This is a genomic window from Streptomyces sp. A1277 (assembly GCF_004795015.1).
In the GTDB taxonomy this organism is placed as follows: domain Bacteria; phylum Actinomycetota; class Actinomycetes; order Streptomycetales; family Streptomycetaceae; genus Streptomyces.
Map to the genome: position 1 here is coordinate 1 of NZ_SSBI01000005.1, position 57671 is coordinate 57671.

Sequence of the window (57671 nt, forward strand, 5' to 3'; positions counted from 1 at the left end):
CGCCGGGTGTCAGACCCGTTCCAGCCGCCAGAGCTGCGGCTGCTGGCCGTTGCAGGTCCACTGCTGAACATGGGCGCCCGCCGTACGGGAGCCCTGGGAGACGTCCAGCCACTGCCCGGAGGACTTCACCACCAGGCGGTAGTAACCTCGCCCCGCGTTCTCCAGCCGCCAGTCCTGGGCCGGCTGGGCGTTGCAGTACCACTGCCGTACGTTCGCGCCGGGGGTGGCGGAGCCGTTCTCCACGTCCAGGTGTTGTGTTCCAGCCGGATGGCCCGGGGGTAGAGGCCGGTCCCACTGCCGAGGGGGGTGCCGTTGGCCGCGAGGAGGGCGGCGGACGTGGCGGGGGACGCGGACGACGCGGGTGCGGCCGAGGCCGGCGCGAACGACAGGCCCGGTGTCGCGGCCAGGACCGGAGCGACGGCACGCACCGCCCAGCGGGCGAGGCGGCCGGTCGTCGTGGGGGAGGGGCGGGGCACGGAGGCGTGGGGGCGGCCGGGCGGAGCTGCTGACGGCGAAACCCGTAGAGCCGGGTGTACATCGATGTAGACAAGTGTGCAGAGTTCCGCTGTTCCGCGTTCTGCGGCACTCGGAGGTGTCTGCCGCCCTGCGCGGGTCCGGTGTCCCGCGCTCCGGTCGGGACGCAGTCAGCGTCATCTCGAAGAAGTACCGGGACGCCTGTAGAGGTGGGAGCCGCATTCCACCGGGCGTCCGCCGTCGCCGAGGACCGTGCGTTCCATGGTGAGCAGCCGCGCGGCTCCGTCAGCAGGCGGACTCCGCCGCCGTGGCCCTGCGCGGGGTGGCAGGGGGAGCCGAGGCCGAGTGAGGGATCAAATGAAGGGATGGTTAGCATATGAGCACCCTCTAGCTCGAAAGATAAACCTGTGACTGTCAATGACGACGCGTTCACCAACTGGAAGAACCGCGAGGAAATCGCGGAGTCGATGATTCCGATCATCGGGAAGCTGCACCGCGAGCGGGACGTCACCGTCCTCCTGCACAGCCGCTCGCTGGTGAACAAGTCGGTGGTGAGCATCCTCAAGACCCACCGTTTCGCCCGGCAGATCGACGGTGCGGAGCTCTCGGTCACCGAGACCCTGCCCTTCCTCCAGGCCCTGACCACACTGGACCTCGGCCCCTCCCAGATCGACATCGGCATGCTCGCCGCGACGTACAAGGCCGACGACCGCGGCCTGAGCCCGGCGGAGTTCACCGCCGAGGCCGTCGCGGGCGCCACGGGAGCCGACAAGATCGAGCGCCGCGAACCGCGCGACGTCGTCCTCTACGGCTTCGGCCGCATCGGCCGCCTCCTCGCCCGGCTGCTCATCGAGAAGGCCGGCTCCGGCAACGGCCTGAGGCTGCGCGCCATCGTCGTCCGCAAGGGTGCGGGCCAGGACATCGTCAAGCGCGCCTCGCTGCTGCGCCGCGACTCCATCCACGGCCAGTTCCAGGGCACGATCACCGTGGACGAGGCCAACAACCAGATCATCGCCAACGGCAACGAGATCCAGGTCATCTACTCCGACGACCCGACGTCGGTGGACTACACGGCCTACCGGGTCAACGACGCCATCCTCATCGACAACACCGGCAAGTGGCGCGACCGCGAAGGGCTTTCGAAGCACCTGCGGCCGGGCATCGCCAAGGTCGTCCTGACCGCGCCGGGCAAGGGCGACGTCCTCAACGTCGTCCACGGCGTCAACCACGACATGATCAAGCCGGACGAGCAGATCATCTCCTGCGCCTCCTGCACGACCAACGCGATCGTGCCGCCGCTGAAGGCGATGGCGGACGAGTACGGCGTGCTGCGCGGCCATGTGGAGACCATCCACTCGTTCACCAACGACCAGAACCTGCTGGACAATTACCACGGCTCGGACCGCCGGGGCCGCTCCGCGCCGCTCAACATGGTCATCACCGAGACGGGCGCCGCCTCCGCCGTCGCCAAGGCGCTGCCCGACCTGGACGCGACGATCACGGGCAGCTCGATCCGCGTCCCCGTGCCGGACGTCTCCATCGCGATCCTCAGCCTGAAGCTCGGGCGCGAGACCAACCGCGCCGAGGTCCTCGACTACCTCCGCGACGTGTCGCTGACCTCCCCGCTCAAGCGGCAGATCGACTTCACGACCGCCCCCGACGCGGTGTCGAGCGACTTCATCGGCTCGCGCCACGCCTCCATCGTCGACGCGGGCCCCACCCAGGTCGACGGCGACAACGCGATCCTCTACCTCTGGTACGACAACGAGTTCGGCTACTCCTGCCAGGTCATCCGGGTCGTGCAGTACGTCTCCGGGGTCGAGTACCCGACCTACCCGGTACCGGTCCTCTGACGGACGTGTAGGTTCCGCGATCCGGTGCGCACTGTAGCCGTGATATGCGCACCCGATGCGCAATTCCAGGGATCTGTGCGCACTGACTCCGCACGGTAACTAGCTTCCGACCTATGGTCATTCCGATTCCAGCCCGGGTCCGCGGGAAGTACAAGCAGCCGATGGCGTCGGTGCGTTACGACGACGCGTCGGTGCGCCAGGTCCCGTTCAAGGATCTGCGGTTGGCGGATTTCACATGGTCGGTTCCATGGCGGAAGTTTCACTCCGTCCATGGCCAGGCGCACTACTCAGGGCGGTACGCGTCGGCAACTATGGCCGGCTTCGTGGTGTATGAGAGCCGCTTGGAGCTGGCACGGCTTCTCCTGGCCGACATGGATCCTGCCGTGCGGGGGATCTATGCCCAGCCGTGTCACCTGACCGCTCGGGTAGGCGATCGGGTATGGCGGCACGTGCCGGACTTCCTGCTGATCATGGAGTCGGGAGCGGTGCGGGTGGTGAACGTCAAGCCTGCAGACCGACTCACGGACCACAAGATTGCGGAGGCGCTGGCTTGGCCGGGTGACCTGGTCGAACGGCACGGTTGGGAGTACGAGATCTGGTCCGGGGCAGACCGGGTAGTCCTGGAGAACGTCCGGTTCCTCGCGGCCTACCGTCGCCCGGGCATGGTGCCGGAAGCCGAGATCGAGCGTGCTTGGGAAAGCGTGCAGGACGGTGATCGACTGGGTGTGGCCGAGCGACGGCTGGCAGCTGGACGCCCGGACCACGAGGCGCGACCAGCGCTCTTGGCGCTGGTGTGGTCTGGGCGGCTGACCACTGATTTGTCCCGCCCGCTGAGTGGCGACTGGGTCCTGCGGAGGTCACTGTGAACGCCTGGACAACGACTCTGCGGACTGGTCTGCCACTCATCTATGACGGCGAGCAGTTCACGATCGCGGAGATCGAGGGCCGCCGCATCCTCCTTCAGCACATGTCGGCAGAGGGCCGCCCCACGTGGCGACAGGTCGACTTGCCGGTGCTGCTGGCACACCCCTCTACCGAGTTCCTGGTGGAGACCTCACCTGCGGAGCCGGCGGCCGCAGCGTTGCTGGGCGGTCTCAGTAGTGCGGAGGACGACGCGCTCACCGTTCGGTTCCGGCATGTGCAGGAAGTTCGCTTCGGCTTTCAACTCGGTTCTTCCGAGTTGGCTTTGGAGGGTGAGCCACGGCCGGACTATGCGCCAGGGATGCCTTTGATGCATCGGTACCGGGCAAAGGCCACCGAGCTCGGCGTCGACCCGGCAACGGTCCGCCGATGGGTGTCCAAGGTCGAGCGGGACGGGCCGGCCGGGCTGGTGAGCAAGCGCCAGCCCAAAGGCGTGCTGGACCGGGCCGATCCGCGCTGGTTGGAGATGGCACGCACGGTCATCGGGAGCCTGGAGAAGTCCAGCCGCCCGGTTCGTGGCCTGGTGCTGATGGAGATCGAAGAACGGCTGGCCAAGAAGTACGGCCGTGATGAGGTGAGCATTCCGAAGCAGACCACGGGCTATGCGCTGCTGAAGGAACTCGGTCGGGGGACGAACGCGTTCCAGGGCAGCACGAAGGGGAAGCGGTCCATCGCGAACCGTCCTCAGGGGGTCTTCGGCAAGCTGCGGGCAACGCGACCGGGTGAGTACGTCGTGCTGGACACCAACAGCCTGGATGTCTTCGCAATGGAGCCGGTGACCTGCCGGTGGGTGCAGTGCGAACTCACCGTCGCCATGGACCTCTACAGCAAGGTGATCACCGGGTTGCGTCTGACGCCGGTATCGACGAAGTCGACCGACGTGGCCGGTGTCCTGTTCGAGACGATCCGACCGCGGGAGGTGCCGTCTGCTGGAACGGGCGAGCCGCTTCCGTACTGCGGGGTTCCTTCCACGGTGGTGTTCAACGCGGAGAAGCTGGTGGACGCGCACGGGCAGCCGCTGCTGCCCGCGGTCGCGGCGGAGACGATCATCTATGACCACGGCCGGATCTACGTCTCGAACCACATCGCGAGCGTCAGCGCGAAGCTCGACATCTCGCTGCAGCCGGCTCGCCCCCATACGCCGACCGACAAGCCGGTGGAGCGGTGGTTCAAAACGTTGAACCAGGGGCTTCTGGCGGCGCTTCCCGGCTACAAAGGGCCGGACGTGCACAGCCGGGGCGAGAAGGTGGAGGACGAGGCGTACTTCTTCCTGGACGAGCTTGAGATGATCATTCGTGAGTGGATCACCTTGATCTATCACAGGCGGCACCACCGAGGTCTGACGGTCCCGGAGGTCCCGGGTCTGAAGCTGAGCCCGCTGGAGATGTTCGAGCACGGCGTGAACCGGGCGGGACCCTTGCGTATCCCGTCCAGGCCGGGCCTCGCGTTCGAGTTCCTGGAGGAGGAGTGGCGCCCCATCCACCACTACGGAGTGGAGATCAACGGGCTCCGCTACAACGGTGACGGGCTCGACGACTATCGCAACCGGATCAGCCCGCACCGCGGCGAGCACGCCGGAAAATGACCCGTCGCCGTGGATCGCGCCGACATCAGGAAGATCTACTTCCAGGATCCGGAGCGGTCTCACCTGTGGCACACCCTGGACTGGGAGCACGCCCCGGCCCTGAACGGGCCGGCCAGCCTGGAGGCGTTGAAGTACGCGCGCCGGATCGCGGCCAAGACGCATCGTTTCCCGGACACCAAACGCGCCCTGATCGAGTTGCTGGAACGCTGGGGTGCCGGGCTGACCGTGGATCGGGCCGAGCGGCGCATGGCGGTGCGCTTGTCGCAGGACCGTCTGCGCCTGATGGGCGAAGACGGTTCCGGGGTCGACGAGATCGCCGAGCTCCCTTCCGTGCGCCGTCTGACAGAGCTCAGCTCGCCAAATGCGGGAACAGGCCGAAGGCAGGCACCCGATGTGCAGGTGGGGGTCGTGCCTGCAGATGAGGACCTGGGCGGGGACGACGACGAGGACGAGGAGTGCGAGGCAGCCCCGGCAGACGAGGAGACCGCGGGCCTGGTCGATGAGGATGAGTACTACGCCGACGTCTGGGAAAGCCGTTGAGTACGGCCGACCGCCCCGCGCCGTTCGAGGGCGACGACCGCCAGTACTCGCCCACCCGCCTCCCGGGCTGGCTGCAGGAGGTCAACGGCTCGGACCGGATCCAACCCCGGCAGCTCACCCGGGCCCAGCTCGCCGGACTGTCGCCGCGGGGTCTGCTGGTGGACAACGATGGCCGGGAGGTCTGGCACGCCAACCTCGGCCCCATCGACACCCCGCAGCTCCTGGCTCTGCACGCAGACCTGCGGGAGATCGTCGAGTCGAACCGGCAGGACGGCAGCAAGACCAAACCGGCCGCCCTGGTGGACGCTCACCCGGGCCTCGGCAAGAGCACGGCGGTGCGCGCGTACGGCTGTGACCTGTTCAAACGGCAGGTCAACCTGCGTGGGGACACCACCGCGGCCGGCGCACGCCGGGTGCCGGTCATCTACATCGCGCTGAGCGGCAACACCCAGATCCGTGGCCTGAACGCGGCGATCTGCCGGTTCTACGGACTGCCCGTCAAGGGGGATGCGGACACCCTGGCCGAGCGGGCCGTGGACGCGGTCCTGTCGCTGAAGACGGTCGCCATGATCATCGATGACATCCACTTCCTGGCCGGTAACAAGTCCAACTCGATCCGCATGGCCAACCAGCTCAAGTACCTCTCCAACGTCTTCCCCGTGACCCTCATCTACGTGGGGGTCGGCGTCCAGGAACGCGGCATTCTCCATGAGGGCTTCTCGCCGAGGGAGAGCCCGCTCGCGCAGTTCGGGCGCCGTACCACCGCGCTGACGTTGCTGCCCTTCCAGGTCGATGACGACGAGGGCCGCCTTCAGTGGCACCAGCTGCTCAAGACGGTCGAGCAGAAGCTCGTCCTGGCCGAGAAGTACCCCGGCATGCTCGCCGAGGACCTCTCGGACTACCTCTTCGCTCGCTCCACCGGCCACTTCGCCTCTCTCATGGCGCTCATCAACCGTGGCTGCCTGCGCGCGATCCGCAGCGGCCACGAGCGGCTGGATACGGAGCTGATGAACCAGGTGAAGAACGACGCCGCGGCCGAGGAAGCCCGCCGGGAACTCCAGGCCGCGATCACAGCCGGTCTGCTGACCACCCGTCCCACCCGCCAAGCCGGCCGGAGGCGGTCGGCGTGACTCCATGGACCGACGAACGCATCCCTCTGTTCGTCGCGCCGTCCCCCGGGGAAGCCCTGGACAGCTGGCTTGAGCGCTACGCGCACCGCCTGAGAACACACACCGTGGACTTCGCCGACTACCTGGGGCTGCGGCACGCCTCCGTACGCAGAATGGTGCGCCGCCTCAACGACGACGAACGCGAACTTCTCCAGCGCCGCACCGGCATCACGGCCGAGCAGCTGAGCTCGATGACCCTGGAGCGGTTCGACGGCTCCCTCGTACGGATTGCCCCGCAGACTCGGCGCCTGACGGCGCCGGCCCGCTGGCGGTTCTACGGCACCACCTCGCGTTACTGCCCCGCCTGCCTGGCAGACGACCGGGGGCGGTGGCAGCTGCACTGGCGCCTCGGCTGGGCCTTCGCCTGCACGCGGCACAACCTGCTGCTCCTGGAGCACTGCCCGGCCTGCGGCAAGCACCCGCCGGTGGCCAGCGGCGGAAACCACCGCATGCTGCCCCACCCGGAAGCCTGCCGCGCCCTGACCGACCGGAGCGGGCGCGGGGCACGCTGCGGGTTCCCGCTGACGCAGGCTCCCGCGGTCGGCCTCAGTTCCGGCGGGGCGGTCCTGCTCGCCCAGGTCCATGTGGACGCGACGGTCATCGCCGATCACCACAGCCCTGCGGCGCTGGAGCGGGCCGGTGAGCTGTCACATCTGGGCCGCAGGGCTCTGCGCGGCATCCGCACCCGCCCCGAGGACGTCCCCGCCATCGCCCTGGACATCATCGACGCATGCGGCCGGGCCCTCAGCGGGGACGAGGCGTCGTGGGAGGTTCATGACACGCGAAACGTCGCCATCGGTACCACCCTGGCCACCATCGCCACCGACCCCGACCATTCGCTCAGAGAGGAGGTGTTCGCGTGGATGTGCCTCTCGCCCGAACAGGAGACCGGTGAACTGCGCGAGCATCCGACCCGGTATCTGCCCAACTGGAGGTCCGCAGGCCCCCGCGTGATCAATCGCATCCTCGCCGCGTCCGACGGCCAGCTCACGCTCAAGGCCCGGCTGCGCTACGGCACAGCGACCGCCGAGCCCGCCGAGCCCTACCTGAGCGAGACCGACATCACCGTGCGGGCGTCCAAGACGCCCGGCATGCTCTGGCCGTCCTGGACGCTGCGGCTGCTGCCGCCCAAGAGCCCACACCAGCCGAGGATCGCGGGCCTGCGACGCGCCTGCGCAAGCCTCATGCTCATTCCCGGCGGCCCGGCCGGACACCGCCAGGCCGCCCGGATCATGGGCAATCCGCACTTCCGCAGCAACCTGGAGGCCCTGCTGGCCTTCGTCAACGCCGACCACATCTGCAGCACGCTGACCCACTACGCGCGCGTCCTCGACGCGCACGAGGTACCGATCGACTACGCACGCCGCCGAGCCCTGTTCGCCGACGAGACGACTCCGCTGCTCCTCGACGAAAACGCGCACTGGCGCCTCTGCAAGGGCCTGGGCACCCGGCAGTTCCAACAAGTCCACCTCTACCGGCTGCGCTGGCAGCTGCGGCGGCTACCACTCGGGGCCGACCCTCAGCTCGGCAACCACGCACCCGCCTGGACACACCGCTTCGCCTACCGGACGCACCCGAAGATCCTCGCCTTCCTCGACCAGCAGGCCCACCGCAACCTCGCCGCCCACCACGTCACCGACGAACCGGTGACGTGGGAGCCGCCAGGACACTGGCTCGACAACATCGCCTTGCCCCAACCGCCCATCGGAACGCCCACGGAGCACGTCCGGAACCTGCTGACCCCCGACTCCACCGCCCGCGACGTCGCCCGGACGCTCGGCCTCACGGTGCACCAACTGCGCCTGATGATGGAAAACCACCGCCTGAGCGCGCAGACCCGCCCGCACAACAAGGGCAACTACCCCCGCCCGCCACGCCAGGGCTACCTGGTACCCGACAAACTGCGCGACCTCTACCAGCGGCAGGGCCTGCAGCAGCAGCAGATCGCCGAACTCGCCGGATGCACAACCTCGATCGTCAAGACCGCGCTGAAGCAGGCGAACATCCCGCTGCGACCCCACCGCGCACCGGGCGAACTGAAACGATCCGTCGCCCCGGCATGGCTACGCACCGAGTACCACGACAAAGGCAGAACGGTGGCCGACATCGCCCGCGAACTGGCCGCCCCCGACACCAACGTCTCCCAGCTTCTCGACGCGTGGCGCATTCCCCGCCATCCGGCCGGCCACAACGCACCTCCGGCCTGGCAACCGAGCCCCTTCGCCGAACTCGGCATCCCCCTGTCCAAGCCGATGGAGTACATCAGTACCCGCAAGGGCGGGACCGAATGGCTGCGCACCGCCCTCCTCATTCCCGGGCACCGTACGCGCCGCGCGGCCGCCCTCACCCTGGGCATCCCCCGCACCTCACTCAACGCGCGGCTGAAGATGCTGGAGACCGCCGCCGGATTTGAGATCTTCAATCACCGCACACGGCCCGTCGTCGCGACGCCGCGCGGCCGAGCGCTCCTCGAAGAAGCACAGAGGCTCTTCGACCGACTGGACCAGACACACGTAGAGCTCCCCGGCCGATCCTCTGCGAGAACGAGCCCGCCATAAGGGGGCCGGCCCGGCGGTCGAGGTAGTCGGCGCCGGGGTCGGTTTTCAGTGAACGCGCCGGGGAGACGCGCCGCTGTCCGGTTGTGTGTTACCAGGCCGCCTTGACGGTGTTGTAAGCGGTACGGCAGGCGGCGTCGGGGGCGGCGGTGGACAGATTCGTCATGGCTTCCCGCCAGACCTTCTTGGCGACCGTCTCCAGCTTCCGGCTCGCGGCAGGGATGTTGGGAGAGTACTTCTTGACCGATCCCATGGTGGCGACGGTGAACTTGTTGCACGCCGGGGCGGGAGCGTTCTGGAACCGGGCGTCGAGGTCCTTGGCCACGACGGGGCCGTTGGCGACAGCCCAGTTGTTCCAGGCGCTGCACGCGGTTTCGGTGAGCTCCGCCTGCTCGGCCTCGGTCAGGTGGCTCAGGGCGTTCAGCAGGGCGTTCCAGGGCTCGTCGGGGATGGTGTAGTGGGTGGTGGGGAACTTCTCGCTGGTTTTGAAGATGGCCTCCGTGCACGCCGGGGGCAGCGGGGCGGCGGCCTGCACCAGGGGGCTGCGGCAAGCATCTGAGAGGCTCCGGCCAAGTGCTGGGGAGCTGCCGTCGTCGGCTGGGCCGATGCGGTCACGGCCGGGGAGGAGGTGGCCAGGATGGCGGCTGAGGCTACTGCGGTGGCGAGCGCGGTGCGCTTGAGGATGCGGCGGTAGGCCACGAATGTACTCCTTGGTTACGAGGCGTGTGTGCGGGTTTGGGCGTAGCGGCCCGGTTGTGGAACGATCTCGGGCCGGTGCGGGAAACGGGCCACCGGTCGCCCCGTGATCGGCACAGTGGTTCGGGTGCCGCCGTCAGCGCTGGTGTCCGGTGAGCTGGTGACGTCTACCGGGGAGCGTCGTGCCCGTTCTCACGCCTTCAGCGCAGGGCGGTGAAGACGGATCCGCTGACGAGCGTCGACAGGAGGAATCCGACGACGACCTGGGCCGGAGTGTGGGCTTGGAGTTTCACTCGGGACCAGCCCGTCACCGCGATGAGCGGGAGGAGGGCGAGGGCCGGGAGCCCGTAAGCCAGAGCGAGGGTGGTGGCGGCTCCCGTGGCCACAGCCGTGTGAACGGAGATCTTCCATACGGTGGTGACGGTCAGGATGACCACAACCCCGGCGGTCATCGCGCCGATGAGTGCCGTGAGCTCGCTAGGTGCCTGCAATGCGTGCATCAGGGCGGTGCCGGTCAGAACGCAGGCCATGAGGGCGGGCAGGGCGGTGAGCCGGTCCTGGCGGTGGTGGAAGTGGGCGTCTGTCCAGAACCCGCGGCGCACTCCGAAGGCGATGAGCATCAAGGGCAGAACGATGGTGAAGAGGATCGCGAACAGGGACCAGCCGATGCCGACCAGACCATCGGCGTGCCAGCCCATGAGCAGGATGACGAAGAGAGTCCAGTTCAACGGGCCGAACAGGTCACTGGCCAGTTCTGCGGAGCGCGAGCCGACAGAGGTGGTGGAGGTAGTCAAAGAGGGCTCCGGGCCGGTCTTCGTCGGGAAGTAGGGGATTTCGCGATCCGGATGTGCAGTGCACGGGTCTGTTGAGAACCGGCTGGGAAGCACGTCCCGTGGGCGGGCGTGGCGAGATGCCCGGCGCCTGCCTGGTCTGTCAGTCGCTCCGGTGCGGGTGGGCCATGCGGGACTGAATAGAGCGCGCGTCTGCTGGTGGCCGGTCAGTGCAGGGTGAGGGGTGTGGTGGCGCGCTGTTCGGGGAGGGCCTCGGTGGAGGCAGTTCCGTAGCGGCGCTGGCGGTTGTGATAGGACGCGACGGCCCGGGCCAGGTGTTCGGCGCGGAAGTCGGGCCACAGGACAGGCGAAAAGTACATTTCGGCGTAAGCCATCTGCCACAGCAGGAAGTTGGAGAGCCGGTGTTCGCCCGAGGTGCGGATGAGCAGGTCGACGTCGGGCAGGTCGGGTAGCTGCATGTGCTGGGCGAGGGTTTTCTCGTTCACGTCCTCTGCTGTGATGCCGGTGCCGATCAGGGAGCGGACGGCGTTGACCAGGTCCCGACGGCCGCCGTGGTTGAAGGCCGTGGTCAGCGTCATGCCGGTGTTGGCGGCCGTGAGTTCCTCGACCTGCATGATGTCCTCGCGGAGGAAATCGGGGACTGGGGCATCCAGTGCGCCCAGATAGCGCATCCGCATACCCATGCTGCGCCAGCGTGGGGCGTTGTTGCGGATCACGCGCTGGTTGAACCGCATCAGGTAGTCGACTTCCGGCTGAGGCCGGCGCCAGTTCTCGGTGGAGAACGCGAACAGGGTGAGCCACTTGATGCCCATGTCGTGGGCGGCCTGGACGGTGGCGGTGATCGCGGCCTCACCGGCGGAGTGCCCCTCGGTCCGCTCCAGGCCGCGCTGCTGTGCCCAGCGGCCGTTGCCGTCCATGATGCATGCCACATGCGTAGGCGCGGGCTGGCCCGGTGCCGGGCTGGGCTGGCCGGGCGTGGACAGGTGTTCCCTTGGGGCAGCAAGGTCATGGCCAGGGGTCGTCTGTTGGGATGGTGTTTGTGGCCCCGAGGCGGAAATCACGGCATTCTCCTGGAGTTGGAGCGGAGGGGAAGCAGAGAGGTGACAGAGAGGCGGTGGTAGGTGCCCTCTCAGGCAGTGACATGGCACCACTCCTGCAAACGACTCATCGGGCCACTGGACACGTAACGAGATACGACAATCACGAGACGAGTAGGCCGCTCGTCAAGCCCGGGCGCCTGCGGCGCCTAAGAAGTGAGCCGGTGTTCCGGGGTCATCGGCAGGGGGCCGGGGGAGAGGAAGATGCGGGGCGTCGGCCGGCGGATTCGGTGGCCGGGCCGCGGGCGCAGGTGCCATTGGGTGCTGAGGGTGGCCAGGGCGGTCAGCATGTGGGTCATGGCGAGGTTGTCGCCGATGCATTTGCGCGGCCCTGTCCCCAGGGCCAGGTAGGAGGAGGGGGCGAGGGTCTTGGCGCGTTCGGGCAGCCAGCGGTCTGGGTCACAGACCTCCGGGTCGGGGTAGACCTGGGGGTTGCGGTGCAGTTCGTAGGGGCTGAAGGCGATTTCCGCGCCGGCGGGCAGGTGGGCGTCGCCCAGCTGGACGGGGACGAGGGTGCGGCGCGCGAGAATCCACACCGGCGGGTACAGGCGCAGTACTTCCTGCAGGAGCCGCCGTGTGTAGTCGAGGCGGGGCAGGTCCTCGGGCTGGACGGGACGCCCGGCGAGGACGGTGTCGAGTTCGTCGTGGAGGCGCTGCTCGATATGCGGGTTGAGGGCCAGTTCATGGAAGGTGTGGGGCAGGGCGTCGCTGAGGGCGTGGACCGCGGCGAAGAGGTAGAAGATGACCTCGCGGACGATCTGGGCGTCCTCCAGGGGCTCGTCCGTGTCGGCGTAGCGGGTTGCCAGGAGCTGGGAGAGGACGTCCGGGGTGTCCTGGTCGCCGGTGGTGCGGCGGTGCTGGATCGAGGCGGTGATTGCCTGTTGCAGGCGGGTTCGGGCCTTATTGAAGGCTCCGGTGCCCGGGACGTGGGAGAGGTACGCCATGCGGGGCAGGGCTAGACGCCAGTACAGGCCGCGGGTGACCTGCGGGAGAAGGTCGGCCAGGGCGTCGGCCACCGCATGGGCGGTGGGCCCCTCACCACAGAGGGTGCGGGCGTTGACCGTGCAGGCCAACCGTTTAAGCTCCTGGTCTACGCGCACGGTCTGTCCGGGCTGCCACCGAGCGATCTGCGTCCGGGTGGCTTCGCGGACGGTGTGAGTCTGAGCTGCGATGCGGGGCCGGCGGAATCCGGACTGGACGGTGCGGCGGTGACGGCGGTGGGATTCAAAGAGCGTCAGCCCCTCGAACTGCATGTCCATCCCCACGCTGGAGCCGAACTGCGAGCCGATCCCTTCCGACAGCCGGCCTTGGGAGTAGTCACGTGTTTCGGTCACCAGGATGCGGTGGAGCAGTTCGGGCGAGGTGACCATGTAGACATCGGGGCCGGGGCCCAGCAGGCGGACCACGGGGCCGTGTTGGTGGAGTGAGGCGGTGAAGGCCAGCGGCCTGATCAGCATGTGGTGTCCGTGGCCGATCAGCGGCAGGGCGCCCGGAGCGGTCGGGACAGGGCGGGCGGTGGCTGGGGTGGTCATGGGTCCTCGTCGTTGACGCCAAATGGACTATCACGGAAGGTCACACCTAGTGTGCTCTGCGTGATGACCCTTCCTTGTTCTGCCCCGTTACCGTTGCCGCCCGCTGTACTGCGGCATTGCGCCTCCGCGGGCCTGCAAGGACAGCGATGAGCGGGAGCGATCCGGTCCTGCGCGTACGGGACGTGCACAAGAGCTACCGCCGCCGGAAGGTACTCGAAGGAGTGAACTTCGACCTGCCCCCGGGACAGCTGACGGGCATCGTCGGTGAGAACGGCGCGGGCAAGAGCACCCTGCTGCGCATCCTGATCGGTGACCTCCCCCTGGACCACGGTTCGGTGCAGTCCCAGGGCGTCATGGGGTACTGCCCCCAGGAAACCGTCCTGCACGAGGCGTTCACCGTCGTACAGCACCTGCGGTTCTTGCAGACCGCCTACGCCCTGGACACCCTGGACCGGGCGCACGAAGTGCTGGAGATCCTGCACTGCACCGACTACCTCAACGACCGCATCGCCACGCTCAGCGGCGGCACCCGCCAAAAACTCAACCTCACCCTCGCCCTGATGCACGGCCCGCAGGTGCTGCTCCTGGACGAGCCGTACCAGGGCTTCGACTGGGAGACCTACCTGCGCTTCTGGGACCTCGCACAGGATCTGCGGGACCGCGGCTGCTCCGTGCTGGTCGTCTCCCACCTCGCCTACGACGCCTCCCGCCTGGACCGCATGTACCGCCTGCACAACGGCGTCCTGGTGGAGAGCGAGCGCACCGGCGTAAGCCCCGCACACGCCGCGACAAACCCCGCCAGCACGAGCGGGGTGCGGTCATGAGGCGCTGGATGTCCTGCCTGACGGATGCCGTGCGGTTCGCCGTGATCGAGCAGCTGCGCAACCGGCTCGCGCTGCTGCTCGTGCTGTTCTTCGTCCCCTTGTGGATCACCTTGGGGTACAAGGTGATGGCCGACGATCCGGTGCGCTTCTTCGTCCGGCCCGCCGACCGGTCGATCACGATGGACGGCAACGTCATCACCCAGATGTCCGGGGCGCTGCACTCCCTCGCTCTGATCGTCGGCTTCATGATGTTCCTCGCCACCGCCCGCTCGGCCGCCTTCGACCGGCGCCTGGTGATGGCCGGCTATCCGAGACTGTGCCTGGCGCTGGCGAAGTTCACCGCCCTCGTGCTGGCCGCCGCCGTCGTCGCCGCCTACGGAGCGGTGTGGATGCGCATGTTCTGGGTTCCACAGCAGCTGTTCCTGCTGGCCGTCGGATTGTTCATGGGGGCACTGATCTACGGCGGGATCGGTGTCATGCTCGCCGCCGTGCTGCGCAGTGAACTGGCCGGCATGTTCCTCGTAATCATGGTCAGTTTCGTTGACCTGTCCCTGCAGAACCCGATCGCCAACCCGGCCGCCGACAGCCCTCTGCTGCGCTACTTCCCGGCCTACGGTGCCATGCAGACCGTCGTCACCGCCGGAGGGCTGAACATCGTCCCCTGGCAGGAGCTCGCCATGGGCGTGCTGTGGGCTCTCGGCATGGTCGCAGCCGGCATGACGGCCTTCGCCGTACGCAGCCGCTCACACCGCACCACCGGCTCCGTGGTGGTCGCGCCCGTGCACAGCGTGGGCAGCCCCGGACTGGCTGTCCTTGCCGCCGGATCCAGGTCCGTCAGCGGTCCCCGCGGCGTCCCTTCCGACCAACGGCCGGCAGATCAGTGCAACCGCCGCGATTCCCCTACCGGATAAGGCTCACCATGCCCAAGCCCCCAGGGACGGAGCCTGCCGCGTACAACGTCCTGGTGATCGGCTCCGGATTCGGCGGAAGCGTCGCCGCGCTGCGCCTGGCCGAGAAGGGGTACACCGTCACCGTCATCGAAGCCGGACGCCGCTTCGCCGACGAGGACTTCGCCACCTCACCCTGGCAACTCGGGCGCCTGCTGTGGGCTCCCCGGCTGGGATTGCACGGCATCATGCGGGTCCACCTGCGGCGCCGGCTCCTGGCCCTGACCGGGGTAGGGGTTGGCGGAGGATCACTGGCCTACGCCGCGGTCCACTACCGCCCCGCCCCCGAGGCATTCGGCGCAGAAGGCTGGGACCCGGCGGTCGACTGGGCCACCGAACTCGTCCCACACTACGACGAGGCCGAGCGCATGCTCGGAACAACGACCGCCCCCGGGATGTCGGCGGGGGACCTGCTGTTGCAAAAGACCGCCGTCGAGCTCGGGGTGGGAGCGACCTTCCACCACACCCGGGTCGGCATCCGCTTCGGACCGCCCGGTCAGTCGACCGGTGACCCGTACTTCGCCGGACAGGGGCCCGCCAGGAAGGGCTGCACCCAGTGCGGGCAGTGCACCAGCGGCTGCCCCACCGGTGCGAAGAACACCCTGACCAAGAACTATCTCCACCTGGCCGAACGCGCGGGCGTCAAAATCCGTCCGCTGACCACCGCCGTCGCCCTGCACCCGCAGCCGGATGGAACCTGGCAGGTCCAGACCCTGCGTACCGTGCTCGACCACGGAATCCCGCGCCGCAGACGCGAGGTCCTGACAGCCGGCGAAGTGGTACTGGCCGCCGGCGCGTGGGGCACCACCGAACTGCTCCACCGCTCCCGGCCCCACCTGCCCCTACTCTCGCCCGCCCTGGGCACCCGGACCTGTACCAACCGCGAAGTGATCACCGCCGCCTCCGCACCCGGTTTCGACACCGGCCCCGGCCCCGCCATCACCTCCGCCATCCGCCCCACCCCCACCACCCTCCTCCAGCTGTGCCGCGTCGGCCCTGGCACCCACCCCCTCGCCGCAGCGCTTCGGCCCTTCCCCCTGCCGTTCCGCGCCTTCGGCCGGCGCACCGCACTGCTGTTCACCATGGAACTGCGGAACTCCGCCCTCACCAGCCACTACCGGCCCCGGCTCTTCGGCAGACGGCTCGTCTTCCGCCCCGGCACCATCCGCCCGGAACCCGTCCGCAGCCCCAGCGCAGAAACCGTCACGCGCACGTACGCGGCGGCCATCCGAGGCCGTGCCCGCCGCCTGTGGACGACACTGCTCCGGGTGCCGGTCACCGCCCACCTGATGGGCGGCTGCCCCCTCGGCACCGATCCCGCCCACAGCGTCGCCGACCCCTACCACCGCGTGCACGGCTACCCGACCCTGCACGTCACTGACGCCTCCGCGATCCCCGGAAACCTGGGACATAACCCGTCGCTGACCATCACCGCCATGGCCGAACGCGCCCTCGATGCCTGGCCCCTGGCCGGCGCCCGCGACCTCCGACCGCACCAGGACGAGCCCTACCGCTCCCTAACCCCGCTGAAAGCACCGACCGTCCCATGCCAAACCACCCGTTCATCGTCCACCTCGGCCGCACCCGCCTCTTCACCCGCATCGCCCCCCGCCTGCTGCCGGCCTGCGACCTCGCCGTCCACCGCCTCACCCGCGGCCGCCTGCTCCCCAGCCGCCTGTTCATCACCACCGTCATCCTCCACACCACCGGCCACCGCACCGGCGCGGCCCGCACCACCCCTCTCTGCGCCCACCACAGCCCCGACGGCAGCTGGCTCGTCATCGCCAGCAACTTCGGCAAACCCCGCCACCCCGCCTGGAGCACCAACCTCCTCCACACCCCCACCGCCAGGATCACCACCGGCAGGCATTCCCACGACGTGACCGCCCGGCTGCTGAGCCCCGAGGAGAAGTCAGCCCACCGCCACCGCATCCTCGCCGCCCTGCCCGTCTACGACACCTACAACGCCCGCACCACCCGCGACATCCGCGTCTTCCACCTCACGCTCAGCCGCTAACGGACCTTCTCGGCCAAGACGCTAGGGAGCCCGAACGGGCGTCGATCCGAACCACCACAGTGCCAAGGCCCGCTACCGGCAGTGACTACGCCAGCGGGCCAGATGGGAGATTCTGCTCATGATCACCGGATAGGACCGGTGCTCATCCGACACGGAATCGCTAATCCCGCAGGAAGCAATGCTCATGAAGCTGCGCTCCCTACAGGACGACAGGTCCCGCCCGCCACCGGCGGGCGGGACCTGCTTCTAGTCGGTGCCGGAGACCGTCGCGGGCGCGGGGGCGTACCCCGTCGCCCGGGTGGTGAACGTCCCCCGGCCCTGCGTCCGGCTGCGCAGCCGGGTCGCGTAACCGAACAGCTCGGCCAGCGGAACGGTCGCGGTGACGACCGCGGCACCGGCCCGCGCGGTGGAACCGGACACCCGGCCGCGCCGGGCGGCCAGGTCGCCGAGCACCCCGCCGACCGCGTCGTCGGGCACGGTGACCGTGACCTCGACCACCGGCTCCAGCAGCACCATCGCACTGGCGCGCAGCGCTTCCCGGAGCGCGAACCTCCCGGCCGTACGGAACGCCATCTCCGAGGAGTCCTTGGGATGGGTGGCGCCATCGGTCAGCACCACCCGCACCCCGGTCACCGGATGCCCGCCGAGCGGGCCCTCGGCCAGGGCGTCCCGGCAGCCGGACTCGACCGCCCGCACGTACTCCTGCGGCACCCGGCCGCCGACCACCGCCGAACGGAACGCGAACTCGGCGGCTCCCTCGCCGCCCTCCCCGCCGGTGGCCTCCAGCGGCTCGACGTCGATGACGACGTGCGCGAACTGACCTGATCCGCCGTCCTGTTTGACGTGCCGGTAGACCAGCCCGGACACCCCGCGCACAAGCGTCTCCCGGTGCGCGACCTGCGGCCGGCCGACCCGGACATCGAGACCGTGGTCGCGGCGGATCTTCTCCGCGGCCACCTCCAGATGCAGTTCGCCCATGCCCGAGAGCACGGTCTGACCGGTCTCGGAATCCGTCCGCACGGCGAGCGACGGGTCCTCGTCGGCCAGCCGCACCAGAGCCGCCATCAGCCGCTCGGTGTCCGTGCTCCGCCGCGCCTCCACCGCCACGGACACGACAGGTTCGGCCACCGTGGGCGGTTCGAGGACCAGCGGGGCGTCGGGCGCGCACAGCGTGGCACCCGGGCGGACGGCCTTCGGACCGATGACCGCGACGATGTCCCCGGCCACCGCCGTGTCCACATCGACGTGCCGGTCCGCCTGGACCCGCAGGATGCGGCCGACGCGTTCGCCGCGCCGTGTACCGGCGTCCAGCACCGTTTCCCCCTTCCGGACCGTTCCCGAGTACACGCGCAGATACGTCAGCCGGCCCGTCGCGGTCGCGTTCACCTTGAACACCAGCGCGGCGAACGGCCCCGCCGGATCGGCGGCCCGCTCCTGCACCGCCTCACCGAGCATGCCCCGGACGGGCGGCACGTCGGCGGGCGAGGGCAGATACGCCACGACCGCCTCCAGCAACGGTTCGACGCCCCGGTTCCGGTAGGCCGAACCGCACAGCACCACGACCCCCTCGCCGGTCCGCGTGAGATCCCGCAGCGCCCCGGCCAGCGTCCGCTCCGAAAGCCCGGAAGGCGCGCAGAACTCCTCCAGCGCCGCCGGGTGCAGCTCGGCGACCGCCTCATCGAGCAGACGCCGGCGCCGGCCCGCCTCCTCCCGCAGCTCGACGGGTACCTCCCCCTCCTCGTACGTGTCGGCGCCGTCGGCCCACACCAGGGCGCGCATGCGCAGCAGGTCCACGACCCCGCGGAACCCGTCCTCCCGCCCGATCGGCAGCTGGACCACGAGCGGGACCGTGTGCAGCCGCTCACGGATGGAGGCGACCGCGGTGTCGAGGTCGGCGCCCGCCCGGTCGAGCTTGTTGACGAAGGCGATGCGCGGGACGGAGTGCCGGTCGGCCTGGCGCCACACCGATTCGCTCTGCGGCTCCACCCCGGCCACCGCGTCGAACACCGCGATCGCCCCGTCGAGCACCCGCAGCGAACGCTCCACCTCGTCGGCGAAGTCGACGTGCCCCGGGGTGTCGATGAGGTTGATGCGGTGGCCGGCCCAGGTGCAGCTGACGGCCGCGGCGAAGATGGTGATGCCCCGGTCGCGTTCCTGCGGGTCGAAGTCGGTGATGGCCGTACCGTCGTGGACCTCGCCGCGCTTGTGGGTGGTGCCGGTGGTGTAGAGGATGCGCTCGGTGACGGTGGTCTTGCCGGCGTCGACGTGGGCGAGGATGCCCAGGTTGCGGACGGTGTCGAGCGCGGAGTTGAGGGGACGGTGCTGTTCGGTACGCACGGCCGGTGGCCTTTCGGGATGATCCGGAAGAAGACGGCGCGATGCCCGGACGAAGCGGCCCCGGGCCGGGCCTGCGGAGCCCGCCGTTCCCCTCGTGGAGGAGGTGACGGCCAACCAACAGGCTTACAGGGGCCAGGCGTTCGTTACGGGGTCCGGGGCCGGCCGCGCAGCCGGCGCCGGGCGCCGTGAGACACCAGGATCACCTCGAACCGCGACGGGGGGACGACGGCGGCGGTGCGGTGGCGCACGGCGGTCTCCCCTCAACGGTCACGGCGGGCGCGGCGGCGGAGAGCCGGCGCGCGATGTGCGGCGAGTCTAGGGAACGGGGCGCGGGCGGGGGAACCGGTTTTCCGGCCGGGCGCCCGCACCGTCGCCGTTCCGTGGCCGACCGGGGGCCGTTCCGTACCGCGCCGGGCGCAACCGGGAGGCGTGCCGGTGCGTCAGGCGCGGCCTCGCGGAGCCCAACGGGGGCGGTGCGTCAGGCGCGGCCTCGCGGAGCCCAACGGGGGCGGTGCGTCAGACGCGGCCTCGCGGAGCCCAACGGGACGGGCGCGTACGGGGCTTCCACGCGTCCCGGCGGCACCGGCGGATCGCGCTCCGGCCGCAGCCGCGCCACTCGGCGGGCGACACACCCGCGCCCCGGCCGCCCCGGGTGATCAGGGCGTTCACGGGTGAGTGCGGGTCCAGGGCCATCGTGCGGGCCAGCAGAACGCCGATCACCAGCGGGGCGAGCGTGAGGGCCAGGGTGGTGCCGGCACTGGTGACGTGCCGCATGCGAAGGCGCTGTGCGTCGGGAGCCATGCCCCCATCTCAGCGCCCGGACCCCGAAGCGGGATCGGGTGACGTACTCAGACCGGACGGCCCGGGTACTCAGTACCCCGGGCCGTCCGGTCCGGCCTCTGGACGGTCAGGCGGTCGTGCCGGGCCCCGAGCCCGCGCCCGAGGCCGCCTTGATGCCCTTGGTGATGTCGTCCAGGACGGACAGCGCCGGGGCCTTGGAGTTGATGTCGAACCCCGAGCGGACGACGACCAGCATGTCCTTGGACAGCGGCGAGGGGAAGGCGAGCGACTCGACGTAGCCGTCGTCACCGTTCTTCGTCACCACCTTCCACCGCACCCGGTAGCCCTGCTGGCCGGCCACCGTGACCGCCTCGGACTTCAGCTGCTGGTGCGAGGTGATGCCGCCGTAGATCTTGCCGCCGTAGGACTGCTCGGCGTTGTCCTCGATGTCCTTCTCGGCGGTGGCCTTCGCGGTCTTCGCGGTCAGCTTCAGCGCCTCGGCCGGGGCGGAGAACACCCCGCCGCGCACGCACTTCTCACCGGTGTCACCGGGGCAGGTGTACGAACCGGTGGTCACCCCGGCGCCCAGGCCCGACTCGCCGTCCCAGCCGTCGGGGACCGGGATGCTGATGCCGCTGGCCAGGTCCGTCGCGTAGCCGTCCTCGGGCTGCGGCTGCTCCTGTTCGGGCGTCTCGCGCCCACCGCCGTCGCCGCCACTGCCGCCGTTGTCGCCGCTGTCCCCGTTCCCGCCGCGCCGGCGGTCCGGGCCGGGGGAGGGGGAGGCGGACGGGGCGGAGGCCGTGGTGTCGCTCTTGCCGCCCGAGTCGTCATTCAGCAGATAGACACCGCCCCCGATGGCGGCGAGCACCACCACGGCGGCGGTGATGCCGGCCCCGACGCGCAGCCGCCGGCTGCGCGCGGCCGCCGGCGGTACGCGCAGGTGGTCGGTCCACTGGGTGCCGTCCCACCAGCGCTCCTGGCGGGGGCCAAATCCTGAATACCCGGGGTCTGGATGCCAGCCGGGCGGGCTCGTCTGGGTCACGCCGGACACCGTATCCGGGTTGCCTGAGAATCCTATGAACTGGGTGTGCCGATCTCCGGGACGATCCGGTCGAAAGCCGCAGCCGTCTTCTGCCGTCCTTGGTCTAGACAACTGGAGGGCCGGTCGCTAGCATCCGCCGACGAGGCGCGGCGGAGCCGACCGGCCGTCGCCCGCCCGATCGCGGCAGGAGTGGAATCTCGTGGAAGCAACCGCTCCCGACCGCCGTTTCGCCGAGGACTACCGCCTCGCCCGTGAGATACCGCGCGACGGGCTCACCGCCTGGCGGGCGGCCATCGCCGCGGAGGTGGACCTCGCGCCCGGCGGGACCGTGCTGGACGTCGGCGCGGGCACCGGCGCCTTCGCCTCGGCGTTCGCCGACTGGTTCGGTGTGCGGGTGCTGGCCGTGGAACCCGCCGCCGCCATGCGCGCGCTGATCCCCCGCACCGCGCGCATCGAGGCGCTGGACGGGCGGGCCGAGGAGCTGCCGGTGCCGGACCGCTGCGCGGACGCGGCCTGGCTGGGCTCGGTCGTGCACCACATCGGCGATCTGCGCGCCGCCGCGCGGGAGTTGCGCCGCGCGCTGAAGCCCGGGGCCCCGGTGCTCATCCGCAACTCCTTCCCGGGCCGGTGCGCACGCGACCTGCGGGTGCGGTTCTTCCCCGGGGCCGAGCGCATCGTCGACGGCTATCCGACCGTCGAGCAGACCTGCGCCGCGTTCGCCGGGGCCGGCTTCGCCCGCGTCGCGCTGCACGCGGTCCCGCAGGAGAGCGCGCCGAGCCTCACCGCGTTCGCCGACCGGATCAGGCGCGACACCGACGCGAAGCTCCGGGGCCTGGACGACGACGAGTTCGAGCGCGGCATGCGGCGGTTGCGGACGGCGGCCGAGCAGGAGCCGGACCGGCCGGCCGTGAGCTGGATGGACCTGCTGGTTCTGGCCTGACGCGGCGAGGCAGCCCGTAGAGTCGGGCACATGACGCGAAGCGACGAGGAGGAGCAGGCCGTACGGGCCGCCATGGAGGGCGAGCTGCGGCTGCTCGACCCGGCGGTACGGGCATCGAACGAGGCGGTGAACGCGCTTCTCGACCCGGAGTTCACCGAATTCGGCGCCTCCGGCCGCCGCTACGACCGCACGTCCGTCCTGGCCGTCACCTCCGCCGCCGACGAGGACGACCCCGGCCCCAGCGCCGCCACCGAGATGACCGGTGCGCTGCTCGCCCCGGGCCTGGTCCACCTGACGTACGTCACCGAACGCAACGGCCGGATGTTCAGGCGCAGTTCGCTGTGGCGGCAGGCCGGTGAGCGCTGGCGGATGTACTTCCACCAGGGCACCCCGGCCGGTGCGTCGCGGCCGGCCGCAGATTATCCGGCGGACAGCCCCGAGGCCGCTGACTAGGCTCACCGGATGACGCCATCCCGCTATCCGTCCAAGCCCCGCCCCGGCGACCGCGTCGCCGTGCTCTCCCCCTCGTCAGGACTCCCCGGCGCGCCGCATCCGCTGACGGCTGAGTCCCTGCGGGCCGCGCTCTTCAGCCGCGCGGCCACGAGCTGACCCCGGCGAAGGAGAGCGGCAGCGGCAGGCGGTGCTCCGGGCGTTGGAGGAGTACGCCCCCGAGACCATGGCCGTCTTCGACGTCGACCTCGGCCACACGGACCCGCAGGTGATCATGCCGTACGGCGGCCGGGTCCGGGTGGACGGCGTGGCCCGCCGCATCGTGGTGACCTACTGACGGGCTGGTGTCCGTCTGTGACGGCGCCCTCCGGCATGTGGTCCGACCACATGCCGTGTGTGACATAGTTGGATGTTCCGACCGGAACAGAGGATGGCCCATGCCCGTCGATTGGGAGCCTGTACGGCAGTCGCGTACGCATGAACTGGTGCTCCAGAGCATCGAGCAGCGCGTGTTCGCCGGCGATCTCAAGGCCGGTGACCGGCTGCCGCCCGAACGTGAACTCGCCCCTGTCCTCGGCGTGAGCCGGTCGGCGCTGCGCGAGGCGCTGCGGGTGCTGGAGACCATCGGTGTGCTGGTCGCCCAGCCGGGCCGGGGGCCGGACGCGGGTGCCCGCATCGTCCGCAACCCGGACGACGCGCTCGGCCGGCTGCTCCGCCTCCACTTCGCCCTCGGCAGCTACAGCCTGGGGGACATGCTGGAGGCCCGCGTCGTGCTGGAGCGGTCCAGCTTCGAGGCGGCCGCGCGGTACGCCGCACCGGCCGAGCTGGACGAGGCGGAGGAACTAGTCGTGCGCATGGGGGCGGCGGACGTCGGGGTGGTCGAGTTCAACGACCTGGACACCAGGTTCCACGTCCGGATCGCCCGCAGCTCCGGCAACGCGCTGACCTCCACGCTCACCTCGGCCGTCCGCGAATCCGTCCGGCCGCTCATCCTGCGCGCGCTGGAGGCGGAACCCGACTGGCCGGCCACCGCCGCCGCGCTCAACGCCGGCCACGCCGAGCTGCTGCGTCTGGTCCGCGCGGGCGAGGGGACGCGGGCGGCCGACCTGGTGGAGACCCATATCCGGGGACTGCACGGCACCCTCGTCGACGAGAAGTTCTCCGACGCCTGACCCGTACGCCACCGAAGAGCCGCCGCGCCGCCCCCCGATCCAGGAGGTGGGCGCGGCGGTTCTTCCGTATCCGCGCGGCGCTTCGACCACTTTCGGATGGATCGTAGTATGGTCGGACCATAAGTCGGCCGCGTGGCGCCCGACCACCCAGAGCCATGATCGGGAGACTCATGCGTATCGGACTCTTCGCCACCTGTCTGGGAGACACGCTCTTCCCCGAGGCGGTGAAATCCACCGCGGTGCTCCTGGCCCGCCTGGGCCACGACGTGGTGTTCCCGCCGGGCCAGACCTGCTGCGGCCAGATGCACGTCAACACCGGGTACCAGCGCGAGCCGGTCCCGCTGGTGCGCAACTTCGCCGAGCAGTTCGGTGACGCCTCCATCGACGCCGTCGTCATGCCGTCGGGCTCGTGCGCCGGCTCGGTCCGCCACCAGCACGAGATCATCGCCGAGCGGTACGGGGACGCGGCCCTGCGTGCGGGCGTCGCCACCGTCAAGGCCAAGACCTACGAGCTCTCGGAGCTGCTGGTCGACGTGCTGGACGTGACCGATGTCGGCGCCTACTTCCCGCACCGGGTCACGTACCACCCCACCTGCCACTCGCTGCGCATGCTGCGGGTCGGCGACAAGCCGCTGCGGCTGCTGCGGGCCGTCGACTCGATCGACCTGGTCGAGCTGCCCGAGGCGGACGCCTGCTGCGGGTTCGGCGGCACCTTCGCCGTGAAGAACGCCGAGACCTCGACGGCGATGCTCCAGGACAAGATGCGCAACGTCACCGCGACCGGCGCCGCCGTGTGCACCGCGGGCGACTCGTCCTGCCTGATGCACATCGGCGGCGGGCTCTCCCGGATCAGCTCCGGCACCCGCACCCTGCACCTGGCCCAGATCCTCTCCTCCACCCGCACCTCGCCGCACGTCCTGACGGAGGCCGCCCGATGAGCGCAACCTTTCTCGGCATGCCCGCGACCCCGCCCCGCTCCCCGTACGGCACGGGGAACCTGCGCGGCGACCGGAAGTTCCCCGCCGCCGCCCACGACGAGCTGCGCAACGACCAGCTGCGCCGCAACCTCGGCCGCGCCACCCACACCATCCGCGCCAAACGGCTGACCGTCACCGGCGAGCTGCCCGACTGGGAGGAGCTGCGCGACGCCGGATCGGCCATCAAGACCGACGCCATGAACCGCCTCCCCGAACTCCTGGAGGAGCTGGAGCGCAACGTCACCGCGCGCGGCGGCACCGTCCACTGGGCGCGCGACGGCGTCGAGGCCAACGAGATCGTCGCCCGGCTGATCAAGGAGACGGGCAGCGAGGAGGTCATCAAGGTCAAGTCGATGGCCACCCAGGAGATCGGCCTCAACGAGCACCTCGAATCGCTCGGCATCACCGCGCACGAGACCGACCTCGCCGAACTCATCGTGCAGCTCGCCCACGACAAGCCCTCGCACATCCTGGTGCCCGCGATCCACCGCAACCGGGACGAGATCCGGCAGATCTTCCTCAAGGAGATCCCGGGCGTCGACCCGTCCCTGGACAACGTCCCCGCGCACCTGGCCGGCGCGGCCCGTGTGTATCTGCGCGAGAAGTTCATGACCACGAAGGTGGCCGTCTCCGGGGCCAACTTCGGCATCGCCGAGACCGGCACCCTGTCCGTCGTGGAGTCGGAGGGCAACGGCCGCATGTGCCTGACCCTGCCCGACACCCTGATCACCGTCATGGGCATCGAGAAGGTCCTGCCGCGCTACCAGGACCTGGAAGTCTTCCTCCAGCTCCTGCCGCGCTCCTCCACGGGCGAGCGGATGAACCCGTACACCTCGATGTGGACCGGCGTCACCCCCGGGGACGGACCGCAGACCTTCCACCTGGTCCTCCTCGACAACGGCCGGACCGCGGCCCTCGCGGACCGGATCGGGCGCCAGGCGCTCAACTGCATCCGCTGCTCGGCCTGCCTCAACGTCTGCCCGGTGTACGAACGCACCGGCGGCCACGCCTACGGCTCGACCTACCCCGGCCCGATCGGCGCCGTCCTCACCCCGCAGCTCGCAGGCATGGACGCAGCCAAGGGCGACCCCAACAGCTCCCTGCCGTACGCCTCCAGCCTCTGCGGTGCCTGTTTCGACGCCTGCCCCGTCAAGATCGACATCCCCTCGCTCCTCGTCGAGCTGCGCCACCAGCACACCGAGCAGTCCGGCACCACGCCCGAGAAGCTGGCGATGAAGGCGGCCGCCGGGGTGATGAGCAGGCCCAAGGTGTACACGGCCGCGCAGAAGGCCGCGGGACTCGGCCGGGTCCTGGCCGGCCGCGACGGAAAGCTCTCGCACCTGCCGCCGCCGCTCTCCGGCTGGAGCGACAGCCGCGACACCCCGGCCCCGCCCGCACAGACCTTCCGGGCCTGGCTGGCCTCGAAGGAAGGAACCGCGACCATGCGCGCGGCCACCGACGAGCACACCCGTAACCAGCAGCAGGAGGAGGACAAATGACGACCGCCCGTGAGACCGTCCTCGGCCGCATCCGGGACGCACTCGCCCTCGCACCCGCCGCAGACGGCGCCCCCGTGCCGCGCGCCTACCGCACCGGTCGCACCCTGCCCGACGATGAACGCCTCGCGCTGTTCACCGACCGCCTCGTCGACTACAAGGCGCAGGTTCACCCCTGCACCGCCGACCGGACCGCCGAGGTCATCGCCGAAGTGCTGCGGGAGAAGGGGGCCGAGCGGATCGGCGTCCCCGCCGGACTCGACCCGCGGTGGCTCTCCGCCCACGACGGCGAGGTCCAGCAGGACTCCGCGGACATCCCGGCGCCGCACCTGGACGCCCTCGACGGCGTCGTCACCGCCTCCGCCGCCGGCTGCGCCGAGACCGGCACCATCTTCCTGGACGGTTCGCCCGACCAGGGGCGGCGCGCGCTGTCCCTGGTGCCCGACCTCCATGTGTGCGTGGTCGACCTGTCGAGCGTGGAGGTGGGCGTACCGGAAGCGGTGGCCCGGCTGGTGCCGGAGCGGCCGACCACCCTGATCAGCGGTCCTTCGGCCACCTCCGACATCGAACTGGAACGCGTCGAGGGGGTCCACGGCCCGCGCACCCTGGCGGTCGTCATCCGCACCGACGTCTAGCGGGGCGCCACGCCGGGCCGGACGGGGTGGGGATTACGCTCTCTGCCTGGCATGGACACACTTACGCTCTGGCAACTGGCGGCACTGGCCGCGGCATCCGCACTCGTCGGCTTCTCCAAGACGGCCGTCAGCGGTGCCAACACGATCAGCCTCGCGGTCTTCGCGGCGGTCCTCCCCGCCCGCGAGTCGACCGGAGTGCTGCTCCCGCTCCTGATCGCCGGCGATCTGCTCGCCGTCCTCGTCTACCGGCGCCACGCGCACTGGCCGACCCTGCTGCGGCTCTTTCCGGCCGTCGCCGTCGGTGTGGTGGCGGGGACGCTGTTCATGGTGTGGGCCGACGACGCCACCGTGCGGACCTCGATCGGCGCGATCCTGGTCTTCATGGCCGCTGTCACCATCCGGCGCCGGCGCCGGACGGAGGCCGGCGAGGAACCGGGAGCCAAGGACGCGCCGCCGACCGCGGCCGAGCGGCTCAAGGCCCGCTCGTACGGGGTGCTCGGCGGGTTCACCACCATGGTCGCCAACGCGGGCGGCCCCGTGATGTCGCTCTATCTGCTCTCGGCCGGATTCCGCAAACTCGGCTTCCTGGGCACATCGGCGTCGTTCTTCCTGATCGTCAACGTCGCGAAGGTGCCGTTCAGCGTCGGCCTCGGGCTGATCGACGGGCAGTCGCTGCTGCTGGACGCCTGCATGCTGCTGTTCGTGCTCCCGGGCGCCTGGCTCGGCCGTGTGTGCGTGGACCTGATCAACCAGAGGCTCTTCGAACGCCTCGTCCTGGCCGCCACCGTCCTCGGCGGCCTCCAACTGCTCCTGTTCTGACGGCGGATGAGGCCGGCCCCTCCGGACGGTCGTCCGAAAGGGGCCGGCGGGCCGGGCGAGCCCGGTCAGATGATGCCTTCCTCGATCTGTGCCTGCTCGCGCGCGTTTCCGTACGCCGACGGCGTGCCGTACGAACGTCGCGCGATGAACCACCAGACGGTGGCCAGGACCAGCACGGCGACCAGCGCGATCGACGCGTAGTTCATCGAGTCGATCGTCACCGGCGAGGACTGCGGCAGCAGGAACAGCACGGTCACGATCGCCACCCACGCCACGGCGATCCAGCCGACCGGCTTCGACCAGCGGCCCAGGTGCCACGGCCCGCGCTCGAAACGGCTGCCCGCACGCAGCTTCAGGAAGATCGGTATCGCGTACGCCGGCGTGATGCCGATGACGTTGATCGCGGTCACCGCGCCGTACGCGGTCTCCGAGTACAGCGACGGCACGGCGAGCACGCCGGCGACGATCACCGACAGCCACACCGCCGGGACCGGCGTCTGGGTGCGGGCGCTCACCTTGCGCCAGAGCGCCGAGCCGGGCAGCGCGTTGTCCCGGCTGAAGGCGAACACCATCCGGCTGGCGGCGGCGACCTCGGCGTTGCCGCAGAACAGCTGCGCCGCGATCACGATCAGCAGCATCGTCGTGGCGCCCGAGGTGCCCAGCGCGTCGATCAGGATCTGGGCGGGCGGCACACCGGTGGCGCTGTCCTGGGTGCCCGCGTAGTCCTGGATCGCGAACGTGAGCCCGGCCAGCAGCACGAAGCCGGCCACCCATGACACCCAGATGGCCCGGACGATGCCGCGCGCGGCCGAGACCGAGGCGTTCGAGGTCTCCTCGGACAGGTGTGCGGAGGCGTCGTAGCCGCAGAAGGTGTACTGGGCCAGCAGCAGTCCGATCGCCGCCACGTAGAGGGGGTTGTGCCAGCCGGTGTCGTTGACGAACTCGGTGAAGACGAAGGAGGGCGACTGGTGGTGCGAGGGCACGATCGCCAGTACGGAGACGATCACCGCGACACCGGCCAGGTGCCACCACACGCTGATGGAGTTCAGGATGCTGACGAGCCGCACACCGAAGAGGTTCAGCACGGCGTGGAGCAGCAGGATGCAGACAAAGATGATCATGGTCTTGCCGGGGGTGGGTGTGAAGCCCCACTGGAGGTTCATCAGCGCCCCGGTGAACAGCGCGGCGCCGTAGTCGATGCCCGCGATCGCACCGAGCAGCCCGAGCAGATTCAGCCAGCCGGTGTACCAGCCCCATTTGCGGCCGCCCAGCCGGTCCGCCATGTAGTAGAGGGCCCCGGACGTCGGATACGCGCTTGTCACCTCGGCGAGCGCCATGCCGACGCAGAGCACGAACAGGCCGACCCCGGCCCAGCCCCAGAGCATCACCGCCGGCCCGCCCGTCGACATGCCGAAGCCGTACAGGGTCATGCACCCGGACAGGATCGAGATGACGGAGAAGCTGATGGCGAAGTTGCCGAACCCGCCCATGCGGCGGGCCAGCACCGGTTGGTAGCCGAGTTCGCGGAGCCGTTGCTCCTCGTCCTTCGCCGCGGTCGTCCCGGCGCCCTTCTGGGGCGAGGTGGACACGGACATGGGGAACCTCCTGAGCGGTGGATGGGCAAGAAAAGGGGGAGAGCCGGCGGGGCCGTGCTCAGCTCTGTCTGCCGGGGCCCCGGTCCGCCGCGAGGGCGCGGCTGCGGGCACGCACGAACACTTCCTCGGCGCCGCCGGGGTCGCCGGGTGTCCGGGAGCGGTAAGCCCAGGGCAGTGAGGTGAAGTACGGGCCCAGCTCCCTGAACACTTCAGCGGCGTCGGCGAATTGGAGCGCCCCCCACAGGGCGTGCGCCAAGTGGTTGAGGTCGGGCAGGGTGCGGGTGGCGGCGGGGGAGCGGTGGTACCAGATCTCCAGCGCCCGCAGGGCCTCGCGTTCCGCGTCCTCGGTGACCCAGTGCAGGTCGAGGGCCTTGTCGTGGTCGTGTTCGCGGCGGTAGCGCTCGACCCGGACGTACAGCGGCAGGACGTGGAGGGGTGAGCCCTCGGGCGCCGAAGAGGACGCCCACTGGACGAAGTTGACCGCTGCGGAGAGGGTTCCGCCGGCCTTGCGGGCGTACACGAACTGGAGCATCCGGTGGTATGCCTCGCGGTTGTGCGGGTCGCGCTGGTCGGCCTCGGCCAGCAGCCCCCACGGACCGGGGAAGAGCATGGGGCCCGGCGGTGGCAGCCGGTGCTCGGCCAGCCCCTGGTCCTCGTCGAGCTGGGACAGGGCCAGCAGGCACACCCAGGGCACCGGGTCCGGCGGTGAGGCGTGGGCCGCCGACCGGCACGCCTCCCATGCCTCCTGCCAGAGCTGCCGGCCGCTGGGGTGTCCGGCGCGGTGGGCCCGTACGGCCTGTTCCACGGCGACCCGGGCGCGCATCACGGCGGCGGCGACGCTCCGGGGTTCCTCCGTCAGCCACGCCTGTACCGCGTCCGAGCCCGCGGCGACCGCACCGAGGACCTGGGTGCGCTGGGTCCACAGGCCCCAGTCCGGGGTGCGCTCCAGCAGGTCGCGCATGGCGAGCCAGCGTCCGGTGCGTAAGTCCTGTACCGCCGCTCTGAGTTCATTGTCGTGGCCGGCCGGATGGTAAACCGGCCGGAATTCACCGTTGGCCATGGACGCGCTCGGGTCTGGGTGCTGAATTCATCGATCCTCAGGAATATTGCGGCGAAGAAACTGTTGAATTGCGAACTGCTCTTAGGCGTCCGGTTGCTGCTCGGCGGTGAGTGTAGAGCCCTTTGCGCGGAACTCTCGAACGAATCATGGATTTCATTCAAGTCCCGTCTGGCTGGACGGTGTTGGCTATCTCCGCACGGTTCCGGACATACGGGTTGCGGGCGCTTGACGTAACCGCTGGTCTGCACCACTCTGGGTTGCCGCGACCGACGATCATGATTCCGTTCAAGCCCCCGGGCTTGCGTACCGCTGGAGAACCGATGACAGGCCCGGTGCTCGCAATCGACCAGGGCACCTCGGGAACGAAGGCGCTCGTCATCTGTCCCGAGCGCGGCGTGATCGGTTCCGGATCGGCCCTCGTGCGGCCCCGGTACGGACCCGGTGGAGCGGTCGAGGCGGACCCCGCCGAATTGCTCGGATCGGTCATCGAGGCGGGGCAACGGGCGCTCGCCGAATCGGGCGGGAGCGTCGACGCAGTCGGGCTCGCCAACCAGGGCGAGACCGTACTCGCCTGGGACCCGGACACCGGACGCCCGCTCACCGAGGCGATCGTCTGGCAGGACCGGCGCGCCGAGGCCGTCTGCACGGAACTCGCCTCCCGCGGACAAGAGCTGAAGCAGCTGACCGGGCTTCCGCTCGACCCCTACTTCGCCGCCCCGAAAATGGCCTGGTTACGCCGCGAACTGACCCGGGAAGGCGTCGTCACCACCAGCGACGTCTGGCTCGTCCACCAGCTCACCGGCGCCTTCGTCACGGACGCCGCCACCGCCGGGCGCACCCAGCTGCTCGACCTGGACCGCGCCGCCTGGTCACCGGCCGCGCTGGACGTCTTCGGCCTCGGCGGCGAACGGCTGCCGGACGTGGTCGACGCCGCCGGAACCTTCGGCACGACCGGCGCGTTCGGCGCCGAACTCCCGCTCACCGGCCTCCTCGTCGACCAGCAGGCGGCCCTGCTCGCCCAGAGCGCCCTGGACCCCGGCATCGCCAAATGCACCTACGGCACCGGCGCGTTCCTGCTGGCCGGGACCGGCTCCACGCCGTGCCGGGGCAGCAGCGGGCTCGTCAGCTGCGTGGCCTGGCGGCTCGGCGGACGCACCAGCTACTGCCTGGACGGGCAGGTCTACACGGCGGCCTCCGCCGTGCGCTGGCTCACCGGCCTCAAGGTGATCTCCGGCGCCGCCGACCTCGACCCGGTCGGCGCCTCCGTCCCGGACTCCGGGGGCGTCACCTTCGTCCCCGCCCTCGCCGGCCTCGCCGCCCCCTGGTGGCGGGGCGACCTGCGCGGCTCGGTCACCGGCCTCGGCCTGGACACCTCGGCCGGGCACCTGGTGCGCGCCCTGTGCGAAGGGATCGCCGCCCAGGTGGTCGAGCTCGCCGGCGCGGTGACGGCCGACCGCGGCTCGCCGCTGTCCGTGCTCCGCGTCGACGGCGGGCTCACCCGCTCCGCCCTCCTCATGCAGACCCAGGCCGACCTGCTGCAACGGCCCGTCGAGGTGTCCGCGCTGCCCGACGTCACCGCGCTCGGCGTCGGCGCGGTGGCCCGCATGGGCCTCGATCCCGCGCTCCCGCTCGACCGGGCCGTCCCCGACTGGAAACCCGCCGCGGTCTACGAACCACGGATCGGCCCCGACGAGGCCGCCGAACGGCTGGGCACCTTCCGCGCCGCCGTGCACACCCTCCTGGAACGGTCATGACCGTCGCTCGGACTCCTGGAACGGTCATGACCGCCGCTCGGGCCACCCGATGACCCCCGCCGTCACCGGGGCAGGAGAGCCGCTGCCCGACAGCACGCCGTACGACGTCACGGTCATCGGCGCCGGGGTGGTCGGTACCGCCATCGCCCGGGAACTCGCCCGCTACCCGCTGCGCACCGCCCTGGTCGAGGCCGCGGACGACGTCGGCAACGGCACCTCCAAGGCCAACACCGCCATCCTGCACACCGGGTTCGACGCCGTCCCCGGCACCCTGGAGGCCCGCCTCGTACGCGATGGCCGGCGCCTGCTCGCCGCGTACGCCGCCCGGACGGGCATCCCCGTCGAACGCGTCGGCGCCCTCCTCGTCGCCTGGGACCAGGAACAACTCGACGCCCTGCCCGGCCTGTTGGCAAAGGCCGAACGCAACGGCTACCGCGCGGCCCGGTTGCTGGACGCCGAGGAGACCGCCGCGCGCGAACCCCACCTCGGGCCCGGCGCGCTCGGCGCCCTGGAGATCCCCGACGAATCCGTCATCTGCCCCTGGACCACCCCGCTCGCCTTCGCCACCCAAGCGGTCCGGGCCGGGGTCCACCTCCACCTGGACTGCCCCGTCCAGGACATCGCGTACACCGACGGCCTGCACACCCTCACCACCGGCCGGGGCACCCTGCGCACCCGCCTCCTGATCAACGCCGCCGGGCTGCACGCCGACCAGATCGACCGCCTGCTCGGCCACCACACCTTCACCGTGCGCCCGCGCCGCGGCCAGCTCATCGTCTTCGACAAACTCGCCCGCGACCTGGTCGGCCACATTTTGCTCCCCGTGCCCACCGCCGCGGGCAAGGGCGTCCTGGTGGCCCCGACCGTCTTCGGCAACGTCCTGCTCGGCCCCACCGCCGAGGACCTGGACGACAGGACGGCCACCGAATCCACTGCCGAAGGGCTCGCCCTCCTGCGCGAGAAGGGGCGCCGCATCCTGCCCCGGCTGCTCGACGAGGAGGTCACCGCCGTCTACGCGGGCCTGCGGGCGGCCACCGGCCAGGAGGACTACCGCATCACGGCCCACCCGGACCAGCGCCTCATCACCGTCGGCGGCATCCGCTCCACCGGCCTCACCGCCTCCATGGCCATCGCCGCGTACGTCGTCTCCCTCCTCCCCGACACCGGACTCGACCCGGGCGAACCCGCCGAACTCGACCCCGTGACCATGCCCGGCCTCGGCGAGACGGCCGACCGCCCCTACCTCGACGCCGCGCTCATCGCCCGGGATCCCGCCTACGGCACCCTGGTCTGCCACTGCGAACGCGTCACCGAGGGCGAGATCCGCGACGCCCTCACCTCCACGCTCCCGCCCCGCTCGGCCGAAGGGCTCGCCCGCAGGACCCGGGCCGGCAACGGCCGCTGCCAGGGCTTCCACTGCGGGGCCGCGATCCGCGCGCACATCGAGGGAGCCCGCTCATGAACCGCCGCGAACGCACCGTCGACGTCCTGGTCGTCGGAGCCGGACCGGCCGGACTCGCCGCCGCGACCGGCCTCGCCGCTGCCGGACCGCTCCACGTAGAAGTCCTGGAACGCGAACAGACCGCGGGCGGCATCCCCCGCCACTGCGCCCACGGCGGTTTCGGCACGCGCGAGACCGGCGACCTCAGCGGCCCCGCTTACGCCCTGCACTGCGCGGCCGAGGCGAGACGAGCCGGCGCCACGCTGCGCACCGGCATCACCGCCACCGGCTGGGCCGGACCCCGCACGCTCGACACCACCGGCCCCGGCGGCCTCGAACGGATCACCGCCCGGGCCGTCGTCCTCGCCACCGGCGCCCGCGAACGCCCCCGCGCCGCACGGCTCGTCCCCGGCACCCGCCCCGCCGGCGTCTACACCACCGGCGAACTCCAGCAGGCCGTCCACCTCCACCACCAGCACATCGGCACCCGGGCGGTGATCATCGGCGACGAACCGGTCGCCATCGCGGCCGCCGACACCCTGCGCACCGCCGGAGTCCACCTCGTCGCCCGGGTCACCGACCACCCGCCGCGCGCCTTCGCCGCCGTCCGGTCGGGCGGCGGCGCACCGCTGCTCACCCGCACCACCGTCACCGCCCTGACCGGCCGCCCCCGGCTCACCGGAGTCCAGGTGCGCCACGAGGACGGCCGCACCACCACCCTGGCCTGCGACACCGTGGTCTTCACGGCCGACTGGATCCCGGAGCACGAACTCGCGCGGCGCGGCGGCCTGCCCATGGACCCCGGAACCCGGGGCCCCGCCCACGACCCCGCGTACCGCACCGGGCAGCCGGGGGTCTTCGCCGTGGGCGGCCTCCTGCACGGCGGGGAGAGCGCGGGCACCGCCGCGCGCGAGGGCCGGGCCGTCACCGCGCCCGTACTGCGCCACCTGGCCACCGGCGCCTGGCCCGCGAGCGGGCCGCCCCTCACCGTCGAGGCACCGCTGGAATGGATCGCCCCCAACCTGGCCGGGCCCGGCGCCGGCCGCCTCCTCCTGCGCACATCCCGGCGGCTGACCGCACCGCTGCTCGTCGTCAGCCAGGACGGGGCGGTGCTGCACCGCCGCCGTACGGCCCTAACCGTCCCGCCGGGCCGCACCTTCCCCCTCGCCGCCGACTGGCTGGCCCGGGCCGACCCGCAGGGCGGTGCCGTGCACATCAGGACCGGGTGATCCGGCCGCCCGACGACCACAGGGGCCGGCTGCTCAGGGGATCAGCAGCCAGTCCGAACCGATCGCGGCGAGCAGCCCGAGCCCGAGCAGCCAACTGCCCAGACGGGTGCGGCCGTTCCGGCTCAGCTCGATCACGATCCCGCAGAGGATCAGGGCGAGCCCGTACACCCCGACCACCAGCACGGAGGACCGGCTCGCGATCCGCATACCGAGCACCACCGCCATCGCCGCCATCCCCACCGACGAGAGCACGATGCGCAGCCGTCTCGCCTGGCGCGGAGTCAGCCGGCGGTCGCCGGTGCCCTCGGCCACACCCTCGTCCTCCGCTACGCCGTCCAAGGAGGCGTCCGCGGCGTACTGCGTCACGTCCTCGGCTGCGCCGTCGGCTATCGGGGCGTCCACGGGCCGGTCCTGGTCAGAAGTGCTCATGACGCCGGATCGTAATGGCTCCGCCCGCACCTGTTCGCCGTTGTCAACCAACACCGTCGAAAGCAGGCCGAGTTCACGTGCCCCGCCTCCCGGCTACGAGGCGTCCGCCCGGAGCCTCGGCGCCTCGGCGGCCGCGTCGACCGGCCCCGCGCCCGCACGCTGCACCCGCTCCGCCAGCTCCCGCGCCCAGCAGGCCAGCGCCCCGACGCCGATTCCGTGCGTACCGGCCGGCCCGTACGCCTCCAGCGCCGCCGCGCCCCGCCGCAGCAGCCGCGCCCCGCCCGTCGCGTTGCCCCGGGCCGCGTGGGTCAGCCCGACGGCCAGCTGGGCGAGCCCGCGCCACAACTCCCGTTCCCCGTCGGGGCCCGACTTCCAGGCGTCCTCGAAAACCTCGTGCGCGTGGAACGGCATACCCGCGTCCAGCAGCCGCTGGGCCTCGCGTACGGTCTCGTCGGCGCTGCGCACGACACCCTCCGGCTGCCGCTCCACCCCCGGTGTCCCGTACGGAAGCGGGCGGCCCAGCCCGTCGCGGGGGCGCGCGTTGTGCGCCCTGCCCTCGGAGTCGCGGTCCCTGCGTGTCTCGTTCACACCACCGATTGTGCCCCGCACCTGCGGCGAACTGTCCGAACCCCTGTCGGTGGGGGCCCGCGCACGACTAGGCTCGACCACCATGGTCATCACATTGGGGGAGGCTAGGCATGAAGCCGTCCCGGCCGCTTTATGAGCGCGAACCGGAACTCGCCACTGCCGCACAAGCCATCGACGCGCTCTGCGGTGCGCAGGCGACCGGCGGGCTGCTGGTCTACAGCGGCGAAGCAGGCATCGGCAAGACCGCGCTCCTCGCCGAGATCCGCGCCATGGCGGAGGACCGGTGCACCATCTGGTCCGCACGCGGCGGCGAGACGGTCACCTCGGTGCCGTTCCACGTCGTACGGCAGCTGCTCCAGCCCGCGCTCAACGAGTTCCCGGCGGACGACGTACGGGCCCTGTTCGGCTCCTGGTTCGACATCGCAGCCCCGGCGCTGGGACTCGCCGAGCCCTCCGGCCCGCAGCCCGATCCGCAGGGCGTGCGCGACGGCCTCGACTACGTGGTCAAGCGCCTCGCCTCCCGGCTGAGCCACCGCCCGCTGCTCCTCCTCATCGACGACGCCCACTGGGCGGACGGCGAATCCCTGGCCTGGCTCTCCTCGTTCACCGCCCGCCTCGGCGACCTGCGCGTCCTCGTCGTCCAGGCACACCGCCCCGAGGAGCTGGCGGCCCGCGAGGCCGCGCGCAACGCCGCGGGCGGCCACCCCGCGCAGATCCGCGTCGCCCTGCGCGCCCTCACCCCCGACGCCACCGCCGAGCTGGTCCGCGCGGCCCTCGGCGAGCACGCCGACGACCCGTTCTGCCGCGAGGTCTGGGCGGTCACCGGCGGCAACCCGTACGAGGCGGTCGAGCTCGTCGCGAAGGTCCAGGACCGCGAGCTCGTCCCGCTGGAGGAGTCCGCCGGGCTGCTGCGCGAACTCGGCGCGTCCGCCCGGGGCAGCGGCCTCGTCGCCCGGCTCGAACGGCTCGGCACCAACGCCACCCGCTTCGCCTGGGCGGCCGCCGTCCTCGGCACCGAGATCTCCCAGGACCTCGCCGCCTCCCTGGCCGGAATGACCCCGGCCGAGGCGGCCGACTGCACCGCCCGGCTGCGCGAGGCCCGTATCGTCGGCGGCTTCGACCCGCTGGAGTTCGTACACCCGCTGATCGCCTCAGCCGTGTACCGCTCCATCCCGCCGGCCACCCGCACCGCCATGCACGGCAGGGCCGCCTGGGCGATCACCCGGGCCGGACGCGGCCCGGCCGCAGCCTCCCGCCACCTGCTCGAAGTCCACCCGGACGACGACCAGGAACTGGTCGAGCAGCTGCGGGCCGCCGCGAAGCAGCACCTCGCCGTCGGCGCCCCCGAGGCCGCCCGCCGCTGCCTGGAACGCGCCCTCCAGGAGCCGCCGCGCCACGACGTGCGCGCCACCCTGCTGTACGAGCTGGGCTGCGCGACACTGCTCAGCTCCCCGGCCACCACCGTGCAGCACCTTCGGGCCGCGCTCGACATGCCCGGCCTCGCCGACGACCTGCGGGTCGACGCCACCTTCCGGCTCGCCGCCGCGCTCTCCCACAACAACCAGCTCAAGGAAGCCGCCCTGGCCCTCGCGGCCGAGGCGGAACGCACCGCGCCCGGGCCCGGCCTGATGCGTCTGCAGGCCGCGCACTTCCTCTGGGAGGGCATGCAGGCCACCGAGGAGGACGGGCCCGGCCGCTCGCGCCGGCTCGCCGCCAACGCCGACCACCTCACCGGCCGGGACAACGCCGAGCGCGCCCTGCTCACCCTGCGGGCCTTCGACGCCATGCTGCGCGGCGAGAACGCCCAGATCGTCGTCGACTTCTGCGAACGCGCCCTGGTCGACGGCCACCCCGCACGCGGACTCGGCTGGACCGACACCGAGTGGGGCTTCGAGCTCCCGGCCCTGGTCGGCATCACGTACGCCTTCACCGACCGGCTCGACCGCGCCGAGGAACTGTTCGGCGAAGCGGTCCGGGCCTTCGAGATCTCCGGCTGGAGCGGCGCCCACCTGGCCTTCGCGCACACCCTCCTGGGCCTGGTCCACCGCCGCCGCGGCCGTCTCGCCGAGGCGGAGGGCTTCCTGCGCGAGGGACTGCGCCTCGCCGACCGGGTCGGCAGCGGGCTCCCCGTCCACTGGGACGCAGCCTGCCTGCTCATCGACACCCTGCTGGCCCGCGGCCGGGTCCCCGAGGCACGCAAGGTCGCCGACCAGTACGACTTCGGCCTGCCCTACCCCAGCGCCATGGTGCTGCCGGACGCCCCCTGCGTCCGCGGCCGCCTGCTGCTGGCCGAAGGCCGTACGAAGGAGGCCGTGACCGAGCTGGAGGCGGCCGGGCGGGCGATGGAGCCGCGCGGCAGGTTCAACGGCATCTGGGGACCCTGGGCCGGTGACCTGGCACGCGCCCTGGCGGAGGAGGACCCGGGCCGCGCAGCCCAGATCGCCAACACCGCCCGGCTGCACGCGGAGCGCTTCGGCACGGACACCGCCATCGGCGAGGCCCTGCGCTGCGTCGCCCTCTTCGCCCGCCCGGAGGAGGCCGTGCACCTCCTGAGCGAGGCCGTCCGCCACCTGGAGGCTTCGCCCTCCACGTTCGAGTTCGCCCAGGCGCTGGTCGACTACGGCATCGCGACCCGTTCGCCCCGGGAGCTGGCCCGCGCCCACAAGCTGGCCACGGCCTGCGGCGCGGAGGGACTGGCGACCCGCGCCCAGCAGGCCCGCGCGTCGATCCGGTCCGCCGAGTGAGGTAATGTTTGTCCTGCAGCAGCCGCCCGGCCCGACCGGGCGGACTCGCCGCGGGACGTGGCGCAGCTTGGTAGCGCACTTGACTGGGGGTCAAGGGGTCGCAGGTTCAAATCCTGTCGTCCCGACTGGAGACAGTCGCAGGTCAGGGCCGGTTTCGGAGAAATCCGAATCCGGCCCTTGGCCATTTCCGGGGACCAGCTGAAGACCAGCATCCTTCATCGGCGTCAACGGGTCATGACGATCGGGCTCGGCAGGGAGCGCGGTGCGCGGAGCGCACCGAGGTGTGCGGAGAGTGCTGTGCCAGCCGCCGTGAGCTTGCGTACGTCCGGGTGGGGGTAGCGCTGGGTGGTCACCATTGATCCGTGGCCGGCGATTCTGCGGAGGACGTGCACCTGGACTCCGGCGTCGGCGAACCAGGTGAGTCCCGTATGCCGGAGGTCGTGGCGGCGCAGGTGCTCGTAGCCACGAAGAACGCCGTGCGCACCCTGTCCGAGGGTCTGCGCCAGGAGGCCGGTGACAGCCTGCGGGTGACTGTTGTTTCACCGGGTGCCGTCCGCACGGACTTCGCGGAGCGCATGGATCCGGCCGCGAAGTCACAAGTCGACAAGTTGATGGACATCGCTCTGACGCCGGACTCGGTGGCCCGAGCGATCGCCTTCGCGGTCGAGCAGCCTCACGATGTCGACGTAGGCGACATCGTGAGGCTGCTCGACCGCCCGGGGATGGACCCCCCGTGCCCACGCCCCACCGCCTTCACCTTACGGGTGCCCCCGACCGGCGAGACACGGCGGGCCGTCGTCGAGTGGATGCACGCTTGCCGACCGAATGCATTTCGTGGGCAGCCCTGCCCGGGGCGGTCCTCAGTCTGCTTGGCCGCATGAGGCTGTGACAGGAGACGGCTAGTCCACCCCGTACCGCGGCTGCGGCGTTGATTGGCATACTGCCGTGGTGAGCCCCGCACCCGAGCACATGAACTTCAGAACAGCCGCCGCGTGGACGGTCGCGCTTGCCGTTCTCGGCGGGTTCGCCGGATTCGCCTGGGGAGGAGCTTTCCTCGCTGTGACCTGCGGCCTCTCTCTGGCAGGCGGTGGTGCTCTGGGAGCGGTTCTGTCCCACCGTCGAGTGGTCGCCGGCGCTGGGGGAAGCCGGGCCCAGACGGCTGTCCCCGGGTACGCCGACGGTGTTGCGGACACGATGGTGCTGGGGATACACGCATACAGGCACTCCGCCTTTCCGCTGTCCGGTCCCGGCGCTGTGGACCCCGCAGAGCGCATGGCCCGCCGTGAGGAGGCATACCGCCTCACTGCCGCCGAGGGCCTTCCCCACCACGTCCGGGAGGCCGCGGCCGCCACTCTGGAAGCAATCGATGGCGGCTGTGAAAGTGCCGCCCTGTCCGCCGTCGAAGACCTCAGGAAAGCCATCCGGACGCGCCACTGCGACCTTTAGATACACCCGGAACGGGTTCCTCCGAGGGGTAATGGGGACGCTACGCCGTACGCGGGCTGACCGACACCCAGGTCTCGTTCTACCGTGCCGCTCACCGACTGCACGACATCTCAGGTCAATTTCGGCCGAGATGGCGGCCACTACGACGCCGACACGGTGATCTCGCAGCTGGAGGAACTGGCGGACTGGCAGCCGATGGACGAAGAAGGCTGGTACACCAACGATTCCTCGCGGTGGCACCAGGCGTTCCTGACGCGCAGGTTCAACTCCCGTCGTCCCGACTGGAGACAGTCGTAGTTCAAGGGGGGGTCCTCCAAGACCCCCCTTGAACGTTTCCCGACAGCCTGGTGATCGCATACGCCACTGCCCGGCAAGCCGAGTGCGGCTTGCCGGGCAGTGACATATGTCCTGCGGTCAGACCGGGCGGCGGGGGCTCCGCGTCGGTGCCGCGGAGCCCCCGGACGGGCTTACTTCTGCCAGCCGATGAGCTCAGGGGCGCCCATGTTGCCGTAGTTGCCGTAGAACTGGGCCGAGCCGAAGTTGGCGAGGCCCTTCTTGACGGCCCAGATGGTGGGGCCGTTGTGCGTCGGCATGACGCCGTAGGTCTCCATGGCCTTCTTCTCGACCTCGTTGCCGGCCTTGATCTGCTCGTCCAGGGTCGGCAGGTTGCTGACGGCCTTGGTCTCCTCGTCCATGCTCTTCGGGACCGAGCGCGAGACGTTCAGCGTCGAGTCGGAGCAGTACGTCTGGCAGATGAAGAGCATGCCGTTCGGGTCGCCGGAGATGAAGCCCATGCCGAAGATGTCGAAGGAGCGCTCCGTGAACACCTTGTTGAAGTCGGCGGACGGGTGCGCCGCGATGTTCACCTTGACGCCGATGTTCTTCAGCATCTGGGCGACGGCCGTGGCACGGGCCTTGACGGTGGAGCTGTCACCGATGGTGGGGTAGGACAGCTCCAGCTTCTTGCCGTCCTTGGCGCGCACACCGTCCGAGCCGGCCTTCCAGCCCGCGGCGTCCAGGTCCTTCTTCGCCTGCTCGGCGTCGAACTTCACCAGCTTGCCGAAGGTGTCCTGGTACCCCTTCTGGAAGGGGTAGAGAGTGAGGGAGCCGGGCAGCGGCTCCGTGTAGTCCATACCCTGGAACGAGATCTTCGCGAGCTGGGAGCGGTCGATCCCCTCCATCACGGCCTTGCGCACCGCGACGTCCTTCAGCTGCGGCGAGGTGCTGTTGAAGACGAGGATGTTGTTGGCGGTGGTCGTGCCGCGGCGAAGCTCGGAGCCCTCCACCGACTTCACCTGGTTGATCTGCTCGGCGTTCTTCAGTTGGGTCGCGTCGATCTGGCCGTTCTTGAAGGCGTTGATGCTGGCGCTCTCCTCCATCTGTACGAAGGTGAGCGTGTCCAGGTGCGGCTTCTCGCCCCACCAGTTGGGGTTGGGCTTGTAGGAGACGGTGCCGCCCTTGGCGTCGAACTTGGAGATGGTGTACGGGCCGGCACCCCACTCGGCGTGCGGCTTGCCCACGTACGCCTTGTTGAAGTCGTCGGCCTTGACGATGTGCGGGTTGACGATCTGGTAGAAGAGGGACTTCCAGTAGACGAACGCACCCTTGAAGGTGACGACCGCCTGCTTGGCGTCCTTGCCCTTCTTCACCGAGGTGATGCTGGAGTACCCGTCAGTCGAGCTGACGTTGTACTCCTTGTTCTTCCCGTTCTGGACGTTCCAGGAGTCGCGGAACACCGTCCAGTCGATGTCCTTGCCGTCGTTCCACTTGGCCTTCGGGTTGATGGTGTACGTGACCTGGGTGTTGCCACCCACCGTCTCCTGCTTGACGTCGGTCAGGTAGTCCTTGTTGAAGGTGACGTTGCCCTTCGCGTCGTTGAAGGACAGCTGCGGCTGGTAGAACCAGGCGATCTTCGACGTGTAGAGCGACCCGTCACCGTTCATCGGGTTGAGCTGGTCGGGGATCTCCACGATGGGAAGCGTCATCTTGCCCCCCTGCTTCAGGTTGCTCGCAGGCTGGGGGTTGTACGAGGTCAGGACATCCTTCTCCGAGGTGGCGCCCTTGGACTTCGGCTCCTTGGAGTTGTCGGAGTCGCTGCTGCACCCGGTGAGGACGAGGGAAGAGGCGGCGGCGAGCGCCACCAGGCTCAGAGAGATCTTTCTCATGACGGCCTTGGCCTTTCTGGCTCAGTTAGTTGTCGGCAGACGTGGTCGTGCTCGTGCCCGCGAAGTGGCATGCGTCGCGGTGGTCCGGGTCCCCTCTCTCGGTGAGCAGGGGAGTGACTCCGCGGCACTGCTCCTTCTGGGGCTCCGACAGCGTCGTGTGGAGCGGACACCTGGAGACGAACCGGCAACCGGGCTGTTCGTCGGTAGGGCTGGGAAGGTCGCCCTCAAGGAGGACGCGTTCCCGGGTGCGTTCAGCCACCGGATCGGGCAGAGGGATCGCGGAGAGGAGCGCCTTGGTGTAGGGGTGCCTGGGGTTGTCGAAGACGGAGTCGGTGGACCCGATTTCAACGATCCGCCCCAGGTACATCACCGCCACGCGGTCGGAGATGTGGCACACCACCGACAGGTCGTGGGCGACGAAGAGGTAGGACAGGCCCAGCTCGGCCTTGAGGTCGTTGAGCAGGTTGATGACGCCGGCCTGCACCGAGACGTCGAGGGCCGAGACCGGCTCGTCGAGGACCAGCAGCTGGGGCTTGGTGGAGAGCGCCCTGGCGATGCCGATGCGCTGCCGCTGCCCGCCGGAGAAGGCGGCGGGGAAGCGGTCGCGGTGCTCGGGGTCGAGCCCCACCAGTTCCATGAGGTCCGCGACCTTGGTGCTGAGCACCTTCTTGTCGCGCTCCCCGACCGCGCGGAGGGGTTCCGCGAGGATGTCGAAGACCGTCATGCGGGGGTCCAGCGCCCCCATGGGGTCCTGGAACACCATCTGGATGTTGCGGCGGACGGCGCTGATGTCCTGTTTCCGCTTCAGGTCGGCGGTGTCCTGGCCGCAGACGGCGATGCTGCCCTGCTCCGGCGGCTTCAGCCCCATGATCTCCAGCAGGGTGGTGGTCTTGCCGCACCCCGACTCGCCGACCAGCCCGAGCGTCTCGCCCTCGCGGATGTCCAGGTCGATGCCGTTGACGGCGAAGACCGTGCCCACCTTGCGCTTGAGCAGGCCACCCTTGGTGAGCGGGAAGGTCTTGGTGACACCGGAGAGCTCAAGGACCTTCGGCCGGTCCTCGCGCGGGACGTCCGCGACGCGGTCCTCCCGCGCGCCCGGGACGGGGAAGATCGGTTCGCCGCCGATGGCGCCGTCGCTGATCTCCGCGGCACGTCGGCAGGCGGTCGAGTGCCTGGTGGTGGTGCCGCTCCCGGCGATCGTCAGCAGGGGAGGCTCGGCCTCCCGGCAGGCGTCCTCGACCGCGGGGCACCGTGCGGCGAAGGGGCAGGCGTCGGGAAGGTCCACCAGCAGCGGCGGCGTTCCCGGAACCGGGGTCAGGGCCTCCCTGTCACGGTCGTCCAGACGGGGGATCGCCCCCATCAGACCGATGGTGTACGGCATCCGCGGTTGCGCGAAGAGTTCGTCCACCCCGGCGTGCTCGACCGGCCGGCCGGCGTACATCACCATGACGTCGTCGGCGGAGCCGGCCACCACTCCGAGGTCGTGGGTGATCATGATGACCGCGGCGCCGGTCTCACGCTGGGCCGTCTTGAGGACTTCCAGGATCTGGGCCTGCACGGTGACGTCCAGGGCGGTCGTCGGTTCGTCGGCGATGATCAGGTCGGGGTCGTTCGCGATGGCCATGGCGATCACGGCCCGCTGGCGCATGCCGCCCGAGAACTCGTGCGGGAACCCCTTGGCGCGGCGGTCCGGGTTGGGGATGCCGACCAGGTCCAGCAGCTCGACGGCCCGCTTCCAGGCGGCGGCGGACGAGATGTTCTGGTGGATCTGGAGGGACTCGACGATCTGGGCCCCGATGCTGAAGATCGGGGTGAGCGACGAGAGCGGGTCCTGGAAGATCATGCCGATCTGCCGGCCGCGGACCTTGGACATCCGTTCGTCGTTCAGGTCGAGGAGGTTCTTCCCGTCGAGCATGATCTCGCCGGTGACCGAGGCGTACTCGGGAAGCAGCCCCATGATGGCCATCGACGTGACGGACTTGCCCGACCCCGATTCGCCCACGATGCCGAGGGTCTTGCCGCGGTGCAGGTCGAAGGAGACCCCGCGAACGGCGTCCACCCGGCCGGCTTCCGAGGGGAAGGCCACCTTCAGATCACGCACGGAGAGCAGTGCCTGCTTGGTACCGGGCTCGGTCGTGACTGCGCGCTGCTCGATCATGCGCGGCCTCCAGACTGCGATGTGGGGTCCAGGGCGTCGCGCAGACCGTCACCGATGAGGGCCATGGCCACGGTGAGCAGCACCACCAGCGCCGCGGGCATGTAGAACAGCCAGGGAGCGGTGGACAGGGTGTTCTGCCCGTCGGCAAGCATGGAACCCAGCGATACGTCGGGCTGCTTGACGCCGAAACCGATGAAGGAGAGTGCCGTTTCGGACTGCACGGTCGAGGCGACGCCGAGGGTGAACGTCACGATCAGCAGGGACCCGATGTTCGGCACCAGGTGGCGGATGATGGTGCGGATCGGGCTGACACCCATGAAGCGGGCCGCCATCACGTACTCGCGCTCCCGCAGGGAAGTGGCCAGGGACCAGATCACCCGGGCGGTGAGCATCCAGCCGAACAGCGTGAGGACCACGACCAGGACCTGCCAGTCACCGCGGTAGTGCGTGCCGACCAGGGCGATGATGAGGAACGAGGGCAGGATGAGCAGGAAGTGCACGAAACCGAGCATCGCCCGCTCGACCTTCCCGCCGAAGTAGGCGGCCGTGGTGCCGAACAGGCCGGCGATGGCGGTGGTCAGGAGCGACACCGTCACGGCGATGATCAGCGACCTGCCGAGGCCGTGCACCAGCTGGGCGTAGACGTCGTTGCCCGCCCCGTTGGTGCCCAGGAGATGACCGCCGACCCCGGGGGCGACGGAGAGGGCGGTGAAGTCCGCCTCCTCGTGGTCCCAGTGGGTCAGGTACCGGCCGAACACCGAGAAGAGTACGAGCAGGACGAAGAGGATCAGACCGACGAGCGCGGGCTTGTTGCGCGCGAAACGCCGCAGGTAGAGCCTGGACGGGGAGAGGCGCTTGCCGCCTCCGGTCGTGCCGGGCTCCAGCACTTCGGCGATCTCCGGGGGCGCCTCTTCGGGGGCGGTTCCGGCGCCGGGCATGTTGATGGCCACGTCAGCTCACCCGGATCCTGGGGTCGAGGGCCACGACGACGAGGTCGGCCAGGATCGCGCCGATGGCCGTCATGAGGGCGCCGAAGGCTGCGACGGCGACGGCGCCGTGCACGTCGTTCGTGCTGATGGTCTTGGTGAAGTACTCACCCATGCCGTGCCACGCGAAGACCGTTTCCGTGATGACCGCGCCGGTGAAGAGCGCAGGCATCGCGAAGGCGACCTGGGTGGCGACGGGAATGATCGAGGTCCGCAGCCCGTGCCGGTAGATGGCCTGCTTCCGCGTCAGCCCCTTGGACCGTGCGGTGCGCACGTAGTCGGAGTTGATGTGGTCCAGCAGAAGCGAGCGCTGCAACAGGTGGTATCCGGCATAGGAGATGAACGTGAGGGAGATCGTGGGGAGAATCGCGTGCATCGCCCTCGACCCCAAAACCGGCCAGAACCCGGCGACTTCCGGGCTCTGCGCTCCGGCGACGGGCAGCAGCGTGCTGCCGAGGGACTGGTTGAGCCAGATGGCCGCGAGCACCACGCCGAGGGAGGCCACCGCGGAGGGCGTGTTGAAGGAGATGACGGAGAGTCCCTGCCACACCCGGTCGCCGGCCTTGTACTGGCGCGACGCGGTGTAGACGCCCAGCCCGACGCCGATGACGATCGACAGGATCGTCGAAGCGAGGACCAGCTGGCCACTGACGAAGATCCGGTAGGAGACCTGGTCGTTGACACTGCCCCCGGTCGGCGACTGCCCCCAGTCGAAATGGGTCACGATCTGACTGATCCAGTGCCACCACCGATCCATGATCGGTTTGTCTGGATTGAGGTTGTAAAGCGCCAGTGATTGGTTGATCTGGGCTGGAGTTCGAGGCGGCCGCAACGCGGTGTAGTTCGACGCAGGCTTGAGGAACGCATTAGCGAGGAAATACGTGATGTTGGTTGCGACAGCGATCATCAAAAACCAGCCGACTGCTTTGCGGGCGATGTAACGCAGCACTGTGAGCCGGCCTTTCTTGATATGGGGGCCCGCAGATCCGGTGAGTGACTGGACGCTTGGCCGCGTTGACCGGGCACCGGGTTGCGAGCGCTCGGACAGGACGTGCGGACTCTCGAGGTCAGAAAATGATTGGTGCGAAGACGTTCCGGTGTAGGAGTCTGCAGTGTGCTGACGGTGCTGCACGGGTAGGGGGGGTAGGGGTGAGCAGTGCGCCGGGCATGAAGCGACAACCTTGCGTCGGAATGAGCCAATTCGTGGCGGCTGCCCGATTCGGCAGCGGTCGATGCTGACGATTCCAACTGCCCGTGATCACGTCAAGGCTGGTCAGGTCGCGATCCGGTTAAGCCGAAGCCGCATAACGGTCATACGGCGCGTAAGTTTTCAACGCCGTGGTGGACGCGCGAAGAGCGGCGAAGCCGAAACCCCTCAAAAGGGGCATGAGCACTCTTCCGCTTCCATTCGGATCTTTATGCTTGATCCGGGCTGCCGGCCGGGCTCGAAGCGCGCTCATGCCGAGTCGTCGAGAGCGTGGCGGCGTCCGGCGCCGTGGAAGCAGCCGCGGACGATGTGGGGCCTGCGCCGCCGTCTGCGGGAAAACGTCGGGTCCCGGCGGCGGGTTCACACCGGTTTTCCGGACGCGATGGCTTCTGGCCGGGCCGTGTCCAAGCGAGTTTGAACCGCAAGTGAGGCAATGGCGGCCGTCGTTGTATCCGGGTACGGCCGGGGCGCCATCGGCCGAGCACCCTTCAGCGGCGGTTGCTCCGCGGGGTGCCGCCGGCGCCGGGGGTGTGCGCCATGAAACCGGCAGGGTCCGGGACCGCGGCGTCGCCGCAGCCCCGGACCCGGACGTGCCGTCGCTCGGTCAGCTGGTGGGGAAGTTGTCCGCGGTGCTGATCCGGCTCTTGATCAGTGCGCCGGACTCGGTCAGCACACCGCTGCTGCTGTAGTCACTGCCGTCGCAGGTGCCGGGCCGGAACGCGGCACTGCTCTCGTCTGCGTCGGAGTAGGTCCAGTTCGCGTAGCCGATCTTCAGCTGGTCGAGCAGGTTCAGCCAGGCCGTGGTGCTCTCCCGGTCCATCGCGCCGCCGCCGGTGGCGCTCACCGTGCCGAACTCGGTGGCGAACATGGGCAGTCGGGAGGCCGCGCGACTCAGCGTGGAGCGGTAGGCGTCCTTGTGGCTCGCGGCGTAGAAGTGGAAGGCGTACATGATGTTGTCGGCGTTGACGGGATTGTTGACGATCTCGGTCTCGTCGGAGCCGTCCGAGACGCCCAGCGAGGACCAGCCGCGGGTGCCGACGATGACGACGGCGTCCGGGTCGGCGGCGCGGATCACGGGGATGACCTGCTCGGCGTAGCTCTTGATGCCGGCCCAGCTCACACCGTTGGGCTCATTGGCGATCTCGTAGATCACGTTCTTCTTGTCGGCGTTGCGGGCCGCGACGGACGCGAAGAACGTCTTCGCGCGGTCGAGGTTGTAGTTCGGGTCGCCCGGCGTCAGGGTGTGGAAATCGACCAGCGCGTACATGCCCCGCGCCTCGGCCTTGTCGACGAGGCCGTTCACCCGGTTGGTGAAGCCCGCCGGGTCGGTCTCGTAACCGTCCTCCTGCACGTACATGGAGATGCGCAGCAGGTCCGCCTTCCAGTCGTTCGCCAGCGCGTCCAGGGACGCGTCGTTGTAGCACTGGCTGAACCACTGGATGCCGTGGGTGCTCATTCCGCGCAGCTGTACGGGGCGGTCGTACTGGTTGCACAGGTGCACGCCGCACACGTGGACCTGCCCGTTGATCCCCACGGGGGTGCCGGAGGAGGTGCCGTCACCCGGGTCGGGCGGTGTGGTGTCGTCGCCGCCCACGGAGCCCGTGCAGGCGACCCCGTTGAGCGTGAACGCCGTGGGCTTCGGGTTGGCGCCCGTGAAGGAGCCCACCAGGCCCAGGTCGGCCGAGGCGCCGGTGGCCAGCGCGCGGTTCCAGTCGACGCCGGCGGCGGTGACCGCGGAGCCGGACTGCGACCAGGTGGCGTTCCAGCCCTGGACGACCTTCTGGCCCGAGTCCGGCAGGGTGAAGCCGAGGGTCCAGCCGTCGACGGGGGAGCCGAGGTTGGTGACCTTGACCCCCGCCTGGAAGCCGCCCTGCCACTGGCTGGTGACCGTGTAGTCGACCTTGCACCCCGCGGCGGCCACCGCGTGCGGGCTGAACGCGACGGTGAGACCCAGCATCGTCGCGCAGGTCGACAGCAGAGCCAATAGGCGTTTCACAGCATTCCTCCATGTATGAAGCGGGGACGATGCGGTGGGAGCGCTCCCGACGGCCGGTGGTGCGCGTACGGCCGGACTTCGCCAGGTGAGCGGAAGGAACGTCGGCGCGGTCCGGTGCCGGAGTGGGCCGAGGGGGCACCGCAGTAATGGGAGCGCTCCCAATCTCGGGGTTCTCCGGACGCGCCGTCAAGCGGTTGGACAGGATTGGCCGTTGCTGCCGGGCCGAGGGGGCGCGTCGGCCCGGTTCCGGTCGTCGTTCGCCCGGCCCGGCGCGGAGGCCGCTCCGTCGTGCGCTCCCGGGGCTCGCGGACGGTTCGCCGGAACCCTCGGCCGCGCCCTCAACGGGCCGTAGGATCAAGGGTTCTTGGGGGTGGGAACATGCTGAAGCGGGGTTCCGGGACACCGACACTGGAGGAAGTGGCCGCCCTGGCCGGAGTGGGGCGGGGCACGGTCTCCCGGGTCATCAACAACGCGTCGGGCGTCAAGGCGTCCACGCGCCGCGCCGTGCAGCGCGCCATCGACGAACTCGACTACGTGCCCAATCTGGCCGCGCGTTCACTGGCAGGGCGGCGCGCGGACGCCGTCGCACTGGTCATGACGAAGTCGGACTGGCGGCTGTTCGGCGAGCCGTTCTTCTCGGAGGTCGCGAGGGCGGTCGGCGAGGCCCTGGCGGAGGCGGGCGTGCAACTGCTGCTCACGCTCGTGCACACGGACACCGAACGGCAGCGGCTCGTGGAGTACGTGCGGGGCGGCCGGGTCGACGGGGCGCTGCTGATGTCCGTACCGGCGGGGGACCGGTTGCCCGACATGCTCGCCGACGCCGGGCTGCCCACGGTGCTGCTGGGCAGGCGCTCGGGTGAGGAGCGGGTGACCTATGTCGACGCGGACAACGTCGGCGGTGCCCGGGCGGCGGTCGAGCATCTGGTGAGCGGCGGGCGGCGGGCCATCGCCGCCATCACGGGTCCGCCCGAGATGTACGTCGCCCGGTGCAGGCTGCGCGGCTACCGGGAGGCGCTGCGCGACGCGGGGCTCGGCGAGGCGCCGTCCCTGGTCGCCCAGGGGGACTTCACCGAGGCGAGCGGGCGGCGCGCGATGGCCGGACTCATCGAGCGGCACCCGGAGGTGGACGCCGTCTTCGCCGCGTCGGACAGCATGGCCGCCGGGGCGCTGGCCGCCCTGCACGCTGCGGGCCGCCGGGTGCCGCAGGACGTGGCGGTGATCGGCTTCGACGACTTCGAGCTGGCCGAGCAGACCGAGCCGGCCCTGACCACGGTCCGTCAGCCGATGGAGGAGATCGGCCGGACCATGGTGCGGTTGCTTCTTGAGGAGATGGGCCGGCCGGAGGTGGCCTGGCGCCATGTGATCCTGCGGACCCGGCTGGTGGTGCGCGAGTCGGCCTGAGGCGCCGGGCCGGGGCCGCCGCTGCGGCCGCCCCGGGCGGTCGGCTCCGTGTGCCGCGCCCCTTGCCCGACCGCCCCGCCGTGGTCCGTGCGACGCATTCCGCCGCGAGGGGTTGTCAGGGGCATGCCTAGCTCCTACAGTCCCTACGAACCATTGAGTGGGAGCGCTCCCAAGCTTCGCGGTCGGCGCTCCCGATGCCCTTGCCGCCCCATCCGTCCGATCCTTCCTGAACCCGCCCGGGCACCCGGCCCGCCCCCACCCACACACACCGTCCCGCAATGTCCGCCCCACGCAGGCGCGGGCTGCCGGGCGCAAGAAGGTTCTCCCGCGAACGCGTGACCGCAGGAGAAGAGAAAGGTCCGACCGGAAGGCAGTCCTCACACAGGCACAGGAGACACCATGGCTCGACGCAGGAGACAACTCGTCTCGATGATGGCGGCGTTCGCGACGCTGCTCGGCGGGATCGCCCTGACCTTAATGGGCCAGGGCAGCGCGCAGGCGCACGGCGTGACGATGATGCCGGGATCGCGCACCTACCTCTGCTACCTGGACGCCCGGACCAGCACGGGCGCCCTCGATCCGACCAACCCGGCGTGCAAGGCCGCGCTCGCCGAGAGCGGTGCCACCTCGCTGTACAACTGGTTCGCCGTGCTCGACTCCAACGCGGGCGGACGGGGCCAGGGTTACGTACCGGACGGGAAGCTGTGCAGCGCCGGCGACCGGTCGCCGTACGACTTCAGCGGGTACAACGCCGCCCGCGCCGACTGGCCCCGGACCCACCTGACCTCGGGGAGCACGATCGAGGTCAAGCACAGCAACTGGGCCGCGCACCCGGGCTCGTTCCGGGTGTACCTCACCAAGCCCGGTTACTCACCCACCAGCGAACTCGGCTGGAGCGACCTGGAGTTGATCGACACCGTCACCAACCCGCCGCAGGTGGGCTCGCCGGGCACGGACGGCGGCCACTACTACTGGAACCTGAACCTGCCCTCGGGCCGCTCGGGTGACGCGCTGATGTTCATCCAGTGGGTGCGCTCGGACAGCCAGGAGAACTTCTTCTCCTGCTCCGACATCGTCTTCGACGGCGGTCACGGCGAAGTGACCGGCATGCGCGGCTCGGGTGGCACGCCCACCCCGGACCCGACGGACCCGACCGGCCCGACGGACCCCACGGACCCGACCGATCCGACGGACCCGACCGATCCGACCGACCCGCACACCGGGTGCATGGCGGTGTACAGCGTGACCAACTCCTGGAGCGGTGGCTTCCAGGGCTCCGTCGAGGTCATGAACCACGACACGAAGGCACTCGACGGCTGGGCGGTCCAGTGGAAGCCCGGCGCGGGCACCGCGATCAGCAGCGTGTGGAGCGGTGTGCTGACCACCGCGTCGGACGGCACGGCCACGGTCAAGAACGCCGACTACAACCGGACCATCCCGCCGGACAGCAGCGTGACCTTCGGGTTCACGGCGACATCGACCGGCAACAACTTCCCGGTCGGCTCGATCGGCTGCGTCAACCCGTAGCCGATGACCGATGAAGGCGGCAGCGCCGGCTCCCCCGCGTCCCACGGGGAACCGGCGCTGGCGCGCGCCTGGCGGCCGTCCGTCCGGCCGGACGGCCCGCTGCGGGGCGGTTCGGGCCCTGGCGGGTCGGGCGCTGTGTCGGTCCCACCACAGCGGAACGCACTTCTTCCCCGCCGGCCGGGGCACCGACGCCGGCCGGCGGGGCATGCTGCTGATCAACCACGAGCCGGTGGACCCCGCCCTGCTGTACCCGGGCCGGCGCTCCGGGGCACGGAAGGTGACCGCGACGAGGTGGCCAAGGGCCTTGCCGCCCAGGGCGTTTCCGCCGTCGAGATCACGATGCGGTCCGACGGCACCTGGCGGCCGACCGGTTCGGCGCGCGAGCCCGCATCACCGGCACGACGCCCGTGGCGTTCCGCGGACCGGTGACCGCCCGGCACCCCGCCCTGGGGGCCGGTGACGCCCCCGTCGGCACCCTGAGCAACAGCGGTCACGGCGCCACACCGTGGGGCTCGTACCCGGCGTGCGAGGAGAACGCCAACAGCTGGTTCGGCACCGACGACCCGGCATGGCGGCCCACGGCGACACAGCGCCGCTACGGCCTCGGCGCGCCTCCCCACGGCCCCCGCTGGCACGAGGCCGATACCCGCTTCGACCTCGCCCGCACCCCCAACGAGCCGAACCGGTACGGATGGGTCGTCGAGACCGACCCCGGCGGACGCCTCCCGGAGCGTCCCGGTGAAGCGGACCGCGCTCGGGCGCTTCAACCACTCGTCGGCCGCGGCCTCCGAGACCCGGGACGGGCGCGTCGTCGTGTACAGCGGCGACGACCAGGACGGCGGCTACCTCTACAAGTTCGTCGGCGCCGCCCCCTGGAAGAGCGAACGCGCCCGGGGCCGCAGCCCGTTGGACCACGGTGTGCTGTTCGTCGCACGCTTCCAGGAGGACGGTACGGGCCAGTGGCCGGCGCTCACCCACGGCCGGGGCGCGCTCACCACCGCCCTGGGCTGGAAGGACCAGGCCGACATCCTCCTGCGGGCCCGCGAGGCCGCCGACGCGCTCGGCGCGACCCGGCTGGACCGCCCGCAGCAGATCGCCGTCAGCCCCGGCAACGGCGACGTCTACTGCGCACTCGCCAACAGCGCGGGCGGCCACACGCGGGCGGTGGGGCCCCGGGACGCGAACCCGCACGGCCACATCGTCCGCTGGCAGGAGGGGCCCGACACCGGAGCCGGCTTCCACTGGGACGTCTTCCTGCCGGCCGGAGACCCGGCGCACGACAAGGGCATCGCCCTGGGCGAGGCGGGCCGGCTCGCCTCGCCCAAGGGCCTGGCCTTCGGCAGCGCCGGACAGCTGTGGGGCAGCACCGGCATCGCGGCCGACGCGCTGCACCGCGAGGACCGCCACCACGAGAACCTCGGCAACAACGCGCTCCTCGCCGCCGACCCCCGTACCGGCGAAGTCCGCCGCCTCGCCGGAGGCGTGATCGGCGCGGCCTGAGCGCTGTCGCCCCGACCTCCCCGCCCGCACAGCTCATTTCGCCGAACCCGTACGGAGAACCGGTCCATGGTCACCATCGTCACCCGCGAGGAATGGGGCGCACGCCCCCGCAAGAAGCCCGAGACGGCCTCCTTCAGCCCCTGGCTGGGAGGTTCCGTCATCCCCCACCTCGGGCCCGGCAAGCAGGCGCAGAGCCACCACGGCGACTGCTACGCGCACATGCGCGACATCTAGAACGAGCAGATGTTGTGGCAGCGGCGGTTCGGGGGGCGGTGGGGGGATGACGTCGGTGGGGTCGGTGGCCGCCCAGCAGCAGGCGGTCAACGGTTTCGGCTACAGCCCCGCCCTCGTTGTGGACGGTGAGTGGGGTCCGTTGACCGGTGCGGGTGTGCGGTGGCTTCAGGGGCGGGTCGGTGTGGCCGCGGACAGGCTGTGGGGACCGGCCACCGGAGCCGCGTACAACGGCAGCGTCGACAACGGGGCCGGTCTCACCGTCGACGGGGGCTTCGGCCCGGCGACCATCAAGGCCACCCAGCGCGTCATCGGCGTCACCGTGGACGGCGCCTGGGGACCGGCCACCGTGCGCGCCCTGCAAACCGCGCTGACCCGGGGGCAGTTCTGACCGATCCAGCGGGAAGGAGTGCGCCGGGCTCCCGTCAGGAACGACAGCCCGGCGCACCGCCGTCCGGCCAGGGGTCGGCCCGGCGGCCCAGTACGGGCAGGGCCAGGACGACCCCCGTGCGTTCCGCCGCGCGGGTCAGGAAGTCCATCGTGGCCGTGAAGTCGTCGAGGAACGCGCGGAACGGCCGCAGGGGCCGGTCCAGGGGGCGGAAGAAGTCGTCCCAGTGGACGGGGACGACCCGCCGGGCGCCCGTGGCGGTGACCAGCCGGTGCCAGTACTCCTCCCGGAACGCCTCGTCCTGATGGCCCAGCGCGCCGATACCCAGGTACACCGTCTCGGCACGGTGGCCGTCGAGCGCGCCGGGGAGGCTGTGGGCGCTGGCGTGGATCAGGAGTTCACGGGTGCCGTGGCGGACGTGCAGGGTGTAGCAGTCGCCGGTCCGGTAGTCGGTGGCCCGGACCGGTGGCCGTAGCGGCCGGTCGATGCGGCCGGGGGCGAGGTCGCCCGGGCTGTGCCGGGCGGGCAGGGCGGTCAGCGTGAAGGAGCCGACCGTGAACGGCTCCCCGATGGCAGCCAGTTGGAAGCGGTCGTCGGGGAAGCCCTGCCCCCGGGCGATGTTGCGGGTGGACGGGGAGCCGATGAGCCGGGCCCCCGTGGCGGCGGCCACCTGGGGCGAGTCCAGCGCGTGGTCGTAGTGCGAGTGGACCACGAAGACGGCGTCGAGCCGGTCGGCACCGCCCCGGCGCAGACCCGCCGCGATGCGTACGGGGTCGGGGCGGAGCCGGCCGAAGCGCATGCGCAGGAGACCGGGGCGGCTGAAGAACCCGTCCGTGAGGATCGCGGTGTCCCCGTCGTCCAGCAGGATCGTGGACACCCCCAGGAACACGGCGCGCGGCGCACCCGGCCGGGGCGGCGCCGGCGGCTCGTACAGGTGGGCCCAGGGGGCGAGCCCCGGTGCGCGCAGGCCCCGCAGCACAGCCGTCGCGCGCGGGCCACGGCGTCCGGTGTCGGTGTCCATGCGGCGTCCTCGTTCCGGGAAGCGTGCGGGAAGCCCCCATGATGCCTCGCGCACACCCTCTCGGTCACCACCATTGCCGACGGCTACACACCTCGCTATGTTAATCGGAAATCACATATGCGTGACAAGATCCACAGCGCGTTGGTCGCGCAATCAGCAAGTCTGAGAAGGCGCCTGGAACTGTCTGGTCCTCCACGGAAGCAGGTAAGTCAATGGAAAATCTCAGCAGGCGAAAGCTACTGACGCTCGGTGCCGCACTCGGCCTCGCGGGCGTGGCGAACCCCGTCCCGGCGTGGGCGTCCTCGGGCTCGGCGACCACCGCCGACGCCGGGACGGGACCGCAGTGGATCTGGGACGACCTGGCGGACCCCCTGATGGTGTCGATGCTGGAGAACGGCCACGTGCCCGCGATCAACACCGCGTGGGCGTCGTGGGTGAACAACAAGGACCCGCTGCCCACCGGGCTGCCGGCCGAGTTCAGCGGCTACCTGCAACAGGTCAACCGGCTGCCCTCCTGGGCCGACCAGGCCAAGCTGGACCGCGCCGCCGACTTCAACCGGCGCAAGGACACCTACCTGTTCATGCTGTACGGCCTCGGCAGCGGCATCATGAGCACCGTGATCCCGCGCGAGGCCAGGAGCGTCTACTGGTCCGCGGGCGGCGCCGACATGCAGGACCGGGCGGCCAAGACGTTCACGTTCGGCTACGACCTGGCCCAGCTGGGGGCCTTCCGTCCACAGGGGCAGTTCGTCGTCACCGCCAACAAGACCCGCGTGGTGCACGCGGCGGTGCGCCACCTGCTGCCGCAGTCGCCGCACTGGCGGGCCGTCGCCGACGAGTCCGTCCCGATCAGCGCCGCCGACATCCTGGTCACCTTCCACAGCCTGGGCACCTATGTGCACCGGAAGCTGCTCGACTGGAAGGTGCCCTTCTCGGCGGCGGACCAGGAGGCGTTCCTGCACTCGTGGCAGGTCGCCATCCACCTGCTCGGCGTGCCGGACGAGCACATCCCCCAGACCTGGGCGGCGGCCCATGCGCAGTCGGAGCAGGTGCTGACCCCGATCCTCACCCCGACCACCGAGGGCATCGCACTGGCCGGGCAACTGCTCGGTCTGACCGCGCAGATCGACCTCGGCGTCACACGCGGGTTCCTGAACGAGTTCGTGCGCTACGTCCTCAGCGACGCGGTCGGCGACTGGCTGGGGCTGAAGCGCGACTACGTGTCCGCGGCCCTCGTCCGCACCGCGTGGCCGGCGTACATCCTCTTCCGTGAGGGCCTCTCACCCATCATGCCGGGCACGTTCTACGCGATCGACCAGATGGTGCGCGGTCTGGCGATGCTCTTCCTCAACAAGGGCTCCTCCGGGACCGCCACGCCCATCACGATCCCCACCGGGAACCGGGCCGCCTGAGCCGCACCGATTCCGCTGCGCCCGCCCCCGGGCGGGCACAGCGGAATCGGACGGGAGCCTTCGCTCACAGGCCCAGCGCGCTCACGACCAGCGCGGTCACCGCCTCACGGTGACCGGGGCGATCCCGCCACCGCAGTCCCCGTCCCGCCTCGACCGCCACGCCGAACCCCGCGTGCACCAGTACCCGGGCCTGGCGCGGGTCCAGCTCCGGGCGGGCCAGGCGCAACTGCTGCTCCCAGACGGCGATGTGCTCCCGCTGGGCCAGGACCAGGGGCCGCCGCAGATCGGCCGGCAGGCCGGCGACCTCCGCCTCGGCGACGCTGTTGAGCTCGGTGTGCTCGAAGCTGTAGGCCACATAGGTCGCCGCCAGTGCGACGATCGCCTCGTGCGGGCCCGCCACCCCGCGCAGGCTCTGCTCCACGCCCTGGGCCAGCAGCCCCGCTGCCTGGAGACACGCCGCCGCCAGGATGTCGATCTTGCCCGGGTAGTGACGGTAGAGCGCGGACGGAGTCAGCCCCACCGCCTGCGCGATCTGTCCGTTGGTGACACTGGCGAAGCCGTCCCGGGCGAAGAGCGGCACGGACGCCGCGAGGATCTGCGCGCGCCGGGTGCGCGGCACCGGCTGGGCGGGCAGCTCGACGGGGTGCGCGTCGGGCCGGCCCGCCGAGGGATCGCAGGCGGCCACGTTCAGCGCGGACGCCAGCAGCAGGTCCTCGGCCCGGCGCTGCGCGATGGAGGTGTGATGCATCGTGATGGAGGCGATGGCACCGAGGGCGGCCATCGCCCGCAGGCGGTCGTCGGGCAGCGGAAACTCGCGCCGCACAGCCTCGTCCACCCGCGCGACCAGGCGGCCGAACTTCGCCCCGAGACGCCGCCGGTCCTCGCGGCTGAGATAGCGGGCCTCCCAGCGGTACACACCGCCCGACGCGCGATGCGTGACGGTGATCCGGGTGAGCGGCAGCAGTACGTCCGTCAGGGCCGCCCCGGGCTCCACCTGGTCCAGCGCGGCGACCAGTCCGTCCACCATGACGTCGGCGCACTCGGCGAACAGGGCGTACTTGTTCGGGAAGTGCCGGTACAGGGCGGCGGCGGTGATCCCGACCGCGGAGGCCACCTCCTCCATGGACGCCGTGTGGTAGCCGCGCTCGCTGAACACCCGCCCGGCCGCCTCGACGATCAGCTGCCTGCGGTTGCGGGGCCGGGTCGCCGCCGTCCGGTCGCCGGTCGCGGCCCGGCGGGCGGAGCGGGGGGCTGGGACCATGCGGATCAGTCAATCACACAGGGTCAGCGGGCCGGCCCGCCGTCGCCGCCTCAGAAGGTGAGGACCGGTTCGACCACGCTGCCGTCCCGCATCGCGGCCGCCGCCCTGCCGATCTCCTCGAACGGGAACGTGGTGACCAGCCGGTCGAGCGGGAAGAGACCGCGCCGGTACAGGGCGACCAGCTCGGGGACGAAGCGACCGGGGTCGGAGTCGCCCTCGATCACCCCGTGGACCCGCACACCCTTGGCGAGCAGACCCATCACGTCGAAGGTCACCTCGCCGCCCAGGCCCAGCAGGTGAGTTCACCGCGGGGCCGCAGCGCCCCGACGGCCCGGCGGACCGTCTCCGGGCGGCCGGTGGTCTCCACGACGTGGTGCGCGCCGCCGCCCGTCAGCTCGCGCAGCGCCGCCGCCAGGCCGTCCCCCGGGGCCAGCGCGGCCGCCGCACCGAGCGCGGTGGCCAGCTCCCGGCGGGAGGCGACCG

General features: G+C 70.6%; 48 protein-coding genes, 1 tRNA gene and 5 pseudogenes (1 of these 54 running past the window's edge). 33 read left to right on the forward strand and 21 right to left on the reverse strand.

Annotation, left to right across the window (positions count from 1 at the left end; genetic code table 11):
- Positions 1–9 precede the first annotated feature (9 nt).
- Positions 10–243, reverse strand: coding sequence for an RICIN domain-containing protein (locus E6R18_RS04810; RefSeq protein WP_346764963.1), 234 nt, complete (start codon positions 241–243; stop codon positions 10–12).
- A 638-nt stretch (positions 244–881) separates the two neighbouring features.
- Between E6R18_RS04810 and E6R18_RS04820 the strand changes: the two genes are divergently transcribed.
- From E6R18_RS04820 to E6R18_RS04840, 6 genes are all read left to right on the forward strand, one after another.
- Positions 882–2327, forward strand: coding sequence for a glyceraldehyde-3-phosphate dehydrogenase (locus E6R18_RS04820; protein ID WP_136315581.1), 1446 nt, complete (start codon positions 882–884; stop codon positions 2325–2327).
- Positions 2328–2440: 113 nt separating this feature from the next.
- Positions 2441–3193, forward strand: a complete 753-nt coding sequence (locus E6R18_RS04825; protein WP_240799593.1) for a TnsA-like heteromeric transposase endonuclease subunit — start codon at positions 2441–2443, stop codon at positions 3191–3193.
- Positions 3190–4833: an integrase gene (locus E6R18_RS04830; RefSeq protein WP_240799594.1), complete on the forward strand. Its 1644-nt coding sequence runs from the start codon at positions 3190–3192 to the stop codon at positions 4831–4833. Before E6R18_RS04825 ends, E6R18_RS04830 begins: the two co-directional genes overlap by 4 nt.
- Positions 4834–4842: 9 nt before the next feature.
- Entirely contained in the window at positions 4843–5373 is a 531-nt protein-coding gene (locus tag E6R18_RS34665) for a hypothetical protein (protein WP_240799595.1), read from the forward strand.
- On the forward strand, positions 5370–6503 hold the full coding sequence (locus E6R18_RS04835) for an AAA family ATPase (RefSeq protein ID WP_136315582.1): 1134 nt from the start codon (positions 5370–5372) through the stop codon (positions 6501–6503). The genes E6R18_RS34665 and E6R18_RS04835 overlap by 4 nt, the downstream gene beginning before the upstream one ends.
- Positions 6500–9100, forward strand: a complete 2601-nt coding sequence (locus E6R18_RS04840) for a TniQ family protein (protein ID WP_136315583.1) — start codon at positions 6500–6502, stop codon at positions 9098–9100. The genes E6R18_RS04835 and E6R18_RS04840 overlap by 4 nt, the downstream gene beginning before the upstream one ends.
- A gap of 88 nt (positions 9101–9188) precedes the next feature.
- On the opposite strand, the gene E6R18_RS04845 is transcribed toward E6R18_RS04840, so the two are convergent.
- The 4 genes from E6R18_RS04845 to E6R18_RS04860 form a co-directional block, all read right to left on the reverse strand.
- A complete protein-coding gene (locus E6R18_RS04845; RefSeq protein WP_136315584.1) occupies positions 9189–9632 on the reverse strand; it encodes a hypothetical protein in 444 nt (147 codons plus the stop codon).
- A gap of 361 nt (positions 9633–9993) precedes the next feature.
- Positions 9994–10587 carry a hypothetical protein gene (locus tag E6R18_RS04850; protein ID WP_136315585.1) on the reverse strand — a complete coding sequence of 198 codons (594 nt, stop codon included), beginning with the start codon at positions 10585–10587 and terminating at the stop codon, positions 9994–9996.
- Positions 10588–10790: 203 nt separating this feature from the next.
- Complete coding sequence (gene uppS / locus E6R18_RS04855) at positions 10791–11513, reverse strand: polyprenyl diphosphate synthase (protein WP_136315586.1); 723 nt, start codon at positions 11511–11513, stop codon at positions 10791–10793.
- Between the two features lie 317 nt (positions 11514–11830).
- The gene (locus tag E6R18_RS04860) at positions 11831–13213 is read right to left on the reverse strand and encodes a cytochrome P450 (RefSeq protein ID WP_136315587.1); all 1383 of its coding nucleotides are present in this window, start codon (positions 13211–13213) and stop codon (positions 11831–11833) included.
- Positions 13214–13359: 146 nt separating this feature from the next.
- Between E6R18_RS04860 and E6R18_RS04865 the strand changes: the two genes are divergently transcribed.
- The 4 genes and pseudogenes from E6R18_RS04865 to E6R18_RS34670 all read left to right on the forward strand — a co-directional run bounded on the left by E6R18_RS04865 (position 13360) and on the right by E6R18_RS34670 (position 17001).
- Positions 13360–14037, forward strand: coding sequence for an ABC transporter ATP-binding protein (locus E6R18_RS04865; protein WP_136315588.1), 678 nt, complete (start codon positions 13360–13362; stop codon positions 14035–14037).
- A complete protein-coding gene (locus E6R18_RS04870) occupies positions 14034–14948 on the forward strand; it encodes an ABC transporter permease (RefSeq protein WP_206308217.1) in 915 nt (304 codons plus the stop codon). Before E6R18_RS04865 ends, E6R18_RS04870 begins: the two co-directional genes overlap by 4 nt.
- An 8-nt stretch (positions 14949–14956) precedes the next feature.
- Positions 14957–16423: pseudogene (locus tag E6R18_RS04875) on the forward strand (GMC family oxidoreductase); the annotation flags it as partial.
- Positions 16424–16530: 107 nt separating this feature from the next.
- Positions 16531–17001 carry a nitroreductase family deazaflavin-dependent oxidoreductase gene (locus tag E6R18_RS34670; RefSeq protein WP_240799596.1) on the forward strand — a complete coding sequence of 157 codons (471 nt, stop codon included), beginning with the start codon at positions 16531–16533 and terminating at the stop codon, positions 16999–17001.
- 246 nt (positions 17002–17247) lie between these two features.
- Here E6R18_RS34670 and fusA read toward each other — a convergent pair whose 3' ends face one another.
- The 3 genes from fusA to E6R18_RS04895 form a co-directional block, all read right to left on the reverse strand.
- Entirely contained in the window at positions 17248–19338 is a 2091-nt protein-coding gene (gene fusA / locus E6R18_RS04885; protein ID WP_136315591.1) for an elongation factor G, read from the reverse strand.
- 516 nt (positions 19339–19854) lie between these two features.
- Positions 19855–20139 (reverse strand): hypothetical protein, encoded by a 285-nt coding sequence (locus E6R18_RS04890; RefSeq protein ID WP_136315592.1) that lies wholly within the window; start codon positions 20137–20139, stop codon positions 19855–19857.
- 106 nt (positions 20140–20245) lie between these two features.
- Positions 20246–21160: a DUF2510 domain-containing protein gene (locus E6R18_RS04895; RefSeq protein WP_136315593.1), complete on the reverse strand. Its 915-nt coding sequence runs from the start codon at positions 21158–21160 to the stop codon at positions 20246–20248.
- Positions 21161–21359: 199 nt separating this feature from the next.
- Between E6R18_RS04895 and E6R18_RS04900 the strand changes: the two genes are divergently transcribed.
- From E6R18_RS04900 to E6R18_RS04935, 9 genes and pseudogenes are all read left to right on the forward strand, one after another.
- Positions 21360–22100, forward strand: a complete 741-nt coding sequence (locus tag E6R18_RS04900; protein WP_136315594.1) for a class I SAM-dependent methyltransferase — start codon at positions 21360–21362, stop codon at positions 22098–22100.
- 30 nt (positions 22101–22130) lie between these two features.
- Positions 22131–22553, forward strand: coding sequence for a DUF4440 domain-containing protein (locus tag E6R18_RS04905; RefSeq protein ID WP_136315595.1), 423 nt, complete (start codon positions 22131–22133; stop codon positions 22551–22553).
- A 9-nt stretch (positions 22554–22562) separates the two neighbouring features.
- Complete coding sequence (locus E6R18_RS33950; protein WP_168712278.1) at positions 22563–22709, forward strand: hypothetical protein; 147 nt, start codon at positions 22563–22565, stop codon at positions 22707–22709.
- Between the two features lie 19 nt (positions 22710–22728).
- Positions 22729–22887, forward strand: a pseudogene (locus E6R18_RS04910) (LD-carboxypeptidase); the annotation flags it as partial.
- 100 nt (positions 22888–22987) lie between these two features.
- Entirely contained in the window at positions 22988–23722 is a 735-nt protein-coding gene (locus tag E6R18_RS04915) for an FCD domain-containing protein (protein ID WP_136315596.1), read from the forward strand.
- Between the two features lie 170 nt (positions 23723–23892).
- On the forward strand, positions 23893–24660 hold the full coding sequence (locus E6R18_RS04920; protein ID WP_136315597.1) for a (Fe-S)-binding protein: 768 nt from the start codon (positions 23893–23895) through the stop codon (positions 24658–24660).
- Positions 24657–26198, forward strand: coding sequence for a LutB/LldF family L-lactate oxidation iron-sulfur protein (locus E6R18_RS04925; protein ID WP_136315598.1), 1542 nt, complete (start codon positions 24657–24659; stop codon positions 26196–26198). Before E6R18_RS04920 ends, E6R18_RS04925 begins: the two co-directional genes overlap by 4 nt.
- Entirely contained in the window at positions 26195–26830 is a 636-nt protein-coding gene (locus E6R18_RS04930) for an LUD domain-containing protein (protein ID WP_136315599.1), read from the forward strand. Before E6R18_RS04925 ends, E6R18_RS04930 begins: the two co-directional genes overlap by 4 nt.
- 51 nt (positions 26831–26881) lie before the next feature.
- On the forward strand, positions 26882–27649 hold the full coding sequence (locus E6R18_RS04935) for a sulfite exporter TauE/SafE family protein (protein ID WP_136315600.1): 768 nt from the start codon (positions 26882–26884) through the stop codon (positions 27647–27649).
- A 65-nt stretch (positions 27650–27714) separates the two neighbouring features.
- Here the strand turns inward: E6R18_RS04935 and E6R18_RS04940 are convergent, their stop codons facing one another.
- Both E6R18_RS04940 and E6R18_RS04945 read right to left on the reverse strand, forming a co-directional pair.
- Positions 27715–29244, reverse strand: coding sequence for an amino acid permease (locus E6R18_RS04940; protein ID WP_136315601.1), 1530 nt, complete (start codon positions 29242–29244; stop codon positions 27715–27717).
- Between the two features lie 58 nt (positions 29245–29302).
- Positions 29303–30304 (reverse strand): hypothetical protein, encoded by a 1002-nt coding sequence (locus E6R18_RS04945; RefSeq protein ID WP_136315602.1) that lies wholly within the window; start codon positions 30302–30304, stop codon positions 29303–29305.
- A 320-nt stretch (positions 30305–30624) separates the two neighbouring features.
- Here E6R18_RS04945 and E6R18_RS04950 point away from each other — a divergent pair, with 320 nt between their 5' ends.
- The 3 genes from E6R18_RS04950 to E6R18_RS04960 are packed head-to-tail and all read left to right on the forward strand — an operon-like array spanning position 30625 to position 34728.
- The gene (locus E6R18_RS04950) at positions 30625–32058 is read left to right on the forward strand and encodes an FGGY family carbohydrate kinase (protein ID WP_136315603.1); all 1434 of its coding nucleotides are present in this window, start codon (positions 30625–30627) and stop codon (positions 32056–32058) included.
- A 49-nt stretch (positions 32059–32107) separates the two neighbouring features.
- Positions 32108–33520: an NAD(P)/FAD-dependent oxidoreductase gene (locus E6R18_RS04955; protein ID WP_136315604.1), complete on the forward strand. Its 1413-nt coding sequence runs from the start codon at positions 32108–32110 to the stop codon at positions 33518–33520.
- Entirely contained in the window at positions 33517–34728 is a 1212-nt protein-coding gene (locus tag E6R18_RS04960) for an FAD-dependent oxidoreductase (RefSeq protein ID WP_136315605.1), read from the forward strand. Before E6R18_RS04955 ends, E6R18_RS04960 begins: the two co-directional genes overlap by 4 nt.
- Before the next feature lie 33 nt (positions 34729–34761).
- On the opposite strand, the gene E6R18_RS04965 is transcribed toward E6R18_RS04960, so the two are convergent.
- Together E6R18_RS04965 and E6R18_RS04970 are read right to left on the reverse strand one after the other, a co-directional pair.
- Positions 34762–35157: a hypothetical protein gene (locus E6R18_RS04965; protein WP_206308218.1), complete on the reverse strand. Its 396-nt coding sequence runs from the start codon at positions 35155–35157 to the stop codon at positions 34762–34764.
- 93 nt (positions 35158–35250) lie between these two features.
- Positions 35251–35745, reverse strand: coding sequence for a DUF309 domain-containing protein (locus tag E6R18_RS04970; protein WP_136315606.1), 495 nt, complete (start codon positions 35743–35745; stop codon positions 35251–35253).
- A 110-nt stretch (positions 35746–35855) separates the two neighbouring features.
- Between E6R18_RS04970 and E6R18_RS04975 the strand changes: the two genes are divergently transcribed.
- Positions 35856–38489, forward strand: a complete 2634-nt coding sequence (locus E6R18_RS04975) for an AAA family ATPase (RefSeq protein ID WP_136315607.1) — start codon at positions 35856–35858, stop codon at positions 38487–38489.
- Positions 38490–38540: 51 nt separating this feature from the next.
- A tRNA-Pro gene (locus E6R18_RS04980) sits at positions 38541–38614 on the forward strand.
- 99 nt (positions 38615–38713) lie between these two features.
- Here E6R18_RS04980 and E6R18_RS04985 read toward each other — a convergent pair.
- Positions 38714–38953, reverse strand: a pseudogene (locus E6R18_RS04985) (tyrosine-type recombinase/integrase); the annotation flags it as partial.
- On the opposite strand from E6R18_RS04985, the pseudogene E6R18_RS04990 reads away from it, so the two are divergent.
- The 3 genes and pseudogenes from E6R18_RS04990 to E6R18_RS05000 form a co-directional block, all read left to right on the forward strand.
- Positions 38954–39190: pseudogene (locus tag E6R18_RS04990) on the forward strand (oxidoreductase); the annotation flags it as partial.
- Between the two features lie 247 nt (positions 39191–39437).
- Positions 39438–39935, forward strand: coding sequence for a hypothetical protein (locus E6R18_RS04995; RefSeq protein WP_136315608.1), 498 nt, complete (start codon positions 39438–39440; stop codon positions 39933–39935).
- A gap of 84 nt (positions 39936–40019) precedes the next feature.
- A complete protein-coding gene (locus E6R18_RS05000; protein WP_136315609.1) occupies positions 40020–40232 on the forward strand; it encodes a hypothetical protein in 213 nt (70 codons plus the stop codon).
- A 170-nt stretch (positions 40233–40402) separates the two neighbouring features.
- Here E6R18_RS05000 and E6R18_RS05005 read toward each other — a convergent pair whose 3' ends face one another.
- From E6R18_RS05005 to E6R18_RS05025, 5 genes are all read right to left on the reverse strand, one after another.
- Complete coding sequence (locus tag E6R18_RS05005) at positions 40403–42100, reverse strand: ABC transporter family substrate-binding protein (RefSeq protein ID WP_240799597.1); 1698 nt, start codon at positions 42098–42100, stop codon at positions 40403–40405.
- Between the two features lie 25 nt (positions 42101–42125).
- Complete coding sequence (locus E6R18_RS05010) at positions 42126–44258, reverse strand: ABC transporter ATP-binding protein (RefSeq protein ID WP_136315610.1); 2133 nt, start codon at positions 44256–44258, stop codon at positions 42126–42128.
- Positions 44255–45208 (reverse strand): ABC transporter permease, encoded by a 954-nt coding sequence (locus tag E6R18_RS05015; protein WP_136315611.1) that lies wholly within the window; start codon positions 45206–45208, stop codon positions 44255–44257. Before E6R18_RS05015 ends, E6R18_RS05010 begins: the two co-directional genes overlap by 4 nt.
- Before the next feature lies 1 nt (position 45209).
- Positions 45210–46193 carry an ABC transporter permease gene (locus E6R18_RS05020; RefSeq protein ID WP_136315612.1) on the reverse strand — a complete coding sequence of 328 codons (984 nt, stop codon included), beginning with the start codon at positions 46191–46193 and terminating at the stop codon, positions 45210–45212.
- Between the two features lie 862 nt (positions 46194–47055).
- Positions 47056–48447 (reverse strand): cellulase family glycosylhydrolase, encoded by a 1392-nt coding sequence (locus tag E6R18_RS05025; RefSeq protein ID WP_136315613.1) that lies wholly within the window; start codon positions 48445–48447, stop codon positions 47056–47058.
- A 378-nt stretch (positions 48448–48825) separates the two neighbouring features.
- On the opposite strand from E6R18_RS05025, the gene E6R18_RS05030 reads away from it, so the two are divergent.
- From E6R18_RS05030 to E6R18_RS05045, 5 genes are all read left to right on the forward strand, one after another.
- Positions 48826–49848, forward strand: a complete 1023-nt coding sequence (locus E6R18_RS05030) for a LacI family DNA-binding transcriptional regulator (protein WP_136315614.1) — start codon at positions 48826–48828, stop codon at positions 49846–49848.
- A gap of 399 nt (positions 49849–50247) precedes the next feature.
- A complete protein-coding gene (locus E6R18_RS05035; protein ID WP_136315615.1) occupies positions 50248–51375 on the forward strand; it encodes a lytic polysaccharide monooxygenase in 1128 nt (375 codons plus the stop codon).
- 642 nt (positions 51376–52017) lie between these two features.
- A complete protein-coding gene (locus E6R18_RS05040; RefSeq protein ID WP_276607254.1) occupies positions 52018–52875 on the forward strand; it encodes an alkaline phosphatase PhoX in 858 nt (285 codons plus the stop codon).
- 66 nt (positions 52876–52941) lie between these two features.
- Positions 52942–53109, forward strand: a complete 168-nt coding sequence (locus E6R18_RS34675; RefSeq protein ID WP_240799598.1) for a hypothetical protein — start codon at positions 52942–52944, stop codon at positions 53107–53109.
- A 46-nt stretch (positions 53110–53155) separates the two neighbouring features.
- Positions 53156–53497 (forward strand): hypothetical protein, encoded by a 342-nt coding sequence (locus E6R18_RS05045; protein ID WP_136315616.1) that lies wholly within the window; start codon positions 53156–53158, stop codon positions 53495–53497.
- Between the two features lie 34 nt (positions 53498–53531).
- Here the strand turns inward: E6R18_RS05045 and E6R18_RS05050 are convergent, their stop codons facing one another.
- A complete protein-coding gene (locus E6R18_RS05050; RefSeq protein ID WP_136315617.1) occupies positions 53532–54515 on the reverse strand; it encodes an MBL fold metallo-hydrolase in 984 nt (327 codons plus the stop codon).
- Positions 54516–54727: 212 nt separating this feature from the next.
- On the opposite strand from E6R18_RS05050, the gene E6R18_RS05055 reads away from it, so the two are divergent.
- A complete protein-coding gene (locus E6R18_RS05055; RefSeq protein WP_136315618.1) occupies positions 54728–55927 on the forward strand; it encodes an oxygenase MpaB family protein in 1200 nt (399 codons plus the stop codon).
- 64 nt (positions 55928–55991) lie between these two features.
- Here E6R18_RS05055 and E6R18_RS05060 read toward each other — a convergent pair whose 3' ends face one another.
- Together E6R18_RS05060 and E6R18_RS05065 are read right to left on the reverse strand one after the other, a co-directional pair.
- Positions 55992–57188 carry a TetR/AcrR family transcriptional regulator gene (locus E6R18_RS05060; RefSeq protein ID WP_136315619.1) on the reverse strand — a complete coding sequence of 399 codons (1197 nt, stop codon included), beginning with the start codon at positions 57186–57188 and terminating at the stop codon, positions 55992–55994.
- Positions 57189–57238: 50 nt separating this feature from the next.
- Positions 57239–57671: pseudogene (locus E6R18_RS05065) on the reverse strand (zinc-binding dehydrogenase) (it continues 332 nt past the right edge of the window).

Coding starts and splice junctions, on each gene's coding strand:
- E6R18_RS05005 (WP_240799597.1), bottom strand. CDS start 42,100: ATGAGAAAGATCTCTCTGAGCCTGGTGGCGCTCGCCGCCGCCTCTTCC.
- E6R18_RS05010 (WP_136315610.1), bottom strand. CDS start 44,258: ATGATCGAGCAGCGCGCAGTCACGACCGAGCCCGGTACCAAGCAGGCA.
- E6R18_RS04940 (WP_136315601.1), bottom strand. CDS start 29,244: ATGTCCGTGTCCACCTCGCCCCAGAAGGGCGCCGGGACGACCGCGGCG.
- E6R18_RS04905 (WP_136315595.1), top strand. CDS start 22,131: ATGACGCGAAGCGACGAGGAGGAGCAGGCCGTACGGGCCGCCATGGAG.
- E6R18_RS04975 (WP_136315607.1), top strand. CDS start 35,856: ATGAAGCCGTCCCGGCCGCTTTATGAGCGCGAACCGGAACTCGCCACT.
- E6R18_RS34675 (WP_240799598.1), top strand. CDS start 52,942: ATGGTCACCATCGTCACCCGCGAGGAATGGGGCGCACGCCCCCGCAAG.
- E6R18_RS05060 (WP_136315619.1), bottom strand. CDS start 57,188: ATGGTCCCAGCCCCCCGCTCCGCCCGCCGGGCCGCGACCGGCGACCGG.
- E6R18_RS04950 (WP_136315603.1), top strand. CDS start 30,625: ATGACAGGCCCGGTGCTCGCAATCGACCAGGGCACCTCGGGAACGAAG.
- E6R18_RS05055 (WP_136315618.1), top strand. CDS start 54,728: ATGGAAAATCTCAGCAGGCGAAAGCTACTGACGCTCGGTGCCGCACTC.
- E6R18_RS04930 (WP_136315599.1), top strand. CDS start 26,195: ATGACGACCGCCCGTGAGACCGTCCTCGGCCGCATCCGGGACGCACTC.
- E6R18_RS04945 (WP_136315602.1), bottom strand. CDS start 30,304: ATGGCCAACGGTGAATTCCGGCCGGTTTACCATCCGGCCGGCCACGAC.
- E6R18_RS04960 (WP_136315605.1), top strand. CDS start 33,517: ATGAACCGCCGCGAACGCACCGTCGACGTCCTGGTCGTCGGAGCCGGA.
- E6R18_RS05030 (WP_136315614.1), top strand. CDS start 48,826: ATGCTGAAGCGGGGTTCCGGGACACCGACACTGGAGGAAGTGGCCGCC.
- E6R18_RS04865 (WP_136315588.1), top strand. CDS start 13,360: ATGAGCGGGAGCGATCCGGTCCTGCGCGTACGGGACGTGCACAAGAGC.
- E6R18_RS04935 (WP_136315600.1), top strand. CDS start 26,882: ATGGACACACTTACGCTCTGGCAACTGGCGGCACTGGCCGCGGCATCC.
- E6R18_RS05035 (WP_136315615.1), top strand. CDS start 50,248: ATGGCTCGACGCAGGAGACAACTCGTCTCGATGATGGCGGCGTTCGCG.
- E6R18_RS04925 (WP_136315598.1), top strand. CDS start 24,657: ATGAGCGCAACCTTTCTCGGCATGCCCGCGACCCCGCCCCGCTCCCCG.
- E6R18_RS05050 (WP_136315617.1), bottom strand. CDS start 54,515: ATGGACACCGACACCGGACGCCGTGGCCCGCGCGCGACGGCTGTGCTG.
- E6R18_RS04860 (WP_136315587.1), bottom strand. CDS start 13,213: ATGACCACCCCAGCCACCGCCCGCCCTGTCCCGACCGCTCCGGGCGCC.
- E6R18_RS34670 (WP_240799596.1), top strand. CDS start 16,531: ATGCCAAACCACCCGTTCATCGTCCACCTCGGCCGCACCCGCCTCTTC.
- E6R18_RS05045 (WP_136315616.1), top strand. CDS start 53,156: ATGACGTCGGTGGGGTCGGTGGCCGCCCAGCAGCAGGCGGTCAACGGT.
- E6R18_RS04965 (WP_206308218.1), bottom strand. CDS start 35,157: ATGAGCACTTCTGACCAGGACCGGCCCGTGGACGCCCCGATAGCCGAC.
- E6R18_RS04870 (WP_206308217.1), top strand. CDS start 14,034: ATGAGGCGCTGGATGTCCTGCCTGACGGATGCCGTGCGGTTCGCCGTG.
- E6R18_RS04915 (WP_136315596.1), top strand. CDS start 22,988: ATGCCCGTCGATTGGGAGCCTGTACGGCAGTCGCGTACGCATGAACTG.
- E6R18_RS04955 (WP_136315604.1), top strand. CDS start 32,108: ATGACCCCCGCCGTCACCGGGGCAGGAGAGCCGCTGCCCGACAGCACG.
- E6R18_RS04890 (WP_136315592.1), bottom strand. CDS start 20,139: ATGGCTCCCGACGCACAGCGCCTTCGCATGCGGCACGTCACCAGTGCC.
- E6R18_RS04920 (WP_136315597.1), top strand. CDS start 23,893: ATGCGTATCGGACTCTTCGCCACCTGTCTGGGAGACACGCTCTTCCCC.
- E6R18_RS33950 (WP_168712278.1), top strand. CDS start 22,563: ATGACGCCATCCCGCTATCCGTCCAAGCCCCGCCCCGGCGACCGCGTC.
- E6R18_RS04825 (WP_240799593.1), top strand. CDS start 2,441: ATGGTCATTCCGATTCCAGCCCGGGTCCGCGGGAAGTACAAGCAGCCG.